Here is a 44281-nt window from a genome sequence, read left to right on the forward strand (position 1 = left end):
AACGTTGAGGCAGCGCTCACCGCCGCTCGCGACGCCTATTCCATCGACCAGCAGCGCAGCGACATTAAGTTTGCGCTGATCCGCGCGTTGCTTGAGAACCGCAAGGCTGAAGAGGCCGAGCAGCTTCTTGATAGCCTGCCGCTGGAAGACCAACAGGCTGACTATCAGGCACTGCGTAGCCAATTGGAGCTGCTGCAAGCCGCCGCCGATAGCCCTGAGATCCGTGCCCTAGAAGAGCAGCTTGCTGCCGCACCTGACAACCTGCAGCTTCGCCTCGATTTGGCGATTCAATATTCGCAAAATGGCCGCAACGAAGAGGCGCTGGAATCGCTGTTTAGCATGCTAAAGCAGAATCTTGACGTTCTCGATGGCCAAGTGAAGAAGCATTTCTTGGATATGTTGGTGACCTTGAACGGCGAGGCTATTGCCTCAACCTACCGCCGCCAATACTACTCCTTGCTTTACTAAGTTCGCTAAGGCCGCATTCGATATCAAGAGCAAGCCGCAGAGCTTGCTCTTTTTCGTTATGAGCCCGCTTACTTTTGCGCCATCAAGGCAATGATCGCCTTATCGCTGTAGCGCATGGCATCCCGAGATAACTCGCCAAGGCGCTGGATACTTTCATCGACGCAGTCCTCAACAATCCCCTGCTCTGCTCCGATCTGACTACCACCCAAGGCCATCATCGCCGCTTTTACCGCTGCGCTGGCACCGGTAGACACTTTGAGTGCGCAGCCAGGCTTGGCACCGTCACAAAAGATCCCTGAGACATCGCCAATCATCAGTTGAATCGCCTGCTCGATTTGCTGATTGGACCCACCCATCAGCCAACACAGTGCCGCAGCGCTGCCCATAGCAGCAGTGGTTCCCGCGCACAGCGCCGAAAGCTTGTCTTGAAAAGACTTAATGTAAATCGCACACAGGTGACTGATGGCTAGAGCCCGCAGTAGCTTTGCTTGCTCCACATTGACAATCTGCGCATAGGCTAGCACCGGCATGGTGGCAGCAATGCCTTGATTGCCGCTGCCCGAGTTAGACATTGCGGCCAGCGGCGCGCCGCCCATTCGAGCATCGGATGCCGCGGCGGTTAGACGTACTACGCGGTTAAGCACATCGTCGGCTAACAATCCGCTGTCGACCTGCGCCTGTAAACTGCGCCCTACCGACAGGCCATAGTGGCCGGTAAGGCCGGCATCAGCCAGCTTAAGATTGAGTGTGGCGGCTTGGCGCAGCGCGTCGAGTTCTGCGACATCGACGCTGCTGGCGTAGCCGACGATCTGGGAAATTGAGATATCACTCGCGGCACGTTCGGCCTTCGACGTTTCATCTAGGGCGCTATGTAGCAGCTCACCAGCGACCTTCACTGAGCTGAACCGGCAATGACTACCGCTGATCACCACTTCCACAGGCTTGTCCGCTTCAACAATAAGCCGGGTATAAAGAGGATCGTCTGATTCCACCAATGAGATAGTCACCCAGCCGGATTCGACCAACTTAGCTGCCTGCTCAAGTGCTGCGTCGTTGATACCATGCAGCACCTCTAGCCCGGCATCGGCATCGCCGCAGCACCAGCCCAACGCCGTGGCAATCTCCAGCCCACAGCGACCGGTTCCGGGGACGACAACCCCTTTGGCGTTCTTATAAAGGTTGTGGCTTACTTCAAGATGAACACTCGCAGGATGCGTACTCGCATAACGCTTGGCCTTGGCTGCCACCAGGGCCGCGGTTAACGGCTCGGTACAGCCAGTAGCGGGTTTGACCCGTTGATTAATCAGTTGAGTATAGGGATGTAACTGTGCCATACGCACCTCTTGCTAAGCCTTTGATTTAGCTTAGAAGAAGCACTACAGCACAGTTTTGCGAAATTCTGACTAGTTATCAGAGGAAAGAGAAATATCTTCTACAATAAGGCTCATTAATGAAACGTTTTCACTCTATAGGGCGATTACCAGTCAATCCCTTTGCGCGCCTTGATGCCGCTCTCGAAAGCATGCTTAACACTCTTCACCTCAGACACCGTATCGGCTATCTCAAGCACTGACCGATGACAGGCGCGACCCGTAACGATAACACTTTGCTCCTTAGGCCGGTTTTGGATGGCGTTCACCACTTCCTCCACAGGCAAATAATGGTAGCTCAGCATGTAGGTCAGCTCATCGAGCACAATAAGGTCTATAGACGGGTCAGAAAACCATGGCAGCGCTTGCTGCCAAACGCGCTGTGCCGCATCGATATCGGCCTGCTTGTCTTGAGTGTCCCAAGTAAACCCAGTGGCCATCACCGCAAATTCCACCCCGTGTTGCTCTAGGATATTACGCTCACCGCAATCCCACGTACCTTTAATAAATTGAGCGACTTTGACGTGCTGCCCATGCCCCACCGCGCGCACTGCGCAGCCATAGGCGGAGCTTGATTTGCCCTTACCATTACCGGTTAATACCAGCACGATACCGCGCTCCTCGCTCGCCTTTTCAACCTTTGCATCAACACTCTCTTTTAGGCGTTGTTGGCGCTGCTGATGGCGTTGTTGATTGTTTGCCATACTCCTCCTTTATCATCGGCAATTGCTTGTGTATAGTTCAGGCCAAGGCCTACATTGATTGAAAATATGTTTAAAGACAACCCTCTTCTCGCCCAGCTCAAAGAGCAGATCCGCGAGACCATCCCCACCATTGAAGGTACGGTCAAAGCCACAGAGAAAGGCTACGGCTTCCTACAGATTGACAGTAAAACCAGCTACTTTATTGCGCCGCCCGACATGCGCAAGCTGATGCATGGCGACAAGATCAGCGCCGCACTCAGAGAGAACAATGGTAAGCAATCTGCCGAGCCAGAAAAGCTGGTAGAAGGTGCGGTTAGCCGTTTTATTGCTCAAGTCGAGTTCAAGGATAAACGCACCAAACTGCGTGTTGATCACCCGCTGATCAATCAGTTGATCTCTGCCCGAGTCAAGAAAAACGCCGGATTCTCGATCAAAGAGCACGACTGGGTAGTAGCAGAGTTACGTCAACATGCCTTGGAAAAGGGTCACTTTAACGCTGAGATCACCGATTTTGTCGCCCATAGCGACGACCCCTTCGCCCGTTGGAAAGCAACCACCGCGCATCACCAGTTGGCGTGGAACGAGCCGGATGATCAATTCGAGTTCAGCGATCAGTCTGAGCAAAGCCGCAGTAATCTGAGCGACAAAGTCTTCTTCACCATCGATGGCCAATCAACCTTGGATATGGACGATGCCATCTGCGTAGAGAAAACCGAAAGCGGTTGGAACCTGCTAGTTGCCATCGCCGATCCATCGGCCTATATCACCCCCGAGCACCCGCTAGAGCAAGAAGCGAAAACTCGCGCCTTTACCCTGTACTTGCCCGCCCGCACGGTACCGATGATGCCAAGTGCCCTGGCCAACGAGTTGTGCTCACTCAAACAGCAGCAGCAAAAGCTTGCGCTGGTTTGTCACATGTCGGTGAGTGACAGTGGTGAACTCGGCAATGACTATCGCTTCGAACTAGCAACCATCGAATCAAAGCATCGCCTAAGCTACGACGAGGTTTCGAATTACCTTGAACAAGGAGAAGGCGAATTCAAGCCAGCGCTCAGCGAGGCACTTAAGCAGCTCAATACCCTGTCAGAGCAGCGCTATAGCTGGCGCGCTGAAAACACCACCGTGTTTGGCGATCAGGCAGACTACGAGTTCGACCTCGACCAACAAGGCAAGGTTATCGATATCCACCGCAAGCCACGCCGCGCCGCCAATCGTATGGTTGAAGAGTCAATGGTAGCCGCCAACGTTATTGCTGGTCGCTTCCTGGCGCGCCAACTTGGCTTTGGGGTGTTCTCGGCCCACGCCGGCTTTAAGCAGGACAAACTCGATCAAGTGGTTGAAGCCTTGAACCACTTTGAATACAGCTACAGCAAAGAGCAGCTCTCGACCTTAGAAGGCTTTTGCCAACTGCGCCGCGAAATTGCCTCTCGTGGCCCAGCCAAGCTCGATGGCCTACTTAAACGTTTTTACACCTTCAGCGAGTATGCCGATCTACCACTGCCCCACTTCGGCTTGGGCGAAGAGCTCTACGCAACCTGGACGTCACCGATCCGCAAATACAGCGACTTGCTCAACCACCGCTTGATCAAAGCCGTGTTAGCCGAGCAGCAACCAGACAATCCCTTGAGTGATAGTCTGACTGCACACCTTGGTGAGGCGCGCAAGAAGCACAAGTTTGCCGAGCGCGATATGGCGGACTACTTATACTGCCAGTACTTTAACGAGCAAGATCGCGAGCAAACGCTGGAAGCCGTTATCACTTCAGTGACCCGCGGTGGTCTGAAGGTACGTTTGGTTGAATCTGGCGCATCTGCGTTTATCGCCAAACAGGCGCTTTGCAAGAAAGAGGACAAGCCGGAGTTTAACTCTGAGCTAGGCTTCTTCGCCAACGGTGAGGTGCGTTACGAGCTGCAGCAAAGCCTGCAAGTTAAGGTGGCTAGCGTCAACGTGCAAAACAAGTCGATTGCCGTAAAGCCGGTGACTGACTAATCATCATTGCAGACACTGATAGAAGGCCTCCAGACGGAGGCCTTCTTTTGTATCGAGTACTCTCCCCACAATAGCGGTTATACATTCATCCCTGTTTGCCAGCGGCGAGCCCGGCTGTTACTGCAGAACCAAAAAAGCCACCTCAAGAGGTGGCTTTGGTTAGATAACCCGTTAGTGATTAAGCAGCAACTGGCTCAGCGTTGAGCTTGCTTGCAATTGACTTAAGCGCTTGGGTATCTAGCTTGTAGAAGCTCATGATTCCGCCTAGCAGTACGTAACATACGCCTGGAATAACGGTGAATAGCATGGTGATCCAACGAAGCGCTTCAGGTGTTTGCGTCTCTGCGCCACCCACGTAGCCAGAGCCGGCTAGAATCCAACCAACCAGCGCACCGCCGATAGCGATACCCGCTTTAATAGCAAACAGTGCAGTAGAGAACACCATACCTTCCAGTGAACGGCCACTGCGGCTGCGCTCGTAATCTACGACATCACTCATCATGCTCCACAACAGCGGAGTTGACATCATCTGCACCAGACACAAGGTGATGTGCAGGGTGAATACCAGCGTCAGGTTAGCCGGGTTAACCAAGTACAGCACCGCTGAAAGTAGACCAGACACTACGGTGATTACTTTGTAAGCTTGTACCTTGTCAAAGCGAGCCAACAGCGGCGCTGATACCAACGCACCGATAATGTTTGCTGCCATACCCGCAACCATGAAGGCAGTAGCCAAGTCTGCACGCCCCAGCACAGAGTTTACGTAGTACATGGTCGATGCACCTTTGAGTACCACACCCACCAACAAAACCAGGTTCAATACGAACAAGACGCGCCACTGGCTGTTAGCAAGCAGTAGTTTAAGGTCTTTAGCGACAGAGCCTTTTGCTTGTTGGGTCGGAGCAACACGCTCTTTAGTATTTGCAAAGCTAATGAAGAACAAAGCGATGGCGATAACACCCATCACGCTCATTGCGCCAAAGTAGCCAACTTGCTCGTTGCCGCCACCGATAAGCTTAACCAGAGGAAGTGCTACCAAGGCGACAATCAGACCTGCCGCAGTACCCAGCGCAAATCGGAAGCTTTGCAGTGAGGTTCGCTCTTGTGGATCGCTGCTCAGCGCGTTAGCCATGGCGCAGTATGGAACGTTAATCGCGGTGTACATGATAGTCAGGAAGATGTAAGACGCATAAGCGTAAACAATCTTACCTGTTTGCCCCATATCTGGAGTGTAAAAGGTCACCATACATGCCAGACCAAAAGGTACTGCAAACCACGCTAAGTAAGGCCGGAAACGCCCCCACCGGGTCTCAGTTCGGTCGACCAGAGAGCCCATTAGCGGGTCAGTGATCGCATCAACAAAACGAACCAGTAAGAACATGGTACCCATGTGGGCCGGAGAGAGGCCATACACATCGGTGTAATAGTACGCAAGAAACAACATTACGGTCTGCCACACAAAGTTGCAGCCCATATCGCCAAGTCCATAGGCGATTTTTTCCCGAATAGTCAGGGGACGGATAGACATTACTTAACTCCAAAAAGGCTATGCCACGAATTCACGAGTGACATTTTCCACACATGCCATGAAACAAAAAATTGTCATATGAAAATGATGGATTATGTTATTTGTTTTCTGTGATCGTATCGAAACTACCGGAACGATAGCGTTTTAGTGAGGTAAATAACAGTGTAAGCGCTTTCTATGTTGTTTAGTTACACTTTTGCTGTAATCCAATATTTACGTAGGTTGAACTTTGCTCTAACTAACTGAAACTATGTTAACTAGATCTCATTTTAAGCACGTGAGGATTGTCACATTAGCATGCAGCATGAACGTATTTTTAGCAGTGTTTTACCATTTTTAGTAGCGCCTGATGTTTAGTCACTATAAGGTTTGATGAGATTTTTAGTTGTCTCGCTCGCGCACACTGAACTCGTAATAAAGATCAATTGCGCTGTTTAGCCCAGAGAATGCCTCAAGGAAAAGCTTTGGTAGTACTTCATAGCGAACCGTCAACTCGTTGACTGGGTTGAACACGCCCATACCGTAGCGCACTTGCACGCCCGGTAAGATATAGGCACTAACCTCTACCTGAGTATCGCTGCCAGTGCTATTGGCACTCACTGAAAGATCGTTCAAACCAAGACTGCTACCCAAGTTACCCACGGTACCGCTGGCACGAGCAACCCCCAGAGAAATAAGCATGGAAGTAAGCGCATTTTGATCCTGCTCACTGTCTTCGAGCCCCCTGCCCCTCAGTAAATAAGACAATTGCTCGTTCTGCGACATGGTCGGTTCTGAAAACAAGGTGACTTGCGGCGCGTCAGCCAGCCCCACAACCCTTACCCCCACTGTCACCCCATCGGCGATGTTATCGGGATTGCGGATGGCTTCGATGTCTAAATAGGGCTGCTCCATGGAACCGGAGAACAGTAGCCAACCTTTGGTGAGCACCAAGTTTTGCCCGTAGGCGCGAAAGCTGCCATCGATGAGTTCGATACGGCCATTGGTGAGCATACTCTCGCCCGGTCGTTGGTCGATCTGCAGTTGCCCGCTAAGCTGAGTATCTAAGCCGAGCGCCTTAAGGCTGAGGTTTTCCGATACGATAAGCCGAATACTCACCGCCAACGCGCGGCTGACAAAGGGCTCTTTCTGCTCTTCGATAACGATCACATCAGGCGACAACTGTACCGCTGTCTCAGGTAGCTGCTTCACTTCGATGCTTCCCTCGTTGACCACCAGATCGCCGGACAAGGAGATCAGTTCCTTATTAAGTCTCAGCTCTAGGTCCGGCGAAATCACAGCGCGCGCATAGGGTTCGACCACTACCGGCAGGCGGTTCGCATCGAACTGTACGCGCCCTTGTAGCGCGTCTCGCCAGTCAAACTGGCCGCTCCACTTGGCCGGTTGGCCAGAACTAATAAACTGACCCGCCACGGTGGCGCGATTGCCGTTAAAACGCAGGGCGGTTTGCAACTGTGCAATCTCAAACGGTAATAGGTGACTGGATACTTCCCCTTTATCCAGCGCCAGCTCACCGTAAACCAGTGGTTGCTGGCGTGTCCCGGCTAAGGTCAGCTGCGCTTCAACGGCGCCTTGCAGACTTGTGAGATCGGGGAACAGTCCAGACAACGACGCTAGCTCTAATCCGTTCCAACTGAGCGAGCCAGCCACCTCCTCGCTGGGTGAGCTCGGCAAGGCCAGCTCACTGCGTAACACGCCCATTTGCTCGCTATCGAGCGCGATGTCGCTGAACAGCTGGCCATCAAGGTAGTTGCCCTTTGCATTGAAGCCCTCTACCGTAAAACGTTGCTCACCAAGCGTTACATCGTTCGTGCTTAACACCGCCTGATTGACGCTGAACTGGTAATCGGCTTGCTCCAATTGAAAACCTGACAAGCTGGCATGTACCGCGATCTCTGCTGCGGCTTCAAGACGTAGGTTCTCCGGCAGCAGGCGATTCAACAGCGATAAGTTCAAACCGCTGCCGGTTAACGAGGCTCGCCCATCTCCAACCTCACTCAAGCTAAACTCGGCACACACGTTATCGTTACTGCGAGTCACGCATAACTCAGACAGAGCAAACTGCCCTTGCAGCCACTCAAGCCCTGCGGGCTGGGCGATGCGCCAGCGACCAAAATCACTATCTAGCGCCAGCTGCTGTACCTTGCCCGTCCACTCATTGATGGAGCCAGCTCCCTGCAACCCAAGCTTAAGGTTCAGCTCTTCATCGTTTAGCTGAAAATCAATCTGCTGCATCCCGTCGCGTGAGCGATAGTCAATGCTGCTGCCGTTGAGCTCGAGTCCAGCCACCTGCACATCACTAACCGCCAGCGACAGGGTACCGGCATATTCATCGTTTAAGGTAATGGCGCCACTACTGCCTAATGAGCCCAGTGACAACCCAGAGTGAACAAGTTCGGAGCCGGTGACACGCCACGCGATCTGCGGCTCACCGCTCGGCGAGGAATCTAACTGGGCATCCACGCTTACGCTTCCCTTGCCTACATCGGGCAACACGGACAAATCGTTGAGCGCAGCATCTAGCGATGCAGCCAAGCCATAGTGGTTGTTCGCTGCAAACTCAAGCCTGTTGTCACCCAGCTCTATCATGGATGTCGTTTCAAACTGCTCGGCTTGCCCCTGCGCGGCGGCAGTTAAACGCAAGGGCGTCGCTAGCCACTCGCCGTTAATCTCAGCGCGCTCAATCTGCCACTGGTCGCCGTTTACCGCTGCGCTTATCTCGCCATCGAACAGTGGCAGTTCGGGTAGCCCCTCTAGCGTTAGCCACTCACTGAGTTTGAGTTGGCTGAACTGTGCCCGCGCCTTGGCATGAAACGGGCCCACCCAATCGACTGCGCTGGTAATCTGTATCTCTTGTTCAGGCTTATCCAGGGGATTGATGCTTAGCTCAAGGCTGTCGATAGCGGCGATATTGCCAAGCGCATTAAACGTCAGCTTACTGATGGAAAGGTGTTCAATCGCGGCCTCACCTTGCAGTTGATAACGGCTAAGGTTGCCTTTAGCCACAACCTTTGAATCGCGGGCGAGCAGTTGCTCTTCAACAACCGTGTAAGGGCTTAGTAAATCCACAGTCAAGTCAAAAGGTAAGTCCTGAGCGCTCCACCCCAACTGCCCTTGCATAGTTAGCTCTACCAACCCGCGGGTATGGAGAGCAATCCGGCTGTCACGCGATGGGCCTGACTGGCTAAGCTCAAACGCCAACGGTTCGCCGAGCAAGCCGCTCTCCCCGCTCGCCTTAAGAGTTGACGCCCAGCCATGGGCGAAGTCGATCTCGCCACTCGCCTGCAAGGAGCCCCACGGTGTGATCCCCGACAATGAAGCCACACTCAACTCAGTGTCAAACCAACTCGCCCCATCTACTCTCATTTGGCTGAACATCAGGCTGTCATTGGCAAGCCGTACTTCTCCGCTTGCGGCATTCAAGTGCTCAAGTGTAATCAGATACTGAAGCGCGATATCAGGCAGGTTTATCTGCGGGTAACGAAAGCTGGCCAGGCCATTGGAAGGTGACGCGTCAGCTTGCTCATCATCCGCCATATTGGATAAGTCCACCAGCCAGCTCGCTATTGAGAATCGCTGTACTGTGAGATCTTGCTGATACCAGCTGGCTGAACTCTGCAGATCACGCCAGTGGATAGATAAGTCGTTTACATCTACCCGACCATCTTCTACCTGCAGGTGCTTAAGAATCAGTGCATAAGCGGGCGTCCACCACCCAGAGGACTCGGTTTGTTGGGGCTGTTCGTCGTCGCTAGACTCAAAGCCGTCAGTATCCACCCTCACATGCACCTTGCCCGCTTCCAGCGTATCGACACAGGCGGAAAATCGGGTCAAACAGCGCCAGCCAATGGATAGCACAGCATCTTCTACATGCACTACCACACCAGGCTGTACCCAGGATACCTGCGCCAGCTTTAGCTCACTCACCACATTGCCCGAGCGAAGCTCAATGGTAAGCTGCGGCAGCAGGTCATCAGCTAAGTTGAGGATCTTGCGGCTACCAAACTCGCTACCCAAAATCATCAACAGCAGCGCGCACAGTAGCACCAAAGTGCCTAACACTAAGGCTCCAATACGGCCCATCATATATCAGGCCCCATCGAGAAGTGCAGTCGCCAAGGGTCATCATCGTTCTGTAAGCCTTTGGCAATATCTAAGCGCACCGGGCCGATAATCGTTACCCAACGAATACCAAAACCAAGACCAACCGAGGGCTCTTCACTAAAATCATTGGTGGCGGTACCGGCATCGGCAAACAGGGCAACGCGCCAGCGGTCGAAGATCTGATAGTTGTATTCCAAACTCCCCACCACGGTAAACTTACCCCCGATTAGCTGCCCTTCATCGTTGGTAGGAGAAATGGTTTTGTAGTCATATCCACGGATGCTTTGGTCGCCACCGGCAAAGAAACGCATCGAGGCGGGTACATCGGTAATATCATCAACCCAGATGGCACCTGCATTTACCCGGGTAATCAGACGGTGCTTACGGTAGCTGCGCAACCACTTGGTTAGCCCGGTGACCCTTAACAGATCCACATCTGAGCCCCATGCGGTGCTAGATAGTTCGGTGCTTAACTGCAGATTGTCACCCCAGTACGGGTCAAGGCCGCCGCGCGAACGCAGCCGCGCTAAGTTGACGCCGGGTAGGATCAAGTTGCTGCGGTCATTCTGGTCGGCCTGCTCGTAGTCTTCGAGCAGCCAGCGCAGAAACAGCGCGGTAGTTAGGTCGGGATTAACCCGCCATTGCCGTGTTGAGCTAAATACCAACTTGTTACTGACGGTATCGTTGGTGTCCTCGCGTTCCCAACCGCTTTGAAAGTCCAGGTAGTCATCGATGGGGTCGTTCATCGGTATCCGATAAAACAAGGAACCCGACTGGCGAACCTGTGAACCATCTGCTTCAAAGCCGACACTATGCCCGGCTGCATTCACCCACGGTCGATTCCACTTAAAGCGCAATCGTGGTCCCACATCAGTAGCTACGCCGCCACCGATTTCAAAGGTGTCTCGAGGCTTGCGGCGCAATTCTACCAGCATATCGATATGCTGATCGCGCCGGGTTTCCAGATCGGGTTGTACCGCAACAACCCGAAAATAATCGGTCTCGCCGAGTTTTTGGTTAAACTCACCAATCACCTCAGCGTCGTAGTATTGGCCACGTTCGAATCCGGCCAAGTCGACAAACAACTCCCCAGGCACCTGCGGATTGGTAAAGATAAGCTCGCCAAAGCGATAACGTAGCCCAGAGTCGTAGATAAAGTCGATTTCAGCGGAGTTCTCAGCAATGCTGACGGTTACCCGGCTTTCCACTAAGTTGGCATCGAAGTAGCCATAGCGCACTGCAATGCGATTTAAATCGCTTTTTAGCGCTTCGAAAGCGCCATGATTAAAACGACCACCTTGTTTAATGGAGGTGTTGGCAAACACCTGAAGGTAGACCGGATCAAGCAAAGCATCGCCACGGATCTCTAAGCGCAGCTCGCTAATGGTGAGCGGTGGGCCGATATCAACCTCAATCACTAAACGTGAGTCACCCTCCCAACGGGTATTGATGGTGCTTTGGTAGTAACCCAGTGCACGCAGCGCCGTGCGTGTTTGCTCGATACTCGCGCTTTCGATAAAGCGTTGACCAACCGAGTCAGAAAAGCTTTGGTTGTTCAGATAAAGATTCACATTGTCTGCCGCGGCCCCATCTATCCCCACCAAGCGATACTCCAACGCAAGGGCCTGGCAGCTATATAGCAGGGTGATGAATAGTAGCGCGCGTAAACTCAAACAAACCTCATAGAACATGGAACCGGTGCGCCCTCATTGTCGGCTTAACTTGATGATTTAACAAGATAGTTGAAAGCAATTCCTTGCTTATATGGTCTATAGTCAAGTTAGTTGTTAAGAGGATTGCTAAGACCATGAAAATCAACAAAAGTTTTGTGATTATCGTCGTTGCATTGGGTTTTGTCGCGCTCTGGATTGGCGGCCTGGCTGAATGGTTAAGTTTCGAAAACATCAAAAATAGCCAAGTTAAGCTACAAAGTGCCGTAGAAAACAATTTTTGGGTCAGCGCGCTGAGCTTTTTCAGTGTCTATGTAATAGCCACCGCCTTCTCATTTCCCGGCGCCGCGCTACTCACCTTGTTAGCCGGCGCGCTGTTTGGCGTGGTCAACGGGGTTATTCTGGTGAGCTTCGCCAGCACCATTGGCGCAAGCCTGGCGTTTCTTGTTGCCCGCTACTTGCTACGCGACGCCATTCAGCAGCGTTACGGCGACAAGCTTGCCAGCGTCAATCGCGGTGTTGAGAAAGACGGCGCTTGGTACTTACTCAGCTTGCGTCTGATCCCGGTCTTCCCCTTCTTTTTGGTTAACTTGGTCATGGCACTCACCCGCTTACCGCTAAAAACCTACTACTGGGTGAGCCAACTGGGTATGTTCCCAGCCACACTGGTCTACGTAAATGCAGGCACTGAGCTGTCGAAACTGGAGAGCCCGGCGGGGATCTTATCGCCCTCCTTGTTACTGGCCTTTGCCCTACTTGGACTGTTGCCATTTATTACCAAAGGGATCCTCGCAAAAATAACCGCTCGCCGCGTGTATAGCCGCTTCGATAAGCCCAAGCAGTTCGACAATAACCTGCTGGTTATCGGTGCGGGCTCGGGCGGATTGGTCAGCGCCTATATCGCAGCCGCAGTCAAAGCCAAGGTCACCTTGGTTGAAAAACATCGTATGGGCGGCGACTGCCTCAATACCGGCTGCGTGCCCTCAAAGGCATTAATTCGCAGTGCCAAATACGCCTATGAGCATTCACGGGCGCAGTCCTTAGGTTTTAGCTCCAGCGATACCGAGGTGGATTTTGCGGCAGTGATGCAGCGGGTACACCGGGTGATTACCGACATCGAGCCCCATGACTCGGTCGAGCGCTACAGCGGGCTGGGGGTAAACTGCGTACAAGGCGAAGCGCGTTTGCTGTCGCCGTGGGAAGCAGAGGTTAACGGCGAACGCGTAACCGCCAAGAACATTGTGATTGCCACTGGCGCCCGACCATTGGTGCCGAAGATCCCCGGTCTGGAGCAAGTCTCCTACCTGACTTCTGACACACTTTGGCAGCTAACCGAACAGCCTGCCCGCTTATTGGTACTCGGCGGCGGCCCCATCGGTTGCGAACTTGCGCAAGCCTTCGCGCGCTTGGGGTCCAAGGTCAGTCAGGTAGAGATGGCCGAACACCTGCTGAATCGCGAGGACCCACAAGTAAGCGCGGAGATAGAGCAACAATTCCGCGATGAGCAGATCGACCTTTACTTGGGTTGGAAGGCCAAGGCCTTTGAGAAACGCGGCGATAGCCAGCTAGCAATACTTGAGCGCAATGGCGAAACGGTGGAGCTGGAGTTTGACCAGGTGCTGTTGGCATTGGGCCGCGTTGCCAACACCTCCGGCTTTGGCCTTGAGGAACTCGGTGTAGAGCTCAACCCAAATGGCACGATTAAGGTAAACAATCACCTGCAGGCCACCTACCCCAACCTGTTTGCGGTCGGCGACGTTGCAGGCCCCTATCAGTTCACCCACTTTGCCGCGCATCAAGCGTGGTATGCTGCGGTTAACGCCTTATTTGGCGCGATTAAGAAGTTCAAAGCGGATTACTCGGTGATTCCGGCAGCCACCTATACCTACCCGGAAGTGGCACGGGTCGGCCTCAACGAAAATGAAGCCAAGGCCCAAGGCATCAACTATGAGGTTGCTGAGTTTGAGCTGGCCGAACTGGACAGGGCGATTGCTGATGATGCCACCAAAGGCTTTGTAAAAGTGCTCACCATACCCGGCAAAGACCGCATCTTAGGGGCCACCATTGTTGCCAGCAACGCCAGCGACCTGTTGGCAGAGTTCACGCTGGCGATGCGCCACAAGCTTGGTTTAAACAAGATCTTTGGCACCATCCACGCCTACCCAACCATGATGGAAGCCAACAAGTACGTTGCAGGTAACTGGAAGCGCGCCAACGCACCGGAGAAGCTGCTTGAGTGGGTGGCGAAGTTCCATCGCTACCAGCGCGGTAATTAAGAATCGCCACACACAATAGACAAAAAGCGCTTGGGACATCCAAGCGCTTTTTTATGGGTTTCGATATCAGCTAACTTAAGCTAGCTCTTGAGCCTCGGAAAACAGGCGCTGCTCAAAGATCTCCGGCTCCAAAGCCTCACTAAACAAGAAGCCCTGATAGACCCGGCAGCCGCGATACTTCAGAAACTCAAGTTGATACTCGGTCTCTACCCCTTCGGCAATCACTTCCAGCTCAAGGTTATCGGCCATTGAGATAATGGTGGTGATAATGGCGCACTCGCTGCCACCGCTTTGCAGCTCCATCACAAAGGAGCGGTCAATCTTGAGGCAGTGAATCGGCAGTTTGTTGAGATAGGCCAACGAGGAGTAGCCGGTTCCGAAGTCATCCACCGAGAAACGTACCCCGATATCGCGTAGCTGCTTGAGTTTCTCGACTGTGGCATCAACGTTATCGACCAACACCCCTTCGGTGATCTCCAGCTCAATCAACTGCGGATCGATCCCGGTTTCATTGAAGATTTCGATGGTATCTTTAACAAAACTGTCGCGGTGGAACTGCTTAGGACTGACGTTAATCGATAAGGTGGTGAACGAAGCCGGTAGCCCGCGGTCTTGCCAGATCCGCAACTGCTTACACGCTTCGCGCATCACCCACTCACCAATGGCCACGATGCTGCCACTCTCTTCGGCCAGTGGAATAAAGCGGCTCGGGGAGATCCAGCCAGAGTTCGGCTCAAACCAGCGAATAAGGGTCTCAGCGCCCACCATCTCCAGCTTGTCGTTGTAACGCGGCTGGTAGTAAGCCACCATTTCGGCGTTACTGAGGGCATTGCGCATCTTGGTTTGCAGCTGGTGGCGTTCTTTAAGCTTGTCGAGCATGCTCTCATCGAACACACAGATCTTTGCTCGCCCCAGCTCTTTGCCGCGGTAAAGCGCAATCTCGGCCTGACGCAGTACCTCTGGTGAATTGCTGTCTTTAAACGGATACAGGGCAATCCCAGATGTCAGGTTAAGCTGGATGGGGTTGCCCTTGATAACAAACTCTTTGTGAATGTGCTTGGTGACCGACTTACAGATATCAAAGGCGATCTGTTGGGCTTGCTCGGGATCTTGCGCCAGCTCAGGTAGCAGCAGTGCAAACTCATCGCCGCCCAAACGGGCCACGGTATCAGCCGGCCCGCGATGCTCACGCAAACGGTGGGCAATCAGGCGTAACAACAAATCCCCCACCGCATGGCCGAGGGTGTCATTCACCTGCTTGAAGTGGTCGATGTCGATATAGATAAGCGCACTGTAATAGCCGCGCTGTTGACCACGCTGAATATCTGCCTGCAGATTTTCAATTAGCTTCTTACGGTTGGCCAAACGCGTCACGTCATCGTGGGACGAGCGGAAACGCAGCAGCTCTTTGGCGGAGCGCGTTTCCGAAATGTTGGTTTGGGTACAGATCAGTCGTGCTGGCAGGCCCTGCTCGCTATGCTCGACCACCATACCGCGAGTTAGTACCCAAAGGTAGTGACCCTTTTTATGACGGATGCGATGCACACACTCAAAGATCTCGGTCTCTTTTTGCAAGTGACGACGCAGACTCGATTGAGCCTTGTCGGCATCGGCAGGATGGATGCGCCCTTCCCACTCCTCGATGTGCTGGTTGATCTCATCCTCGCCGTAGCCGAGCATGGCCTTCCATTGAGGAGCGTAATAAACCTCATTATCGAGAAGGCTCCAGTCCCACACCCCGGCACCCGCGCCACTTAATGCGAACTGCCAACGCTGCTCGCTGGCTTCCATCTCATTGAAGCTATCGCGCAGCTTTCCAGCGATCAGCTTAAGTGACTCTTGTAACGCGGCAACTTCCCCCATGCCTTTGCTAGGGATACCCTCTGGCTCTAGGGTATCGAGCTGCTCGGTGAGCTGTGAGATCCGCTAAAGTGGCGACAGCAGAATCTTTTTCAGAATAAGGATAAGTGCCAGCAGGCCAATAGAGGTCAGCCCAAGCTGCTTAGCAAACTCCTTAAGCGTTGCCTGATAATAGGCCGCCCACTGACTGGAGTAATCGAGGCGCAGCACCAACAGGCCTTTTTCAGACCGGCGTAGGCTGTCATCACGGGGGCCGAAATCTAGGGGCAAGTACAGATCGGTGACAAACGGCGCAACATTAAAGAAGTGGCGCTCGGTGTCACTGCGGTGGCTGTTGGTGAGTAACTCATGGCTAAACGGCGTGATTGCGTCAGCGGCAAAGATGTTCTTATCCAAGGCATGGCTGGACGCCAGCACTATCCCCATTGGGTCAACCACCAACAGTTGCTCCAGGTTGGCCGACAAGGCATTAAGTGCCACGGTACGCTGAACATACTGCCATTGGTGACGAGACAGATAGTCCGACAAGGATTGCTGCAGCTGGTAGCCGGATTCGAGCAGATGCAGTTGGTTCTGGTGGGCAAGCTCTTGCTTGGCGCGTTCTATCTGATCGAACAGCAACACTGACTGCACGATAGCAAAGATACCCAGCACAATAAGCGGGATGGTGATTCCCAAGGAAACACGATTACGCATCAGGTGCCTCCTCCAGCCAACGGGTCTCAATGGCCTTGCTGAAATCTGGCAGCGTTGAAATCAGCCCAAGTTTGACCATACGCTCGCCTAGCTCCAAGGTGTGGGTGGTTAATTGTTGCTCCATCACCCGGCGACTCTCGCGCTTATTAAGCAGGCTGATCTGCTCAAAGGCATCGCTAACCTCACTGCTATAGAGTTGGTTGCGCTTAGCGATCAGTTTAAAGCCCTCGCGCGGATGGGTTTGCAGCCAGTTACTGGCGCGGAAGTAGCTATCGACCAACTCACCGACTTGGTCCTTGGCGTCCTCAGATAGCTCATTGCTGACCACCAAGACCCGGTAGTAAGACTGCTCTAGCTGTTCGCCTTGGTAGATAACGTTGGCCGACAGGTTTTCTTGCAAGCGTCTAAGTAGTGGACCGGTGGCAATAACGGCCTCGATTTCGCCTTGACGGAATAGCTCTAACTGTTCATCTTGCTTGGCTTCCACCAAGATAAAGTCTTCAACTTGATGGCCGCTACTGGTGAGCCAGTCGTCCAGCACCAGCGACGCCATGCTTTGGCTCTCATAGCCGACCCGTTTACCGAGCAGGCTTTGGCTGTCGATAAGCCCCTGCTGTGCAATCAGCGCATCACCGCCAAGGCTTTGGTCCACCACGGCAATAATGCACAACTGCATGCCAGCGCTGACCAAGCTAACCGCTTCAGGCAAGCTGACAAATGCCGCATCCACCTGATTGCTCTTAAGCGCATGCAAAACATGGGTCGAGGTGGTTAATTCAGAAAGCTGGAAGCGCGCCTGGTCTTGATAGCCCAAGCGTAGTGCCAAATAGATAGGTTCAAAACCGAGCCAAGGAGAAACGGCGACTCGGAGAGTTGGCTTGTAATCAATGCAGCCAACGCTAATGGTTGTTGCAATAAAAAGGATTAACAGACGTATCCTTTGTCTAATAATCGAAATCCACATTCCTTGCTGGGCTATCCTAGCCTGTAATTCAATATGTTAAATGTCCATCTTAATCAGTCATTCTGCAGCCTTTGGGGAAAATTACAATCGTTTGCTGAGATTAATTTGAGACTTCATTAAAAAAGCGCCCGAAGGCGCTATTTTTAACTGTTTCTCAGTGCGTTAATGCGCTTCTCAAGCGGCGGATGGCTGAGGAAAAGTTCACTAACGGATTTCTTACCATTGATGCCAAAGGCCATCATCGAACCTTCCATCTCCGGTTCGCGACTACCGCCCAATCGTTGTAAGGCTCTGATCATCTTATCTCTTCCCACCAACTTGGCGGAGCCCGCATCGGCGCGGAACTCGCGCTGACGGGAGAACCACATCACGATGATGCTGGCAAGAATTCCGAACACCATTTCCAGCACAAATACGGTACCAGTGTAGGCGAGAAAACCCATACCGCTGTTGCTGTCACGGCTATTGGCCAAGGCATTACTGATCACCTGAGCCACTGCCCGAGCCAGAAAGATGACGAAGGTGTTCACGACACCTTGAATCAGGGTTAGTGTCACCATGTCACCATTGGCAATATGGCTGACCTCGTGGGCCAGTACCGCTTCTACTTCATCTTGCGCCATGCTGTTGAGCAGACCGCTACTTACCGCTACCAAGGCATCATTTTTGTTAGCGCCAGTGGCAAAGGCATTCATCTCCGGTGCGTGATAGATGGCAACTTCCGGCATACCAATGCCAGAAGCTTTGGCTTGGCGAGCTACTGTATCCACCAGCCAGCGTTCGGTGGCATTGGCAGGATTGGTAATCACCCTCGCCCCTGTTGAGCGCTTGGCCATGGACTTAGATAGCAACAACGAGATAAACGAGCCACCAAAGCCAAACAGTGCGGCGAAGATAAACAGCCCGCCCATGCCACGAGGATCGATCCCTAAGAATGCACAAACAATATTGACGACGACACTCAGTACCAACAACACCGCCAAGTTGGTCGCCAAAAACAAAAATATCCTCTTCATTACATCCTCAATTGATCAAAAAAAGGTTCGCTAATGATATGGGGATATCAACCAGAGGGTTCAAGGATTGTGCTGTAAATTTGTGTAAAGAGCCTGCCTGCAGCCCAGCGGCAAAGGCTGTTTGCTAGTCCAGTGCACAAACATCAAGGTACATTGCCAGCTCCGCCGGCACGGTACCGGGAGAGTATGGCAATACCCCTAACAATGGCGCATCGATCGCCTCTTTCAGGTAGCCCACATTGTCGTGGCTAACCTCAGTGGGTTCACTGAGGTGGTTGGCGATCCAGCCCACCAGTGGCAGCCCCGATGCGCGAATGGCCTGTGCGGTTAACAAGGCGTGACTCAGGCAACCCAAGCGCACCCCAACTACCAGTATCACCGGCAGCTGATGTGCCACCACCCAGTCAGAGAAACAACGCTTGGCGTTGAACGGCACATGCCATCCTCCGGCCCCTTCCACCAGCAACCAGTCTGAGCACTCGCATATCTGTACAAGTGCAGCATCGATGTTGCTCTCGTCGATGGGCCGCTGGCAAAGCGTGGCGGCAATGTGTGGCGCAATAGCCTGAGGATACACCTCGGGATTTACCAAGGAGTAATTGAGTGCTGAGCTTGACGCTTGCTGTAGTGCGATGCCGTCTTCGTTTTGCCATTGCCCGTCTATCAGTTCGGCGCCCGCAGCCAAGGGTTTAAAGCCATTAACAGTGCAGCCAGTGTGGCGTGCTTGTAAGGCGCTGAGCAAGGCTTGTGTGGTAAAGGTTTTTCCGACCTCGGTATCGGTACCGGTAACAAAGAATCGTTTAGTCACGACGTAGTACTCCATAAGCAACGACATAACGGGCTTCGAACATCCCATCCTCATTTGAAGCAACCCGCTCGTAGCTACGATTTAGCGCTTTTAGCTGTGATGCAGTGGTGAGCCCGTTGCGGCCGCCGGGCACATAGTTTGCGCCAATCCCTTTTAGCTCCTGCAACAACGGAAACACCGAGGGGTATTGTAAGCAGCGGGTCTCGACCTCAAATGATATCGAGCCCCAAGGTTGGCTATGAATGGCGTCCATGTATTGGGATTGACTGATAAAGCGGTTCACATGGGGGTACTGATCAATCTCAGCCCAGGCGCGGTGCAGCTCCCCCAAGGTGCCAGAGAGTAAAGTGGAAAACGCCAGGTAGCCGCCGGGGTTAAGGCAGCGGTGTATCTCCGCAAGCGCTGTCGGCAGGCTGTTACACCATTGCAGCGCCAAATTCGAAAACACCAGATCAAGCGAGCCATCGGTAATCGCCAGATGCTCCGCATCACTGCTCAGGCACGCTTGCCCAGAGCGAAGGCTAGCTGTGTGCGCCATGGCTGGCGAGAGATCGATACCCAACAACTGCTTGCTGCGCAGCTTAAGCGCGGGCATAAAAAAGCCAGTACCGCAGCCAAGATCAGCAGTTGCGTCAAAACCTTGCTGTGGCAAACGCTCAATGAGTGACCCGCCAATATCTCGCTGCAATTGGGCGAAGTTGTCGTAGGTGTGTGCCGCCCGGCCGAAATGGCTGGCAACATGTTGCTTGTTATAGTTCATCGGTGTAACCGGCTAGTTCCTTGTCCATCTCTTTGACCAACGCTTCAACCAGCGAGTTAATGTCTTCAGCGCTATGGTGCGCGGTGAGGGTCACCCGCAAGCGTGAGGTATTAGGCGGCACCGTCGGCGGACGGATGGCGTTTACCCATAAGCCCTGCTCTTTTAAGCGCAGGCTGATCTGTTGCGCCTTTGCCGCACTGCCAATCAGTATCGGCTGAATGGCGGTATTGGAAGCGTGCAGCGGCACACCTTGATGCTCTGCTAGTTTACGAAACAACGCTATGTTCTGGCTCAGCCGCTCACGATGTTGCGGCTGTGTGGCCATCACATTTAACGAGGCAGAAACCGCACTCGCTTGCGCCGCTGGCATGGCGGTTGAGTACACATAGCTGCGGGCGAAGTTCAGCAAGTACTCGCGCAACTGTTCGCTACAAAGCACAGCGGCCCCATGCACGCCAAAGGCTTTGCCAAAGGTGATCACATTGATCTGCACATCTTCCGCGCCAAGACCCGCATAGGACACCGAGCCCTTCTCTCCCAGCACGCCCGCGCCATGGGCATCGTCGATCATTAGCCAAGCCTTGTGCCGCTTGCTCACCTGAGCGATATCGCCAAGTGGCGCGCTATCGCCGTCCATGCTGAACACCCCTTCGCTGATCACCAGCTTGTCGCCATCTGCGCGGCTCAGCAGTTGATCAAGGTGCGCTACATCGTTATGGCGAAATCGCTTCATCGGCGCACTGCTATACATGCCAGCTTCGATTAACGAGGCATGATTAAGCTTGTCGTGGAAAGTAGTCAGAGCGGGATTATCCAAGGTCTTGATAACCGCTTGGTTGGCACAAAAACCACTGGAAAACAGCAGCGCGGCCGGATAGCCAAACCATTCGGCAAGCTGTTGCTCCAGAGCCAGGTGCGGGCTTTGAAAGCCGGTCACCAAGGGCGAGCCTGCACTGCCTACCCCATATTCGTTTGCGCCTTTACACCAAGCTTCAATCACCTCAGGGTGTTGTGACAAGCCTAGGTAGTCATTGCTGGAGAAATTCAGATAGTCCCGCCCTTGATGTTGCAAGCAGCGGCCCTGGCGCGAGCTCTGGCAACGCCGCGCGCGTAGCAGATCGCTGTCGCGACGTTCACTCAGGGCTTGGGTGACAAACTCAAAAGCCATCAGGACGCGTCGTAGAACATCGGATCGCTTGCTTCAACCTTGTTACGCACCAACGATTGATAGATCTCCGATTCGCGCTCTTGGTTGCCGCTCTCCGTACTGACATCCTCGGGGTTGATACCCAGTTTGGCGAACAACTGTAGGTCTTTGTTTTCTTCCGGATTCGGCGTGGTCAGTAACTTGCAGCCATAGAAGATGGAATTGGCGCCGGCCATAAAGCACAAGGCTTGCATCTGTTCGTTCATCTCCTCACGCCCCGCCGATAGGCGCACGTGGGACATTGGCATCATGATCCGCGCTACTGCAATACAACGGATAAACTCGAAGTGGTCCATGTCATCAACGTTTTCCAGCGCCGTGCCTTTGACCTTGACCAGCATATTGATCGGCACACTTTCCGGGTGCTTGGGCAGGTTGGCCAGCTCCGCTAGCAAGCCGGAGCGGTCGCTGGCGGTTTCGCCCATGCCCATAATGCCGCCGGAGCAGACCTTCATTCCGGCGCCCCGCACATGTTCGAGTGTCGCTAAGCGATCATCGTAGCTACGGGTGGTGATAATCTCGCCGTAGAATTCGCGCGAGGTATCCAGATTGTGGTTGTAGTAATCGAGGCCCGCATCCGCCAATTGCTCAGCCTGTTGCTTTTCCAGCATACCGAGGGTCATACAGCTTTCCATACCTAAGGCCTTAACTCCTTCCACCATTTTCAGCAGATACGGCATATCGCGCTCTTTGGGATTCTTCCAGGCCGCGCCCATGCAAAAACGGGTGGAGCCATTGGCTTTGGCCTTTGCCGCCTCGTCGAGTACGTGTTGCACCTCTAACAGACGCTCTGTTTCCAAGCCCGTCTTGTGGTGGGCACTTTGCGGGCAGTATTTACAGTCCTCAGGGCAGGCGCCGGTTTTAATCGACAGCAAGGTGGAGACTTGCACCTGATTTGGATCGAAATGGCGACGATGAACCGTTTGCGCGGCAAACAACAGATCGTTAAACGGCATGGCAAACAATTGATTTACTTCATCAACTGTCCAATTGTGACGAATTTCCTGAGTCATAATCCCTGGTACTTTTTTTAAGTAAAAGTTTTGGTTAGTCTACCTGTCACCGCGCAGCGGTAAAACTAGCACCATGCATGTGGTTTACAGCAGGTTATTTTATGAGCATTGATTTAGACTTTGATCGACAGCATATCTGGCACCCTTACACCTCCTCGGTTGACCCCCTTCCCTGCTATCCGGTCAAATCAGCCCAAGGCGTAGAAATCGAGTTAAGCGATGGCCGAAAGCTTATCGACGGCATGTCGTCATGGTGGGCCTGTATCCATGGCTATCAGGTTGCAGAACTCGACAATGCAGCGAAGTCACAACTCGCGTGTATGTCCCATGTGATGTTCGGCGGTTTAACCCATCAGCCTGCCGTTGAGCTGTGCCGAAAGCTGGTGGATATCACTCCTGCAGGGCTTGAGCAGGTCTTTATCAGCGACTCCGGCTCGGTGTCGGTGGAAGTTGCCATGAAGATGGCCCTGCAGTACTGGCATGCCAAAGGCACCCCAAAGGCTAAGTTTGCTACGGTGCGCAAGGGCTACCATGGCGATACCTTCGGCGCGATGTCGGTATGTGACCCCCAAGGAGGTATGCACCAACTCTATCAAGGCTTTTTGCCTGAGCACCATTTTGTGAGCGCGCCGCAAACCCGCTTTGATCAGGCCTGGAATCCCGATGATCTGACTGAAATGGCCGAGCTGCTCGGCAACCGACACCACGAGATCGCCGCAGTGATCATTGAGCCGATCGTGCAAGGCGCGGGAGGTATGCGCATCTATCACCCGGAGTATCTCAAAGAACTAGCGGCGCTGTGTAAGCAGTTCGATGTACTACTAATCGCCGATGAGATTGCTACTGGCTTTGGCCGCACGGGTAAACTGTTCGCCTGCGAGCACGCTGGCATTAGCCCGGATATTCTCTGCCTTGGAAAAGGACTTACCGGCGGCTATATGAGCTTGGCTGCTACCTTGGCGAGTAAGCAGGTTGCCGATACCGTATGCTCCGGCGAAGCCCGCGTGTTTATGCATGGACCGACCTTTATGGGTAATCCCCTAGCCTGCGCGGTCGCTAACGCCAGCATCGACTTGCTGCTTAGCTCAAACTGGCAGCTGCGGGTTGCAGCTATCGAGGCCCAATTGAGCCAAGAGCTGACAGCGTGCCGAGAACTTGCAAACGTTGCCGATGTGCGGGTACTGGGCGCGATTGGTGTGGTGGAGCTGAATGCGCCGGTGGATATGGCAAGCATACAAGCGATGTTTGTAGACCAAGGCTTGTGGGTTCGCCCCTTCGGTAAACTGGTCTATGTGATGCCCCCTTATGTGATTGAGCCAGACCAGCTCTCACGCCTTACCAAGGGGATATTTAAGGTACTGAGCCAACTATCGATGGGTTCGTAGTTACTGGCCATCTCAAAGATGGTGCGATCATTGATGCCATGGCGATTCCGGTCAGCGCACACCTTCTGGTGGTGCATGTCTTGGGGGTCGCCAACCTCCACCACCAAAATTTCGCAGCCCTGCTCTCTTGCGACTTCTATATAACTCTCCAACTCCCATTGCTGCATATTGGTGTTGTCACACACCACCAACGGCCACTGCTGAGCGATGAGTTCAGCGAAACGCTGTTGGTTCTGCCGATGGTTGTCTTCAAGGCGCGTTGGGTCAAAACAGTAGATGCCGTCTTGGTAGAAGTAGTCATCGGTACTACACAGCCCAACATACTCGCTGTCATCGGGCACGGTGTGTTGATAGAACTTACGGGCGGCATAGGACTTGCCGCTGCCGGGTAAGCCACGCATGATTAACACTTGCGAGGGCATCAGCGGAATAGGTTCACATAGTAGGCAAACAAGCTGCTAACCGATATCAGCCCCAGCAGGCCAAGGTTAACCAAGTAGTGGTCGCTGCGGCGACGACTGCGGCGGTAGTTTAGCAAGACCCCGGCCAAGGTGATCCCACAGCAAGACCACAACAGGTAGACGAACAAGCGCTGGTAGTCTTCACGCCAATAGTCGCGGTAAACCACACCGTCGGGGTTAACAAAGTTGCTATAAGGAATTTCCGGGCGAGCGTAATGGTAGGCAATCAACGATCCGAGGAACAACACCCAAGCGATAACCGATACCCAAACAAAGGTGCGTTGCAGTACGTCTGGACCTCTTCTTCGTTCTATTCTCTTTTGTTTCATTAACCACCTGATAACAATTGCAGCGCTACTGGCGCGCTTGTGAGCAGTTATATCAAGCCTAGACAATATTTTACTTGAGTCTTGCTTTACACGCAGTAACATGGGTTCCCTTGTAATATTAGCACTCAAAATTCGGGGATAATGCTGCTTATGACGCATTCTTCAGTAACCGACGTTTTGTCAGGTAAATTCCAGGCAGGACAACAAGTTACCGTAAAAGGTTGGATCCGCACTCGCCGTGACTCCAAGGCCGGTATTTCTTTTCTCGCTGTTCACGATGGTTCGTGCTTCGACGCCATTCAGGCTGTTGCACCCTCAGAGCTGAATAATTACCAAGAAGAGATCGTTAAGCTGACTGCAGGTTGCTCTGTAGCAGTAACCGGTGAAATCGTAGAGTCTCCTGGACAAGGTCAGGCTTTTGAAATCAAAGCCACCAAGGTTGAGGTGATCGGATGGGTAGAGAATCCAGACAGCTACCCGATGTCAGCCAAGCGTCACTCAATTGAGTACCTTCGTGAGCACGCCCACCTGCGCCCTCGTACCAACGTAATTGGTGCGGTGACCCGTGTGCGTAACTGCCTGGCTCAAGCCATCCACCGTTTTTACCACGAGCGTGGCTATGTTTGGGTAAGCACCCCGATCATTACCGGTAGCGATACCGAAGGCGCTGGTGAAATGTTCCGTGTATCTACCCTTGATATGCAGAACCTGCCGCTGACCGATAAAGGCGAGGTGGACTACCAAGAAGACTTCTTCGGTAAAGAAACCTTCTTGACCGTATCTGGCCAGCTAAACGCTGAAACCTACGCCTGTGCGCTGACCAAGGTGTATACCTTTGGGCCGACCTTCCGCGCCGAAAACTCCAACACCAGCCGCCACTTGGCCGAGTTCTGGATGATGGAGCCGGAAGTGGCTTTCGCCGATCTGGATGATGTTGCCGGTCTTGCCGAAGACATGCTCAAGTACGTATTCAAAGCGGTACTAGACGAGCGCGCCGATGATATGGCCTTCTTTGCCCAGCGCATCAACAAAGAAGCGATCAGCCGTCTGGAGAACTTCGTCGATTCAGACTTTGCACAGGTTGACTACACCGATGCCATCGACATCCTGAAAGCTTGCGGCAAGAAGTTCGAGTTCGACGTTGAATGGGGTATCGACCTAAGCTCGGAGCACGAGCGCTTCTTGGCAGAAGAACATTTTAAAGCGCCCGTGGTAGTGAAGAACTACCCGAAAGACATTAAAGCCTTCTACATGCGTATGAACGACGACGGTAAAACCGTTGCTGCGATGGACGTACTGGCGCCGGGCATTGGTGAGATCATTGGTGGCAGTCAGCGTGAAGAACGCTTGGATGTGCTGGATGCACGTCTCGCCGAGATGAACCTTAACCCAGAAGACTACAGCTGGTATCGCGACCTGCGCCGCTATGGCACCGTGCCGCACTCCGGCTTCGGTCTGGGCTTTGAACGCCTGGTTTCCTATGTGACCGGCATGGCGAACATCCGCGATGTGATCCCCTTCCCTCGCGCACCGAAAACCGCCGAATACTAATCTGCTCAAGCCCCCAAATCTGGGGGCTTTTTTTCGCTATTGCGTCCACTCTGACGCATAATGGTTTAACTGAACCTGTTAAATGGATTTATATGAAAAAGGTTACCGTTGTCACCACCGAAGACATCCTGATTAAACTCTGCAACTCCGTCACTAAAGTTTTCAACGCCGCCACCACCCGGTCCGTCCAATACTCTGCGATGGTACAGAAGATCCACAAAACCTGCCTACGCCCGGATATCGGCTGCTTTGTGTTGTTCGATGGCGGCTTCTCCGGTTTAGTGGTAATTAACTTTAGCGCCGCTTCAGCCATGGAGATCTACCGCGACTATATGTTGCATATGGGCATTCCAGAGAATGAGTTGGCGAGTCAGCACACGCAGGACGATGTGAGCAATGTAATGGGCGAGCTGATGAACCAGATCGTTGGCGACTTTACCAGTACCGTGGGCAAGGAGTTGCAAACGTCAATCACTCAGAACCAACCGAAGATGTTGACGATTAACAAACAGGTGCAGCTGTCGGTGGATACCAACCTTGATCGCCCACAAGCGCGCCGGGTGACCTTCACCACCTCAAACAACAATATCTTCTATCTCGAACTGGCCATGGATAAAACCGAGTTCATTCAACTACATGATTTTGAAGCGCCTGAAGATATCGACCCGGATGAATTGATCAATCAGGCTCGCGAAACTACCAGCCATAAGCCGGTGGCCAAAGAGCAAAAGGAATTGCCTGATCAAGACCTATTCGATGAACTTGGGATCTAGTTTTGAGGTGATGACAGAGAGCATCACCGCTTCATTGTGATAATCGAGGGGCAGCGCCAGGCGCTGCCCCTCACTTTCTATAACCAACGAGGGAAAGCCATTAATTGGCATACTGCGCGCTTGCGCAATCTCGGTTTGCAGTTGGTACTCCAGTTCCGCACTGTCCATCGCTTCGACAAACACCTTTTCACTGATCCCTATTTGGCTAGCGCAGCTCTTGAGTACTTGTAAGTCTGAGGGATTACGCGCATCCAGATAATAGGCTTGTTGTATCGCCTCAATCATTTCAGTCTCGAGATCATGCGCGCGAGCCGCAATCACCGCTCGACACGCCGGATAGGTGGAGCGCCGGGGAATGTTGTTGCGCCAGAAATCATGATTGAATGGTCGGTCTAATTCTGTCTCAATGCGCCGCCAGGTTTGCTGCAGGTAATGGCGCATCTCCTCCGGCATTGGCTCGTAGGAATCAGGCGCTAAACCGCCGACTAAGCGCTTAACAGTAATACTGCTGGGGAGCAGCTGCAGCAAACGGTTCCAGGTAGGTTGAAAACCCCAGCACCAACTGCACATGGGGTCGTGCACGTAGTAAAGGGTTGGCATGGACATGGTTACAACCAGCTAACGAATTGATCGGTGCTCAAGGTTCGGGAAGGCACTTTCGATATCTGAGACGAGCCGAGATACAAAAAGCCAACAATATGTTCGTGCTCTGCCAAGCCCAGCTTCTGTTTAACAATAGGATCGTAGGCCATGGGACCGGTGCGCCAGATACCGTTGTAGCCCTGCGCAAACGCCGCCATCTGCATCGCATGCACCATGCAGCCCGCTGAGAGTACCTGCTCGATTTCTGGCACTTTATCGTGGGGCTTAGGTGATGCTATCACCACCGTAATCAGTGGCGCTCGAAACGGCATTTGCCGGGCTTTTTCCACATCGCCCCGGTTTTGCTCTGCTGCAACGGCAAAGATATCAGACAGCTTACTTAGCCCTTCGCCACTGACATGCAAAATACGCCATGGATGCAGCCCGCCATGGTCTGGGGCTCGCAGCCCAGCTTGCCAGATGGTTTCAAGTTCAGCGCCTTCCGGTGCCGGGGCAGATAAGCGAGCGCAGGAGTGTCTCTCTAACAGCAGGTTGAGGGCCTTCATCGTCGTCCTTGTTATGGGCTTTTCATCCTTGTAAGGAATATCCTAACAGCAAAGCCTAGATTTTTGCAGCTAACTCTGCGCCTTGTCGGATAGCCCGCTTGGCATCGAGCTCGGCAGCCACGTTAGCGCCGCCGATCAAATGCGCGGTCAGGCCCTGCTCTATCGCTTGATCATACAACGAGCGATTTGAGGTTTGCCCAGCACAGATAATCACATTGTCGACCTCAAGAACCCGTTGCTGCTCATCGCACTGATAATGCAGTCCTTGGTCATCAATCTTTTGGTACTGGGCACCGGCGATGAACTCCACGCCATGCTTTTTCAAGGTTGCTCGATGGATCCAGCCGGTGGTTTTACCCAAGCCTTTGCCGAGCTTGGAGGTCTTGCGCTGCATTAAATACACTTGTCGCGTCTCGCCATGCTGCGCCTTTGGCTTCATCAAGCCGCCTTCTTGCTGGTAAGCCGTATCGATTCCCCAATTTTCTGACCAACGCTCAACATCACTGCTGAGTGAGCTCCCTTGTTCAAGGATGAACTCAGCCACATCGAAGCCAATACCACCTGCACCGATAATGGCAACACGCTTGCCAACCGGTTTTTTGTCTCGCAGTACATCGAGGTAGCTGAGTACTTTTTTATGTTCAACACCTTCAATCGGTGGGGTTCGCGGCTGGATCCCGGTTGCCACCACCACTTCGTCCGCGCCGAGCTCGGCAAGTTTGAGCGGGTCGATACGCTCGCCCAGCTTCACCGCGACTCCGTTACGCGCCAGCTGGTACTTAAAAAAGCGCAGCGTCTCGTAGAACTCTTCTTTCCCGGGAATTTGCTTGGCGTAGTTAAACTGCCCTCCGATCTCATCGGCAGCATCATAAATAGTCACTTGATGGCCGCGCTGCGCCGCATAGTTTGCAAACGCGAGGCCCGCCGGCCCTGCTCCGATTACCGCCAGCTTTTTCGGCGCGCTGGTTTTGCTAAAGGTTAACTCGGTCTCATAACAAGCTTGGGGGTTGACCAGACAACTCGCGCGTTGCTGTTTAAACACATGGTCCAAACAGGCCTGATTACAGGCAATACAGGTATTGATCTGTTCTGGCTCACCGGCACGCGCTTTGTTCACAAACTCAGGGTCGGCCAGCAGCGGACGTGCCATCGACACCATATCCGCCTGGCCGCTACCTAAGATCTGCTCGGCAATCTCTGGGGTATTGATGCGGTTTACCGCAATAACCGGCACACTCACCTCACGGCGGATCTTTTCGGTAATCCAGCTAAACGCAGCGCGTGGCACACTGGTGGCGATGGTAGGCACCCGCGCCTCGTGCCAGCCGATACCGGTATTGATCAGGGTGACACCGTTTTGCTCCAACTGTTTGGCCAGTTCAACGACTTCAGCGTAGCTAGAGCCATTCTCTACCAGATCCAGCATCGACAAGCGGAAAATAATAATAAACTCTTGGCCCACCGCGGCCCTGCACGCTTTTAATATCTCGACGGCAAAGCGCATCCGGTTCTGATAACTACCGCCCCATTGGTCACTGCGCTGGTTGGTGCGTTTACACAGGAATTGATTGATCAGGTAACCCTCGGAGCCCATCAGCTCGATACCATCGTAGCCCGCTCGCTTAGCCAACTGTGCACTCTTAGCAAACTGCTTGATAGTGCGAGTAATCGCCCCATGAGACATCTCAGAAGGCTTAAAGGGGTTGATTGGCGCCTTAATAGCGCTGGGCCCAACGTTTAACGGATGATAGGCATAACGGCCGGCATGGAGTAGCTGCATGGCAATCTTGCCACCCGCTTGGTGCACGGCATCGGTGACAATGCGATGCTTTTTAACCTGCCAGCCAAAGCTAAGTTGAATGCCCTTAGGGGCGAGGCGCCCGCGAAGGTTGGGCGAGACACCGCCGGTGACAATCAGCCCAACGCCGCCGCGTGCTCGCTGCGCATAAAACTCAGCCATCTTGTCAAACCCGCCCGGCTCTTCTTCCAAGCCAGTATGCATAGACCCCATCAACACACGACTTTGCAGTTGTGTGAATCCAAGATCCAAAGGGCTGAGTAAAGTGGGATATGCGCTCATAGGTAGCCTTCAACGTCCAATGTTACATAGATGTAAACGAGCCTAATAGATGCAAACTTATGTTTCAAACAATTGTTTTAATATTTGTGGACCTTGCCAAGAGCTTGGCCCAAACAATGCAATTCGCATGGGCTTCCTTCAAGGGCTTAACCAGTCAACACTGCGCAAAAGTGAACACGCGTGATAAACACGCCTTATCATCTGGCTGGATCCCCTAAGGCTATGGTAGCTTAGGCCCCTACTCTGCAGAAAACGTAGGATTCACGTGTTTGCTTTAATCAAACGAATTTTCAAAGGGATGTGGTGGTTTCTCGGCTTTATCCGTGCGTTAATCATCAACCTAATGTTGTTGATTACTATCATTGTGGTTGTGGTTGCTATCTCCAGTGTCGACGTTCCACAGCCTGAACCAGTGAGCAATCAAGCTTTACGCGTTAGCCTGGATGGGGTGTTGGTTGAACAAACTCGGTTTGTCTCTCCCATTCAGGAGATCACCGATGAACTGATTGGTCGCACTCCGGTGTATGAAATAGACCTTAACCGTCTAGTTGAAGCCATCGACTTTGCCAGTGAAGACCCTGAGATCACCGGGTTAGTGCTCGACTTGGGCAAAGCGCCGCCAAGCGGTATCGCCAAGTTACAGGTATTGGGACAAGCGTTGCAACGTTTCAGCGATAACAGCGGCAAGCCCATCGTGGCCTATGCGGACTTCTACGACCAACATCAATACTATCTGGCCAGCTTCGCCGATACCGTCTATCTAAACAACCAAGGCGCGGTGTTGCTGCGTGGCTTTAGCTATGAGCGCCTGTTCTTTAAAGATGCGCTCGATAAGTTAGCCATTGAGCCTAAGGTATTCCGGGTTGGTACCCACAAATCGTTCGTCGAGCCCTACATTCGTAATGATATGTCTCCCGAGGCTCGCGCCGACGTACAGCGTTGGGTGGATTTGCTGTGGGATGAGTACCAACAGGACATCGCTAGTAACCGAGAGATCAACGCCGAGCAGCTTTCACCGGAAGCGAACGTTGTTCTAGAGCGACTGACACAAGTTGATGGCGACCTCGCAAAGTACGCAGAACGCTATGGCTTAGTCGATCAGCTGGTTAATCGCAGTCAGTTGCTCGAAGAGCTTCTCAACCTGTTTGGCGAAGACCCCTATGGCCCAAGCTACGCCTACATCGATTACTACGATTATCTGGCCCATGTAGTTCCTGAACCAAAGGATGCCGAGGACAAGATAGCGGTACTCATCGCTCAAGGCCCGATTGTTGGCGGAGAAGGTCGCGATAAGGTCATTGCGGCTGATACGGTTTTGCAGCAACTTCAACGTGTAATCGACGATGAAGATGTGAAGGCCTTGGTGCTGCGCATCGATAGTGGTGGCGGCAGTGCCTTTGCCTCGGAGCTAATCCGCGATAAGTTAGCCGAAGTTCAAGACAATGGGATTGCGGTAGTGGTTTCCATGGGCACTGTGGCAGCCAGTGGCGGTTATTGGATAGCCTCTAGCGCCGATGAAATATTTGCCGAGCCTACCACCATCACCGGCTCGATCGGTATCTTTGGTATGTTTGCCAGCCTCGAGCAAGCCCTGCAACGGGTGGGAATACATAGTGATGGCTATAGCACCTCACCTCTGGCACAGTTAAGCCCCTTTAGTGAGCTTCAACCAGAGCTGGAAGCACTGATACAACTGACCATCGAGAAAGGCTATAAGGACTTTCTAGAGATCGTCGCTGAGGGGCGCGACATGAGTGTGGAACAGGTCGAACAGCTAGCCGAAGGCCGGATCTGGACTGGGCGCGAAGCCCAGCAAAATGGCCTAGTCGATAGCCTCGGTAACCTCAATCAGGCGATCGCCCGCGCCGCCGAGCTGCAAGGCTTAGAGGGTTACAAGCTCAAACACCTACGCCCAGCACTAAGCCCACAAGAGCAGTTCTTAGAGCAGCTGTTTAGGGCCAGTGAACCCGCTTGGCTACCCTCTTCGCTTAGCGGTCTACTTGAGATTGGCCAATCCTTGGAGCATGAGCTAAGCACCTTTGACGATCCCTTGGGCATTTACTCCTACTGCGCCCTCTGCATCAACGAACTATAATCCACTAAAACCCCGCCCGGCGGGGTTTTATTCTTTTAGCCCGGCGTTATAATCGCTGCACTTTTTTGCCGCGTGTCGTTGAGTTGAGCCACTGCTCCTTACACTCGTGATCGGCTTGTAACCAAGAGGCCCCAACATGAATAAGAAATCCATCTACGTCGCCTACACCGGTGGAACCATCGGTATGCAGAAGAGTGACCGCGGCTATGTGCCTACAGAAGGCTTTATGCGCGATTGCATCGCGGCAATGCCGGAGTTTCACCGCGAGGAGATGCCCGAGTTCACCATTCATGAGTTTGCGCCACTGATTGACTCTGCCGATACCAATCCCACTCATTGGCAGCTGATTGCCGATGACATCCAGCAAAACTACGAGCACTACGACGGCTTTGTGGTACTGCATGGCACCGATACCATGGCGTTTACCGCTTCTGCACTATCTTTCATGCTGGAGAACTTGAGCAAACCGGTAATCGTAACTGGCTCACAGATCCCGCTCAGCGAGCTGCGCTCCGATGGCCGCGCCAACCTGTTGAATGCGCTGTACCTAGCGGCAGAGTACCCGATCCACGAAGTCTGCCTGTTCTTCAACAACCAACTGTTTCGTGGCAACCGCTCAACCAAGATCCACGCCGACGGCTTCGATGCCTTTAAATCTCCCAACTACCCCACACTGCTGGAGTCGGGCATCAACATCGAAGTGAAGGCCGGCGAAATCAAGCCCACCGGCTTTAGCTCGCTGCAAGTGAGCGCCATTACTCCACAGCCGATTGGGGTTGTCACGCTATACCCGGGTATCTCTGCCGATGTGATTCGTAATATCCTGCAACAGCCTGTGAAAGCGCTTATCTTGCTTAGCTACGGCGTAGGCAACGCGCCACAAAACCCAGAGCTACTGGAGCTGCTCAAAGAAGCCGATAAACGCGAAGTGTTGGTGATCAACCTAAGCCAGTGTCTGACCGGCAAGGTAAATATGGGCGGATACGCCACGGGAGATGCGCTAGCGCAAGCTGGAGTGGTAAGTGGCTACGATATGACCACCGAAGCGGCCTTGGCCAAGCTTCACTACTTGTTGAGCAAAAACCTCGAGTTTGGCCGCGTCAAAAGCCTGATGGGACAGAATATTCGCGGTGAGCTTAGCCTCTAGGCTAGTCGTCTTCTGGACGTTCAGAGAAGATCACTTCATCTTCTCTGAATTGCCGTTTGAGCTCTTGCTTGGATTTGACCACCAACTCGCCATCGGTGCCGACGGTAAAGTGCTCAGGACAATGATTATGTTGACTTTGGTAAAGGATGACCATCTGCTGGACGTTGTCTTTTTGCGCAGCGGTTAATGCGTTTCCATCGGCCCAACGGCCGGTTTCAACAGCGGTTAGCAGGCTTTGATAAATCTCGGGCGTCATTGCCTCGACTACCTTTTTTACATCCATTGACTTTTCCCTTAGAAAAATTGACGTGGGCACGGTTACTGCCCCATCATTAAAGGCCAATCAATTTATCACCAGCCGCTTTCGACAAAACTTAACCAAAGGCGGCCCGATGTGCAAGTTTACAAGGACTGATTTTGCGCAAACTCGTTACTTGCTCCCTATGCCTGTTAGCTACCTCACTGTTATTGACCGCTTGTGGTCCGGATCCAGAACGTTTTTCGTTTGGGGGGAAATCTCCAAAGGGGGTCTGTAAAGATCACCCAGAACTTTGTGAAGATTTAAATAAAGATGGCTGGTGCCGGATGGAGCGAGACGAAGTAATCTTCGCACGCCTTGAAGAACAGAACCAACCCGGCGATCCTGCCTACTACTCACTGATACGGGCGTATCAAGCTTACAACCGCTGTATTGAGCTGGCCGCTCAGATCCAACCCAAATACGACCAATCGCGCCAAGCCCAGCGCGTGGTGGGTCTGTTGACCTCGGTCGAAGAGTTGGCGCGACTGGAACAGCTCACCAAGAGCTCCGACTATCCGTTTCTACTGATGTATCACTGGACGGAGCTCGGTGACAAAAGCGCCAAGCAGCGCTTCCTCAATCTGGAAGGCAGCCCGCAAATGGGCCACCCAGAGTTGCAATGGGCCCTAGCCAGCTATTACGCAGACTTCGAGCCTGTGAAAACCATCGCGATTTTGAAGAACACCTTCCCGCTGCACGAGGATGCCGATGATATCCCGGCGAAATACGCCGAGACGATCGTTGGGCAATATATGCGCTTGGGGGATTTTGAGCGAGCCTACCTGTGGACCTTGGTGGCGAGTCACTTCGATGATCACGCCCAACAAGATTATGGCCCACTGGAGCGTCAGCTAAACCTCACCAAAGACCAACGCAAACAGCTGGAAAAGCAGGCAAAAAGCCTTTACAAGACCATCACCGAACGCCCTTAGCCCTCTTCAAACTGCATCGACACGGAGTTAATGCAGTAGCGTTGGCCGGTTTCGGTGGGGCCATCGGGAAACACATGGCCAAGGTGGGCATCGCAAGACGCGCAGCGCACCTCAATGCGGTGCATCCCATGGCTCATATCCTCTAAATAGCGGATACTCCCTTTCAGCGCCTGGTCGAAGCTTGGCCAACCACAGCCTGAGTCAAATTTGGCCTCAGAGTTAAACAGGGGCGCAGCACAACATCGACAACGGTATTCGCCCTCAGCCTTGTTGTGTAGCAACGCGCCGGTAAACGGCCGCTCAGTGCCCCCTTCGCGGCACACCCGATAGCTCTCTTCATCTAGCACTTCACGCCAGTGGTCATCACTTATTGGTTTAGCTGTGTTCATTGTTGTTCCATTAGCATCATTGTTCGCGGCGCCAGAGTCACCTTGTGGCTCTCCAGCGTGGTTAGCTTGTTTGTTAACGAGCTATCTACTCGTAAGGACCAACGTTGCAGTTGTTTTGTTGCAGGAAGTCTGAATTTTTGTGCGTGTTCACTGGCGTTAATCAACCATAGCCAGCGGCATGCCTCACCCTTCAGGCCAACGATTTCCACCATCACAGATTGTCGCTCGGCGCAGTGCCAATCGCTTTGATGCATGGCATTGCCGTCTTCCCGGTACCAATGAACCGCATGTTGGTAGTCGAGTTTACGCTCAAAGGTGTCGCTGGCGAGCTTGAGCTGGTGGAACACTGGGTTGTCGCGCCGCAGCTTAATCAGTTGCTGAACAAACTCGAGGAATTGAGACTCACGATCACCTAGCTGCCAGTCATACCAACTGATGGGGTTATTCTGGCAGTAAGCATTGTTGTTGCCGCGCTGAGTGCGGCTTAGCTCATCGCCCCCGAGAAAATGCGGCACCCCTTGCGAGAGCATCAGACACATGATCAGATTACGTTTTTGCTGGAAGCGTAGGTCGAGGATCGCAGCATTATCACTCTCCCCCTCCTCGCCATAGTTGGCCGACAGGTTATGTCCATGGCCATCTCGATTAGCCTCGCCGTTGGCATGATTATGCCGCTGCTCGTAGCTGACCAAGTCATGCAAGGTGAACCCATCGTGGTAACAGATGTAGTTCACCGAGGTATGAATGCTTCGTCTACTAGGCAAGAAGAAATCGCGCGAACCCATTAACCGCGTAGCCAACTCGCCTACGCCAACCCTGTCGCCCCGCCAAAAGCCACGCAGGTTGTCGCGATAGCGATCGTTACACTCCATCCAATTTGATGGGAATCGCCCCAACTGGTAGCCGTCGTAGCCGATATCCCAAGGCTCGGCAATCAGCTTGACGCCCTTAAGGCTTGGGTCCTGACGCAGCGCCCTAAAAAAGCTCGCGTCCGTTTTAAAACGGTTGTGTTCGCGGCCAAGGCTGACCGCCAAATCAAAACGGAACCCATCAACCCCCATCTCGCAATACCAATAACGTAGGGTATCGAGCACTAGCTGAAGGGTAACATCATGGTCGAATGAGACGCTGTTGCCACAGCCGGTATTGTTGGTGTAGTGGTGGTACTCAGGGGTATCCCCCACATGATCAAAAAGGTAGTAGCGGCGATTATCTAGCCCGCGGAAGCTAAGCGATGGCCCATCATCACCGGACTCAGCGGTGTGGTTATAGACCACATCTAGAATGACTTCGATACCTGCACGATGCAGCTCACGTACCATCTGCTTGAACTCGCTAACCGCGTCACTGACGGCATAACGCGGGTCTGGTGCCATAAACAGCAAGGGGTTATAGCCCCAATAGTTGCTCAGCCCTAGGCCTTTGAGGCGCGGCTCCGACATAAAGCTGGCTACCGGCAAGAGCTGCACCGCAGTCACGCCCAACTGTTTGAGGTGATCAATGGCAGGCTTTGAACACATCCCCAAGTAAGTACCTTGGTAAGGTGTGGGCACCTCGGGGTGTAGTTTACTGAACCCGCGCACATGGGTCTCGTAGAGTATCGTCTGACTGAGCGAATAGCCCGGCCGCGCCACGCCCTGCCAATCAAAGTCATCATCAACCACCACACATTTGGGTAGCATGGCTGCGCTATCTTCGTCGTAGGCGGCGGCGTCCCAAAGGATGGGTCGGTTGATGGCTTTGGCATAGGGGTCGAGCAATAGCTTACGCTGGTCATAACGCAGGCCGTGCTCTGGCTGGTAATCACCGTAGGCGCGAAACGCATACAGCTGCCCTGCCCGCACGCCGGGAACGTGACCAAAATGCACGTAGCCGTGCTTGCCGGGAAGAATGAATTGAGCGATCTGCCGTTCACATTCGTCGAACAGACAGAGCTCTATGTATTTGGCTTCACCGCCGTGGACCGCAAAATTGCATCCTGCTTGGTCGAGCTGTGCGCCTAAAGGTGTTGCAGAGCCGATAGTGACCCGGAAAAGCTCCGGGTCACTCACCGACATTGGATCGGTGGTTTTTAGCATACAAACAAGCCTAAACTTCGTCCTGAAGAGTTGTTGTTTGTTAGTCTACCTTTTCAATGTACAAGGTGGCTAGTGGTGGTAGGTTTAACTCGATGGAATGCTCCCTTCCCTGCCATGCCACTGGCTCAGCGTTGAAGTTGATACCCGCATCAAGGTTGCTGCCCCAATACATCTCTGAATCGGAGTTAAGGACCACGCGATACTGGCCAGGCCCTGGTACACCCAAGCGATACTGTGGCCGTGGCACCGGGGTGAAATTACACACCACCACAAGCTGCTGGTCACTCTCGATACCGTTACGCTGGAATGCCAGCACACTGCGTTCCCAGTCGCCGTGATCGATCCACTCAAAGCCGGCCTTATCGTAGTCACCTTCGAACAAGGCTGGAGTGGCACGATAGTAGTGGTTGAGCTGCTTGGTTAGCGCCTGTTGGCCCTGATGTTTGGGATACTGCAACACCGACCAATCTACGCTAGCATCGTGGTTCCACTCGCTTGCCTGAGCAATCTCATTGCCCATAAAGTTGAGTTTCTTACCAGGATGGGCGTACATAAAGGCCGTAAACGCGCGCAAGTTGGCGGCTTGTTGCCACTCATCGCCCGGCATCTTGCCGATCAATGAGCCTTTACCATGCACCACTTCATCGTGGGAGATCGGCAGTACGAAGTTTTCATCGTAGTTGTAGACCATCGCAAAGGTGATCTCATTGTGATGGTACTTACGGAATGCCGGATCTTTTTGCATGTAGGTCAGCGAGTCGTGCATCCAGCCCATGTTCCATTTAAAACCAAAGCCTAAGCCACCGGCGAAGGTTGGGCGGGATACGCCCGCAAACGCGGTAGACTCTTCAGCGATAGTCATGGCATGGGGATACTGCTTGTAGACCTCTTCGTTGAACCATTTAAGCAGGCTGATCGCCTCATAGTTATGGTTGCCGCCGTCAACGTTGGGGATCCACTCACCTTCGTTGCGCGAGTAATCCCAGTACAGCATCGATGCGACTGCATCAACCCGCAGGCCATCGACATGGAACTTGTCGAGCCAAATCAGCGCGCTGGCGACCAAGAACTGGCGGACGTTGTCACGGCCGAAGTCGTAGATGTACGAGTTCCAGTCGTTGTGCCAGCCGCGGCGCGGGTCCTCGTACTCGTACAAAGGCGTACCATCGAAGCGGGCCAAACCATGCGAGTCACTTGGGAAGTGCGCAGGCACCCAGTCGACAATCACGCCGATGCCGTTTTGGTGGCATTGATCGACCAAGTATTTAAAGTCATCGGGGTGGCCAAAGCGGCTGGTTGGCGCAAACAGGCCAATCGGTTGGTAGCCCCAAGAGCCGTCGAAGGGATGCTCAGATACCGGCAGCACCTCAATGTGGGTGTAGCCCATATCTTTAACGTAGTTGACCAGCTCTTCGGCAAGCTCTCGGTAGCTCAGATAGCCCTTGCCAGACTCCAGCTTACGTTTCCAAGATGCCAAATGCACCTCGTAGATGGCCATTGGCTGTTTGGTCTTGTCGTTAAGCTGAGACTCGCGCCACGCATCGTCGTTCCACTGGTACTGGTCGTGATCCCACACCACCGAGGCGAACGAAGGGTACTGCTCAGAGTAGAAGCCCACCGGATCGGTTTTGTGCGGCAACTGATGGCCATGCATGTCTTTAAGTTCAAACTTGTAGGTGCAACCGGCCTCAAGGCCAGGTACAAACAACACCCAGTGTCCGTCCATGCTGCGCTGCATCGGTTGGCGGCGACCATCCCAGTGATTAAAGTCGCCAATCAGGCTTACGCTCAGTGCGTTGGGTGCGTACACGCCAAAGCGCACACCTTTAACCTCGACACCATCGACCTCGATGGTTTTAACTTGGGCACCCAACACCGAATACAGGTTCTGCGGCGCATGATGCATGGTCGCCAGGCCATCATAGGCCTGCTCGTGGAACTGATAAGGGTCGATTACGGTGTGAGTTACCTCACCGTAAGACACAACAAACTGATAATTAAAGCTATCTTTAGTATCGGCAAATTCTGCTTCGAACAGCCCTTGCGGCGAGGTGCAGGTCATTTCTGCTAGCGCGTCGCCATTGAGGCTCTGAACAGATACTGCGGTCGCTTCAGGAAACCATGACCGAAGCATCAGTCCCTGCTTAAATTTAACTAGGCCTAGTACTTGAAAGGGGTCGCTAATGCGGGCGTTTAGGAGTTGTTGAATAAGCGGGGATAGAGAGGAAGATTTCATAGACTTACCTTAGCCACGTAGCGGGTTCGCGCAGAGTTGCAAAGGCGCCCACTACCGTCGTCTCCATGAATACGAAAAGTGAGAATAGGTGGGCGCGAGGCCCACCGTAACTGGTTTACGCGCTTACCTTAGCACGAAGTTCTGTCATTTCTCTCAACAAGTTCTGAACATCGTGATCTGCAAACAGTTCTGATAAGTTTTTAGACAACTTACGACGCCAGTTTGGATACTCATCGGAGGTGCCAGGTACGTTAACCGGCTTATCCATTTCCATCCAATCTTCCAATTGAACAGACAACAGCGAGCTACTACCAGCAGCCATATGCTTGTGCATGCCGTAGTTCAAGCCTTTGTCCATGCCCACCCAGTTTACGTCGCGAGACACGTAATCAGGGATCAGACCGTGGCCGTGCAGGCTATCCAGCATCTTCTGCTTGCTCTCGTGGCGATCGGCGTACAGGCTTTGCAATACCGCTTCATCACGGTATAGGCCCAGCTCTTTGCCTAACGCCAAGTCATCACAGTGCCACAAGCCACGCAGGGTTGGCATATCGTGGGTAGTGATGGTTGCCATCGCTTGTACTGGATAGTGAGAAGGCGAGATGTAGCCACCGTCTTCCGCTTGTTCGAACATGAACACGCGGTAGGAGTGGATGCCATTCTCTTGGAACACTTCGAAGATACCGTCAGGCACAGTACCCAAGTCTTCACCGATGATCAGACATTCGTTGCGGTGGCTCTCCAGCGCCAAAATGCCCAGCAGATCTTCGATTGGGTAGTAAAGGTAGGCACCTTTAGAGGCATCATCTTCCACAGGTACCAACCACAAACGCAGTAGCGCCATCGCATGGTCGATACGCAGTGCACCACATGAGCGCATGTTCGAGCGGAACAGGTCGATCATCGGCTGGTAGGCTTGCTCTTCCAACTTCGCAGGATCCATTGGCGGCAGGCCCCACTTCTGGCCTAGCGGGCCGAGTACATCTGGTGGCGCGCCAACGCTGGCATCTAGCGCGTACAAATCGCCGTTACCCCAGATCTCTACACTGCCTTCGCTTACGCCAACGGCTAAGTCGCGGTATAGGCCCATTGCCATGCCGCTACTTTTCGCAACTTGATCAACTTCTTCCAGTTGCAGATCAGCAATCCACTGCAGCCACGCGTAGAAGTCTACTTCGGCCTGATTGTCTTTGACCCACTGAGTTACCGCAGGCATGTGATACTCACGGAACTCTTCTGGCCATACCTGCCAGCCCCAAGCATTACCTTGAGTCTGGTAGAAGTGATTTTGCAGCGCATCGTAGGCCGCTTGGGCCGCCAGGCTTTCACCGCCGTTCTTAACGAAGGCTTTAAAGGCAGTCGCGCGCTTAGTGCGGCCTTTTTGAATCTTCTGGAACTCAGCGAACACCAAACGCAGCGCTTCAAGCTTGGCAACAGTTACCCCGGTGTAATCCACCCACTCATTGCTACGTAGCTGATCCAAGCGAGCTTGGAACTGGGCAGAGTTCACCAGTGCCGGTGCTTCTGACTTGGCGTACTCTTCGATGGCTTCAACATCGATATAGACAACGTTCAACCAACGACGCGAAGACGGGCCGTATGGGCTGGCTTGTTCAGGGTTTGCTGGGAATAGCGAGTGGATTGGGTTCAGACCGACAAAGTCTGCGCCGCTGTTAGCCACGTTTGCGACCAGGTATTTCAGGTCAGAGAAGTCGCCAATACCCCAGTTACGCTCACTACGCAGGCAGTATAGCTGGACACTTGGGCCCCACAGTTTTTTACCCGCTTTAATAGGAGGCTGGATGTAAGAGGCTTGAGGCGCAACGATAAAGCGCGACTCGCCCAGTACCTTACGGCCACCTTTCTTGGTGAGCGACAAGGTGTGGTAACCCATTGGCAGTTCAATGTTTAGCGGAACGGCGTACTTTTGGTACTCGATGTCGTCCAGCACGTGCATTTCTACCAATTCACCGTCAGTGGCGACGACCTGCCCTTTAATGGTCTCGCCCTGCTCGGTTTCAATTTTGTAAGTAAATTCCTGATTGGCTTCGGTGATGGCCACACGCAGCTCAATCGGCAAACCACTTCCTAGACGTACAACCTGTACTACAGGAGTGAGGTTTTGCCAGTACTCAAGAACTTCTTGTAGGTAACGAGCTTCTAGTTGCTCGGCATCGTCAATGGGGTAACCAAGGATACGCAGTAGCTTGGCCTTACTCTCAGGTACCACCTGAGCCGGGTTTCCCCAGGCGTCGATGTAGTTGGTCTCAATTCCGCGGAATTTGACCAATTCTTCTATGATATGTTCTGACATAACATTTCCCGTGTTATTGCTTGTTAACCGACTTTTTGTTTTTCTAAGCGGGCGTTATTGTACTGATAAACGCGAGCCTTGCACCGTTACAATACACTTTTAATTAAATAATTTTAATCTAGTCCACGATTCTGTTTGTATTTTTTCTTCAAGCTGTTGATACTAGTTTTCCGTCGTAAAACTGCATCGCTTAGAAAGCACCCAATTATTGATTTCGCACAAATTATTTCGCGATAAATCTTGATTCAGGTGCTCACTGTAGTAAGTTTACGACCACAGGTTTTATCTGTTAAATCACAGTAAATTAGGTAACACTATGACTATTAAAGTAGGTATTAACGGTTTTGGCCGTATCGGTCGCTTCGTTTTCCGTGCAGCTTGCGAGCGTAACGATGTAGAAGTTGTTGCAATCAACGATCTAATCGATGTTGATTACATGGCTTACATGTTGAAGTACGATTCAACTCACGGTCGATTCAATGGCACCGTTGAAGTTAAGGACGGCAACCTGATCGTTAACGGTAAAACTGTTCGTGTAACTGCAGAACGCGATCCAGCCGCTCTTGCTTGGGGCGACGCAGGTGTTGACGTAGTAGCTGAAGCTACTGGTATCTTCCTAACCGACGAAACCGCTCGTAAACACATCGAAGCTGGCGCGAAGAAAGTTGTACTAACTGGTCCTTCTAAAGACGCTACTCCAATGTTCGTTATGGGCGTAAACCAAGAGTCTTACGCTGGTCAAGACATCGTTTCTAACGCTTCTTGTACTACTAACTGCTTGGCACCAATCGCTAAAGTACTTAACGACAAGTGGGGCATCGAATCTGGTCTGATGACCACCGTTCACGCTACTACCGCTACTCAGAAGACTGTTGACGGTCCTTCTGCTAAAGACTGGCGCGGTGGCCGTGGTGCTTCTCAGAACATCATCCCATCTTCAACTGGTGCTGCTAAAGCTGTAGGTGTTGTACTGCCTGAGCTGAACGGCAAGCTGACTGGTATGGCTTTCCGCGTACCAACTGCTAACGTTTCTGTAGTTGACCTGACCGTTAACCTGAAAGAAGCTGCTAGCTACGAAGAAATTTGTGCTGCTATGAAAGAAGCTTCACAAGGTGAAATGGCTGGCGTTCTAGGTTACACCGAAGACCAAGTTGTTTCTCAAGACTTCATCGGTGAAGTTCAAACTTCAGTATTCGACGCCAAAGCTGGTGTAGCTCTGACCGACAAGTTCGTTAAAGTTGTATCTTGGTACGACAACGAAATCGGTTACTCAAACAAAGTACTGGACCTGGTAGCTCACATCTCTAAGTAAAAGCTTTCAGCCCAGTAACTAAGGCGGCCTCCGGGTCGCCTTTTTTGTATCTGTACCCTTTTGATACGAGAGAAAACGCTATGTCAGTATTAGATAAACTCAAACTACAGGTCGTAGAGCAAATTGATAATGCTGTATTTGTAGTAAAAAACCAAAATGACTTACAGTTTTACTGGATTGATCACCCGGTAGCTCGCGCTTTGATTGCCCGCCAAGGGGCACACTTGATCAGTTATCACCCAGCAGGCCATGACGAGCAACTGTTTGTTAGCCCGCTTGAAAGCTACCAAGCGCAAAAGGCGATTCGCGGCGGAGTGCCGATATGCTGGCCGTGGTTTGGCAAAGCCGCCTCTCCTTCCCATGGCTATGCGCGGATCCATGACTGGGACCTCAAACAGGTTCTTAGCGATCAACACCAAGTGCAACTGACTTTCAGTTTTGCTGATCAACAGTTGGTTGGCGATCTGCAACTGAGTTACAGCTTGACCATCGGTAAGCAATTAGCGCTCGCCCTCACCACCACCAATAGCGGCGCACACGAGCAAAGTTACAGTGGCGCATTGCACAGCTACTTTGCTGCCGATCGCGAAGCACTTTCCCTTAAAGGCTTAGGTGACCATTACGTTGATTCAACCAACGGTAGCGAATGCACCGAGCAGCAGTTTGCCTTGGTCGATGAGACTGACCGGGTCTACCTGGCGCCAACGCCAACGACCCAGCTCGACGGTAAGGCTATCGCCCACCAAGGTAATGATTCGGTAGTGGTGTGGAACCCTGGCTATCAGCTTGCTGGTAATATGGCGGACCTAGGTGAAGCATCTGCAGCCCACTTTATTTGTGTCGAGACTGCAGTCACTCAGCAGCCGGTTGTACTTGGCGCTGGTGAATCGCACACGCTGACCCAAACTGTCACCCCCGGATAAGCACCTGCGATTGTTCACGCACAAAAAAACGGGCCCAATGGCCTAATGCCAGTCAGTTAAGCTGACTGGCATTTCTTTTTAAATGGATACTTGGTGGGTTTCCGCCTGACTTCTCGAGGGTAAACTCTATCAGGCCGAGACGCCGGGAGCGTAAGCATTCGCAGTGTTTCCAGTAGTGCTGCATAGTGCTTGGGCAAGTTGCCGGGGCTACTCATTGGCAACCTGGCTAGGAAGGTGGTCACGTGCCACAAGCAGTGGCTAAAGCTTAGCCTCGTTGGCGTTAATGGCTCTTCTGCTGCACAGGCCTCTATCATCACTATTCTAATGAGGTTGTAAGCCAACAGGACTCCCCATAGCTCTTGGTTAACCATCTCTGGCTTTTTGCTTCGCAGTG

34 protein-coding genes (1 of these 34 running past the window's edge) are annotated in these 44281 nt (G+C 52.8%); 11 read left to right on the top strand and 23 right to left on the bottom strand.

The window, feature by feature from the left end; translation table 11 throughout:
* A protein-coding gene (locus tag G462_RS0111355) for a tetratricopeptide repeat protein (protein ID WP_026959095.1) crosses the window boundary here: on the top strand, window positions 1–468 show its 3' portion. 375 nt of this gene lie to the left of the window's left edge; only the last 468 of its 843 coding nucleotides appear in the window; the start codon falls outside the window, past its left edge; its stop codon occupies window positions 466–468.
* A gap of 68 nt (window positions 469–536) precedes the next feature.
* Here the strand turns inward: G462_RS0111355 and G462_RS0111360 are convergent, their stop codons facing one another.
* Both G462_RS0111360 and cobO read right to left on the bottom strand, forming a co-directional pair.
* Window positions 537–1802: an L-cysteine desulfidase family protein gene (locus G462_RS0111360; RefSeq protein ID WP_026959096.1), complete on the bottom strand. Its 1266-nt coding sequence runs from the start codon at window positions 1800–1802 to the stop codon at window positions 537–539.
* 143 nt (window positions 1803–1945) lie between these two features.
* A complete protein-coding gene (cobO, locus tag G462_RS0111365; protein WP_026959097.1) occupies window positions 1946–2542 on the bottom strand; it encodes a cob(I)yrinic acid a,c-diamide adenosyltransferase in 597 nt (198 codons plus the stop codon).
* Window positions 2543–2608: 66 nt separating this feature from the next.
* On the opposite strand from cobO, the gene G462_RS0111370 reads away from it, so the two are divergent.
* Entirely contained in the window at window positions 2609–4531 is a 1923-nt protein-coding gene (locus G462_RS0111370) for an exoribonuclease II (protein ID WP_026959098.1), read from the top strand.
* A 178-nt stretch (window positions 4532–4709) separates the two neighbouring features.
* Here G462_RS0111370 and G462_RS0111375 read toward each other — a convergent pair whose 3' ends face one another.
* From G462_RS0111375 to G462_RS0111385, 3 genes are all read right to left on the bottom strand, one after another.
* Window positions 4710–6059 carry a glycoside-pentoside-hexuronide (GPH):cation symporter gene (locus G462_RS0111375; protein WP_026959099.1) on the bottom strand — a complete coding sequence of 450 codons (1350 nt, stop codon included), beginning with the start codon at window positions 6057–6059 and terminating at the stop codon, window positions 4710–4712.
* 381 nt (window positions 6060–6440) lie between these two features.
* Window positions 6441–10121 (bottom strand): translocation/assembly module TamB domain-containing protein, encoded by a 3681-nt coding sequence (locus tag G462_RS0111380; RefSeq protein ID WP_169720166.1) that lies wholly within the window; start codon window positions 10119–10121, stop codon window positions 6441–6443.
* A 20-nt stretch (window positions 10122–10141) separates the two neighbouring features.
* Window positions 10142–11836, bottom strand: a complete 1695-nt coding sequence (locus G462_RS0111385) for an autotransporter assembly complex protein TamA (RefSeq protein WP_169720167.1) — start codon at window positions 11834–11836, stop codon at window positions 10142–10144.
* 134 nt (window positions 11837–11970) lie between these two features.
* Between G462_RS0111385 and G462_RS0111390 the strand changes: the two genes are divergently transcribed.
* On the top strand, window positions 11971–14109 hold the full coding sequence (locus tag G462_RS0111390) for an FAD-dependent oxidoreductase (RefSeq protein ID WP_026959102.1): 2139 nt from the start codon (window positions 11971–11973) through the stop codon (window positions 14107–14109).
* A gap of 75 nt (window positions 14110–14184) precedes the next feature.
* Here the strand turns inward: G462_RS0111390 and G462_RS22595 are convergent, their stop codons facing one another.
* The 8 genes from G462_RS22595 to bioB all read right to left on the bottom strand — a co-directional run bounded on the left by G462_RS22595 (window position 14185) and on the right by bioB (window position 22433).
* Window positions 14185–15972 (bottom strand): putative bifunctional diguanylate cyclase/phosphodiesterase, encoded by a 1788-nt coding sequence (locus G462_RS22595; RefSeq protein WP_051326703.1) that lies wholly within the window; start codon window positions 15970–15972, stop codon window positions 14185–14187.
* 63 nt (window positions 15973–16035) lie between these two features.
* Window positions 16036–16665: a hypothetical protein gene (locus G462_RS0111400; protein WP_026959103.1), complete on the bottom strand. Its 630-nt coding sequence runs from the start codon at window positions 16663–16665 to the stop codon at window positions 16036–16038.
* Window positions 16658–17629 (bottom strand): ABC transporter substrate-binding protein, encoded by a 972-nt coding sequence (locus G462_RS0111405; protein WP_084405033.1) that lies wholly within the window; start codon window positions 17627–17629, stop codon window positions 16658–16660. The genes G462_RS0111400 and G462_RS0111405 overlap by 8 nt, the downstream gene beginning before the upstream one ends.
* A gap of 143 nt (window positions 17630–17772) precedes the next feature.
* Complete coding sequence (gene htpX, locus G462_RS0111410; protein WP_026959105.1) at window positions 17773–18645, bottom strand: protease HtpX; 873 nt, start codon at window positions 18643–18645, stop codon at window positions 17773–17775.
* Window positions 18646–18769: 124 nt separating this feature from the next.
* Complete coding sequence (gene bioD / locus G462_RS22600) at window positions 18770–19453, bottom strand: dethiobiotin synthase (RefSeq protein ID WP_035477537.1); 684 nt, start codon at window positions 19451–19453, stop codon at window positions 18770–18772.
* Window positions 19446–20213 carry a malonyl-ACP O-methyltransferase BioC gene (bioC, locus tag G462_RS0111420; RefSeq protein WP_026959106.1) on the bottom strand — a complete coding sequence of 256 codons (768 nt, stop codon included), beginning with the start codon at window positions 20211–20213 and terminating at the stop codon, window positions 19446–19448. The genes bioD and bioC overlap by 8 nt, the downstream gene beginning before the upstream one ends.
* Window positions 20203–21381 carry an 8-amino-7-oxononanoate synthase gene (bioF, locus tag G462_RS0111425; protein ID WP_026959107.1) on the bottom strand — a complete coding sequence of 393 codons (1179 nt, stop codon included), beginning with the start codon at window positions 21379–21381 and terminating at the stop codon, window positions 20203–20205. Before bioF ends, bioC begins: the two co-directional genes overlap by 11 nt.
* Window positions 21381–22433: a biotin synthase BioB gene (gene bioB, locus G462_RS0111430; RefSeq protein WP_026959108.1), complete on the bottom strand. Its 1053-nt coding sequence runs from the start codon at window positions 22431–22433 to the stop codon at window positions 21381–21383. The genes bioF and bioB overlap by 1 nt, the downstream gene beginning before the upstream one ends.
* A gap of 101 nt (window positions 22434–22534) precedes the next feature.
* On the opposite strand from bioB, the gene bioA reads away from it, so the two are divergent.
* The gene (gene bioA, locus G462_RS0111435) at window positions 22535–23818 is read left to right on the top strand and encodes an adenosylmethionine--8-amino-7-oxononanoate transaminase (protein ID WP_035477538.1); all 1284 of its coding nucleotides are present in this window, start codon (window positions 22535–22537) and stop codon (window positions 23816–23818) included.
* Here the strand turns inward: bioA and G462_RS24265 are convergent.
* Window positions 23737–24219, bottom strand: coding sequence for an AAA family ATPase (locus tag G462_RS24265; protein WP_169720168.1), 483 nt, complete (start codon window positions 24217–24219; stop codon window positions 23737–23739). The two genes, bioA and G462_RS24265, sit on opposite strands and share 82 nt — an antisense overlap.
* Window positions 24220–24239: 20 nt before the next feature.
* Entirely contained in the window at window positions 24240–24608 is a 369-nt protein-coding gene (locus tag G462_RS0111445; RefSeq protein WP_026959111.1) for a hypothetical protein, read from the bottom strand.
* 150 nt (window positions 24609–24758) lie between these two features.
* On the opposite strand from G462_RS0111445, the gene asnS reads away from it, so the two are divergent.
* Entirely contained in the window at window positions 24759–26159 is a 1401-nt protein-coding gene (asnS, locus tag G462_RS0111450) for an asparagine--tRNA ligase (protein WP_026959112.1), read from the top strand.
* A 92-nt stretch (window positions 26160–26251) separates the two neighbouring features.
* The gene (locus tag G462_RS0111455; protein ID WP_026959113.1) at window positions 26252–26932 is read left to right on the top strand and encodes a DUF3334 family protein; all 681 of its coding nucleotides are present in this window, start codon (window positions 26252–26254) and stop codon (window positions 26930–26932) included.
* Here the strand turns inward: G462_RS0111455 and G462_RS0111460 are convergent.
* Genes G462_RS0111460 through G462_RS0111470 form a run of 3 tightly spaced genes read right to left on the bottom strand, consistent with a single transcriptional unit; the run spans window position 26909 to window position 30160 of the window.
* Complete coding sequence (locus G462_RS0111460) at window positions 26909–27538, bottom strand: DsbA family protein (protein WP_026959114.1); 630 nt, start codon at window positions 27536–27538, stop codon at window positions 26909–26911. The two genes, G462_RS0111455 and G462_RS0111460, sit on opposite strands and share 24 nt — an antisense overlap.
* A gap of 2 nt (window positions 27539–27540) precedes the next feature.
* Window positions 27541–28080 (bottom strand): NAD(P)H nitroreductase, encoded by a 540-nt coding sequence (locus G462_RS0111465; RefSeq protein ID WP_026959115.1) that lies wholly within the window; start codon window positions 28078–28080, stop codon window positions 27541–27543.
* A 55-nt stretch (window positions 28081–28135) separates the two neighbouring features.
* Window positions 28136–30160 (bottom strand): NADPH-dependent 2,4-dienoyl-CoA reductase, encoded by a 2025-nt coding sequence (locus G462_RS0111470; protein ID WP_026959116.1) that lies wholly within the window; start codon window positions 30158–30160, stop codon window positions 28136–28138.
* A gap of 298 nt (window positions 30161–30458) precedes the next feature.
* Between G462_RS0111470 and sppA the strand changes: the two genes are divergently transcribed.
* Together sppA and ansA are read left to right on the top strand one after the other, a co-directional pair.
* A complete protein-coding gene (sppA, locus tag G462_RS0111475) occupies window positions 30459–32255 on the top strand; it encodes a signal peptide peptidase SppA (RefSeq protein WP_051326705.1) in 1797 nt (598 codons plus the stop codon).
* Between the two features lie 136 nt (window positions 32256–32391).
* Window positions 32392–33402, top strand: coding sequence for an asparaginase (gene ansA, locus G462_RS0111480; protein ID WP_026959118.1), 1011 nt, complete (start codon window positions 32392–32394; stop codon window positions 33400–33402).
* 1 nt (window position 33403) lies between these two features.
* Here ansA and G462_RS0111485 read toward each other — a convergent pair whose 3' ends face one another.
* Window positions 33404–33685, bottom strand: coding sequence for a YeaC family protein (locus tag G462_RS0111485; protein ID WP_026959119.1), 282 nt, complete (start codon window positions 33683–33685; stop codon window positions 33404–33406).
* Between the two features lie 185 nt (window positions 33686–33870).
* Between G462_RS0111485 and G462_RS0111490 the strand changes: the two genes are divergently transcribed.
* Window positions 33871–34635, top strand: a complete 765-nt coding sequence (locus tag G462_RS0111490; protein WP_245579557.1) for a DUF2989 domain-containing protein — start codon at window positions 33871–33873, stop codon at window positions 34633–34635.
* Here the strand turns inward: G462_RS0111490 and msrB are convergent.
* The 4 genes from msrB to malQ all read right to left on the bottom strand — a co-directional run bounded on the left by msrB (window position 34632) and on the right by malQ (window position 41652).
* A complete protein-coding gene (gene msrB / locus G462_RS0111495) occupies window positions 34632–35024 on the bottom strand; it encodes a peptide-methionine (R)-S-oxide reductase MsrB (RefSeq protein WP_026959121.1) in 393 nt (130 codons plus the stop codon). The genes G462_RS0111490 and msrB overlap by 4 nt on opposite strands.
* Window positions 35021–37102 carry a glycogen debranching protein GlgX gene (gene glgX, locus G462_RS0111500; RefSeq protein ID WP_051326706.1) on the bottom strand — a complete coding sequence of 694 codons (2082 nt, stop codon included), beginning with the start codon at window positions 37100–37102 and terminating at the stop codon, window positions 35021–35023. The genes msrB and glgX overlap by 4 nt, the downstream gene beginning before the upstream one ends.
* Window positions 37103–37142: 40 nt before the next feature.
* Window positions 37143–39338, bottom strand: a complete 2196-nt coding sequence (glgB, locus tag G462_RS0111505; RefSeq protein WP_026959123.1) for a 1,4-alpha-glucan branching protein GlgB — start codon at window positions 39336–39338, stop codon at window positions 37143–37145.
* A 115-nt stretch (window positions 39339–39453) separates the two neighbouring features.
* A complete protein-coding gene (malQ, locus tag G462_RS0111510) occupies window positions 39454–41652 on the bottom strand; it encodes a 4-alpha-glucanotransferase (protein WP_026959124.1) in 2199 nt (732 codons plus the stop codon).
* 316 nt (window positions 41653–41968) lie between these two features.
* Between malQ and gap the strand changes: the two genes are divergently transcribed.
* Window positions 41969–42964, top strand: coding sequence for a type I glyceraldehyde-3-phosphate dehydrogenase (gap, locus tag G462_RS0111515; RefSeq protein WP_026959125.1), 996 nt, complete (start codon window positions 41969–41971; stop codon window positions 42962–42964).
* A gap of 80 nt (window positions 42965–43044) precedes the next feature.
* Complete coding sequence (locus G462_RS0111520) at window positions 43045–43887, top strand: D-hexose-6-phosphate mutarotase (RefSeq protein ID WP_026959126.1); 843 nt, start codon at window positions 43045–43047, stop codon at window positions 43885–43887.
* Window positions 43888–44281 lie beyond the last annotated feature (394 nt).

The sequence above is a fragment of the Aliagarivorans taiwanensis DSM 22990 genome (genome assembly GCF_000429505.1).
GTDB lineage: Bacteria > Pseudomonadota > Gammaproteobacteria > Enterobacterales > Celerinatantimonadaceae > Aliagarivorans > Aliagarivorans taiwanensis.

What these genes read in the sequence shown, in the direction of transcription:
- G462_RS0111360 (WP_026959096.1), bottom strand. Translation starts at nt 1,802, where the DNA reads ATGGCACAGTTACATCCCTATACTCAACTGATTAATCAACGGGTCAAA.
- cobO (WP_026959097.1), bottom strand. Translation starts at nt 2,542, where the DNA reads ATGGCAAACAATCAACAACGCCATCAGCAGCGCCAACAACGCCTAAAA.
- G462_RS0111370 (WP_026959098.1), top strand. Translation starts at nt 2,609, where the DNA reads ATGTTTAAAGACAACCCTCTTCTCGCCCAGCTCAAAGAGCAGATCCGC.
- G462_RS0111375 (WP_026959099.1), bottom strand. Translation starts at nt 6,059, where the DNA reads ATGTCTATCCGTCCCCTGACTATTCGGGAAAAAATCGCCTATGGACTT.
- G462_RS0111390 (WP_026959102.1), top strand. Translation starts at nt 11,971, where the DNA reads ATGAAAATCAACAAAAGTTTTGTGATTATCGTCGTTGCATTGGGTTTT.
- G462_RS22595 (WP_051326703.1), bottom strand. Translation starts at nt 15,972, where the DNA reads ATGGGGGAAGTTGCCGCGTTACAAGAGTCACTTAAGCTGATCGCTGGA.
- G462_RS0111400 (WP_026959103.1), bottom strand. Translation starts at nt 16,665, where the DNA reads ATGCGTAATCGTGTTTCCTTGGGAATCACCATCCCGCTTATTGTGCTG.
- G462_RS0111405 (WP_084405033.1), bottom strand. Translation starts at nt 17,629, where the DNA reads ATGTGGATTTCGATTATTAGACAAAGGATACGTCTGTTAATCCTTTTT.
- htpX (WP_026959105.1), bottom strand. Translation starts at nt 18,645, where the DNA reads ATGAAGAGGATATTTTTGTTTTTGGCGACCAACTTGGCGGTGTTGTTG.
- bioC (WP_026959106.1), bottom strand. Translation starts at nt 20,213, where the DNA reads ATGAACTATAACAAGCAACATGTTGCCAGCCATTTCGGCCGGGCGGCA.
- bioF (WP_026959107.1), bottom strand. Translation starts at nt 21,381, where the DNA reads ATGGCTTTTGAGTTTGTCACCCAAGCCCTGAGTGAACGTCGCGACAGC.
- bioB (WP_026959108.1), bottom strand. Translation starts at nt 22,433, where the DNA reads ATGACTCAGGAAATTCGTCACAATTGGACAGTTGATGAAGTAAATCAA.
- bioA (WP_035477538.1), top strand. Translation starts at nt 22,535, where the DNA reads ATGAGCATTGATTTAGACTTTGATCGACAGCATATCTGGCACCCTTAC.
- G462_RS24265 (WP_169720168.1), bottom strand. Translation starts at nt 24,219, where the DNA reads ATGCGTGGCTTACCCGGCAGCGGCAAGTCCTATGCCGCCCGTAAGTTC.
- G462_RS0111445 (WP_026959111.1), bottom strand. Translation starts at nt 24,608, where the DNA reads ATGAAACAAAAGAGAATAGAACGAAGAAGAGGTCCAGACGTACTGCAA.
- asnS (WP_026959112.1), top strand. Translation starts at nt 24,759, where the DNA reads ATGACGCATTCTTCAGTAACCGACGTTTTGTCAGGTAAATTCCAGGCA.
- G462_RS0111455 (WP_026959113.1), top strand. Translation starts at nt 26,252, where the DNA reads ATGAAAAAGGTTACCGTTGTCACCACCGAAGACATCCTGATTAAACTC.
- G462_RS0111460 (WP_026959114.1), bottom strand. Translation starts at nt 27,538, where the DNA reads ATGTCCATGCCAACCCTTTACTACGTGCACGACCCCATGTGCAGTTGG.
- G462_RS0111465 (WP_026959115.1), bottom strand. Translation starts at nt 28,080, where the DNA reads ATGAAGGCCCTCAACCTGCTGTTAGAGAGACACTCCTGCGCTCGCTTA.
- G462_RS0111470 (WP_026959116.1), bottom strand. Translation starts at nt 30,160, where the DNA reads ATGAGCGCATATCCCACTTTACTCAGCCCTTTGGATCTTGGATTCACA.
- sppA (WP_051326705.1), top strand. Translation starts at nt 30,459, where the DNA reads ATGTGGTGGTTTCTCGGCTTTATCCGTGCGTTAATCATCAACCTAATG.
- ansA (WP_026959118.1), top strand. Translation starts at nt 32,392, where the DNA reads ATGAATAAGAAATCCATCTACGTCGCCTACACCGGTGGAACCATCGGT.
- G462_RS0111485 (WP_026959119.1), bottom strand. Translation starts at nt 33,685, where the DNA reads ATGGATGTAAAAAAGGTAGTCGAGGCAATGACGCCCGAGATTTATCAA.
- msrB (WP_026959121.1), bottom strand. Translation starts at nt 35,024, where the DNA reads ATGAACACAGCTAAACCAATAAGTGATGACCACTGGCGTGAAGTGCTA.
- glgX (WP_051326706.1), bottom strand. Translation starts at nt 37,102, where the DNA reads ATGCTAAAAACCACCGATCCAATGTCGGTGAGTGACCCGGAGCTTTTC.
- glgB (WP_026959123.1), bottom strand. Translation starts at nt 39,338, where the DNA reads ATGAAATCTTCCTCTCTATCCCCGCTTATTCAACAACTCCTAAACGCC.
- malQ (WP_026959124.1), bottom strand. Translation starts at nt 41,652, where the DNA reads ATGTCAGAACATATCATAGAAGAATTGGTCAAATTCCGCGGAATTGAG.
- gap (WP_026959125.1), top strand. Translation starts at nt 41,969, where the DNA reads ATGACTATTAAAGTAGGTATTAACGGTTTTGGCCGTATCGGTCGCTTC.
- G462_RS0111520 (WP_026959126.1), top strand. Translation starts at nt 43,045, where the DNA reads ATGTCAGTATTAGATAAACTCAAACTACAGGTCGTAGAGCAAATTGAT.